Origin of the sequence: Streptomyces rubradiris, from assembly GCF_016860525.1 — a bacterium.
GTDB lineage: Bacteria > Actinomycetota > Actinomycetes > Streptomycetales > Streptomycetaceae > Streptomyces > Streptomyces rubradiris.
In genome coordinates this window covers 1,749,310-1,804,498 of the sequence record NZ_BNEA01000001.1, presented here as the reverse complement: position 1 = coordinate 1,804,498, position 55,189 = coordinate 1,749,310, and the positions used below count along the sequence as shown (strand labels likewise).

Annotated in this window: 55 protein-coding genes and 2 riboswitches (2 of these 57 running past the window's edge); of the genes, 32 read left to right on the top strand and 23 right to left on the bottom strand. The window is 73.7% G+C overall.

Going from position 1 to position 55,189, the window contains the following annotated elements; all coding sequences use genetic code 11:
- The 3 genes from qcrB to Srubr_RS08350 form a co-directional block, all read left to right on the top strand.
- Nucleotides 1-925, top strand: partial view of a cytochrome bc1 complex cytochrome b subunit gene (qcrB, locus tag Srubr_RS08360; RefSeq protein ID WP_189996530.1) — the 3' portion only. Its footprint begins 731 nt before the window's first position; the window shows 925 of its 1,656 coding nt (coding positions 732-1,656); its start codon lies off the left edge, out of view; it ends in the stop codon at nt 923-925.
- A gap of 122 nt (nt 926-1,047) precedes the next feature.
- A complete protein-coding gene (gene trpD, locus Srubr_RS08355; RefSeq protein WP_189996531.1) occupies nt 1,048-2,112 on the top strand; it encodes an anthranilate phosphoribosyltransferase in 1,065 nt (354 codons plus the stop codon).
- Between the two features lie 81 nt (nt 2,113-2,193).
- A riboswitch (SAM riboswitch) is annotated at nt 2,194-2,310 on the top strand.
- A 147-nt stretch (nt 2,311-2,457) separates the two neighbouring features.
- Nucleotides 2,458-3,819 (top strand): aminotransferase class V-fold PLP-dependent enzyme, encoded by a 1,362-nt coding sequence (locus Srubr_RS08350; RefSeq protein WP_189996532.1) that lies wholly within the window; start codon nt 2,458-2,460, stop codon nt 3,817-3,819.
- 185 nt (nt 3,820-4,004) lie between these two features.
- On the opposite strand, the gene Srubr_RS08345 is transcribed toward Srubr_RS08350, so the two are convergent.
- Nucleotides 4,005-4,286, bottom strand: a complete 282-nt coding sequence (locus tag Srubr_RS08345; RefSeq protein WP_189996533.1) for an Lrp/AsnC family transcriptional regulator — start codon at nt 4,284-4,286, stop codon at nt 4,005-4,007.
- A complete protein-coding gene (locus tag Srubr_RS08340) occupies nt 4,283-5,065 on the bottom strand; it encodes a rhomboid family intramembrane serine protease (RefSeq protein ID WP_189996534.1) in 783 nt (260 codons plus the stop codon). The genes Srubr_RS08345 and Srubr_RS08340 overlap by 4 nt, the downstream gene beginning before the upstream one ends.
- A 153-nt stretch (nt 5,066-5,218) precedes the next feature.
- On the opposite strand from Srubr_RS08340, the gene Srubr_RS08335 reads away from it, so the two are divergent.
- The 5 genes from Srubr_RS08335 to Srubr_RS08315 all read left to right on the top strand — a co-directional run bounded on the left by Srubr_RS08335 (nt 5,219) and on the right by Srubr_RS08315 (nt 10,599).
- Nucleotides 5,219-5,458, top strand: a complete 240-nt coding sequence (locus Srubr_RS08335) for a hypothetical protein (RefSeq protein WP_189996535.1) — start codon at nt 5,219-5,221, stop codon at nt 5,456-5,458.
- A 47-nt stretch (nt 5,459-5,505) separates the two neighbouring features.
- The gene (locus Srubr_RS08330) at nt 5,506-6,849 is read left to right on the top strand and encodes an NYN domain-containing protein (RefSeq protein ID WP_189996536.1); all 1,344 of its coding nucleotides are present in this window, start codon (nt 5,506-5,508) and stop codon (nt 6,847-6,849) included.
- 222 nt (nt 6,850-7,071) lie between these two features.
- Nucleotides 7,072-8,142, top strand: coding sequence for a C40 family peptidase (locus tag Srubr_RS08325; protein ID WP_189996537.1), 1,071 nt, complete (start codon nt 7,072-7,074; stop codon nt 8,140-8,142).
- A 237-nt stretch (nt 8,143-8,379) separates the two neighbouring features.
- Nucleotides 8,380-9,387, top strand: a complete 1,008-nt coding sequence (locus Srubr_RS08320) for a C40 family peptidase (protein WP_189996538.1) — start codon at nt 8,380-8,382, stop codon at nt 9,385-9,387.
- 27 nt (nt 9,388-9,414) lie between these two features.
- Nucleotides 9,415-10,599 (top strand): hypothetical protein, encoded by a 1,185-nt coding sequence (locus Srubr_RS08315; RefSeq protein ID WP_189996539.1) that lies wholly within the window; start codon nt 9,415-9,417, stop codon nt 10,597-10,599.
- Nucleotides 10,600-10,605: 6 nt separating this feature from the next.
- On the opposite strand, the gene Srubr_RS08310 is transcribed toward Srubr_RS08315, so the two are convergent.
- Nucleotides 10,606-11,133, bottom strand: a complete 528-nt coding sequence (locus Srubr_RS08310) for a PadR family transcriptional regulator (RefSeq protein WP_189996540.1) — start codon at nt 11,131-11,133, stop codon at nt 10,606-10,608.
- A 113-nt stretch (nt 11,134-11,246) separates the two neighbouring features.
- On the opposite strand from Srubr_RS08310, the gene Srubr_RS08305 reads away from it, so the two are divergent.
- Complete coding sequence (locus tag Srubr_RS08305) at nt 11,247-12,569, top strand: MATE family efflux transporter (RefSeq protein ID WP_189996541.1); 1,323 nt, start codon at nt 11,247-11,249, stop codon at nt 12,567-12,569.
- On the opposite strand, the gene Srubr_RS08300 is transcribed toward Srubr_RS08305, so the two are convergent.
- Complete coding sequence (locus Srubr_RS08300) at nt 12,530-13,765, bottom strand: glycosyltransferase family 87 protein (RefSeq protein ID WP_229926738.1); 1,236 nt, start codon at nt 13,763-13,765, stop codon at nt 12,530-12,532. The two genes, Srubr_RS08305 and Srubr_RS08300, sit on opposite strands and share 40 nt — an antisense overlap.
- Before the next feature lie 128 nt (nt 13,766-13,893).
- Between Srubr_RS08300 and Srubr_RS08295 the strand changes: the two genes are divergently transcribed.
- Nucleotides 13,894-15,036, top strand: coding sequence for a glycosyltransferase family 4 protein (locus Srubr_RS08295; protein ID WP_189996543.1), 1,143 nt, complete (start codon nt 13,894-13,896; stop codon nt 15,034-15,036).
- A 99-nt stretch (nt 15,037-15,135) separates the two neighbouring features.
- Here the strand turns inward: Srubr_RS08295 and Srubr_RS08290 are convergent, their stop codons facing one another.
- Complete coding sequence (locus Srubr_RS08290) at nt 15,136-16,932, bottom strand: AMP-dependent synthetase/ligase (protein WP_189996544.1); 1,797 nt, start codon at nt 16,930-16,932, stop codon at nt 15,136-15,138.
- Between the two features lie 295 nt (nt 16,933-17,227).
- On the opposite strand from Srubr_RS08290, the gene Srubr_RS08285 reads away from it, so the two are divergent.
- The 6 genes from Srubr_RS08285 to Srubr_RS08260 all read left to right on the top strand — a co-directional run bounded on the left by Srubr_RS08285 (nt 17,228) and on the right by Srubr_RS08260 (nt 22,291).
- A complete protein-coding gene (locus tag Srubr_RS08285) occupies nt 17,228-18,025 on the top strand; it encodes a metallophosphoesterase family protein (protein ID WP_189996545.1) in 798 nt (265 codons plus the stop codon).
- 124 nt (nt 18,026-18,149) lie between these two features.
- A complete protein-coding gene (locus Srubr_RS08280; protein ID WP_189996546.1) occupies nt 18,150-18,593 on the top strand; it encodes an SRPBCC family protein in 444 nt (147 codons plus the stop codon).
- Nucleotides 18,594-18,731: 138 nt separating this feature from the next.
- Entirely contained in the window at nt 18,732-19,904 is a 1,173-nt protein-coding gene (locus Srubr_RS08275; protein ID WP_189996547.1) for an ArsA family ATPase, read from the top strand.
- A 57-nt stretch (nt 19,905-19,961) separates the two neighbouring features.
- Nucleotides 19,962-20,441 carry a DUF5304 domain-containing protein gene (locus tag Srubr_RS08270; RefSeq protein ID WP_189996548.1) on the top strand — a complete coding sequence of 160 codons (480 nt, stop codon included), beginning with the start codon at nt 19,962-19,964 and terminating at the stop codon, nt 20,439-20,441.
- A 67-nt stretch (nt 20,442-20,508) separates the two neighbouring features.
- The gene (locus Srubr_RS08265; RefSeq protein ID WP_189996549.1) at nt 20,509-21,462 is read left to right on the top strand and encodes an ROK family glucokinase; all 954 of its coding nucleotides are present in this window, start codon (nt 20,509-20,511) and stop codon (nt 21,460-21,462) included.
- Between the two features lie 82 nt (nt 21,463-21,544).
- Complete coding sequence (locus Srubr_RS08260) at nt 21,545-22,291, top strand: endonuclease/exonuclease/phosphatase family protein (protein WP_189996550.1); 747 nt, start codon at nt 21,545-21,547, stop codon at nt 22,289-22,291.
- 62 nt (nt 22,292-22,353) lie between these two features.
- Here the strand turns inward: Srubr_RS08260 and Srubr_RS08255 are convergent, their stop codons facing one another.
- Nucleotides 22,354-23,001, bottom strand: a complete 648-nt coding sequence (locus Srubr_RS08255) for a hypothetical protein (RefSeq protein ID WP_189996551.1) — start codon at nt 22,999-23,001, stop codon at nt 22,354-22,356.
- Nucleotides 22,994-23,773, bottom strand: coding sequence for an alpha/beta hydrolase (locus Srubr_RS08250; RefSeq protein WP_189996552.1), 780 nt, complete (start codon nt 23,771-23,773; stop codon nt 22,994-22,996). The genes Srubr_RS08255 and Srubr_RS08250 overlap by 8 nt, the downstream gene beginning before the upstream one ends.
- A gap of 102 nt (nt 23,774-23,875) precedes the next feature.
- Here Srubr_RS08250 and Srubr_RS08245 point away from each other — a divergent pair, with 102 nt between their 5' ends.
- The 4 genes from Srubr_RS08245 (at nt 23,876) to Srubr_RS08230 (ending at nt 27,699) form a co-directional block, all read left to right on the top strand.
- The gene (locus Srubr_RS08245; RefSeq protein ID WP_229926739.1) at nt 23,876-24,622 is read left to right on the top strand and encodes a lysophospholipid acyltransferase family protein; all 747 of its coding nucleotides are present in this window, start codon (nt 23,876-23,878) and stop codon (nt 24,620-24,622) included.
- Between the two features lie 27 nt (nt 24,623-24,649).
- Nucleotides 24,650-25,873, top strand: a complete 1,224-nt coding sequence (gene macS / locus Srubr_RS08240) for a MacS family sensor histidine kinase (RefSeq protein WP_189996553.1) — start codon at nt 24,650-24,652, stop codon at nt 25,871-25,873.
- Nucleotides 25,873-26,550 carry a response regulator gene (locus Srubr_RS08235; protein ID WP_030783339.1) on the top strand — a complete coding sequence of 226 codons (678 nt, stop codon included), beginning with the start codon at nt 25,873-25,875 and terminating at the stop codon, nt 26,548-26,550. The genes macS and Srubr_RS08235 overlap by 1 nt, the downstream gene beginning before the upstream one ends.
- 120 nt (nt 26,551-26,670) lie before the next feature.
- Nucleotides 26,671-27,699 carry a 6-phosphofructokinase gene (locus tag Srubr_RS08230; RefSeq protein ID WP_189996554.1) on the top strand — a complete coding sequence of 343 codons (1,029 nt, stop codon included), beginning with the start codon at nt 26,671-26,673 and terminating at the stop codon, nt 27,697-27,699.
- A gap of 15 nt (nt 27,700-27,714) precedes the next feature.
- Here the strand turns inward: Srubr_RS08230 and Srubr_RS08225 are convergent, their stop codons facing one another.
- Both Srubr_RS08225 and Srubr_RS41825 read right to left on the bottom strand, forming a co-directional pair.
- Complete coding sequence (locus tag Srubr_RS08225) at nt 27,715-29,571, bottom strand: anthranilate synthase family protein (RefSeq protein ID WP_189996555.1); 1,857 nt, start codon at nt 29,569-29,571, stop codon at nt 27,715-27,717.
- A gap of 94 nt (nt 29,572-29,665) precedes the next feature.
- The gene (locus Srubr_RS41825; protein ID WP_078912442.1) at nt 29,666-29,722 is read right to left on the bottom strand and encodes a trp operon leader peptide; all 57 of its coding nucleotides are present in this window, start codon (nt 29,720-29,722) and stop codon (nt 29,666-29,668) included.
- A 204-nt stretch (nt 29,723-29,926) separates the two neighbouring features.
- Between Srubr_RS41825 and Srubr_RS08215 the strand changes: the two genes are divergently transcribed.
- Entirely contained in the window at nt 29,927-31,246 is a 1,320-nt protein-coding gene (locus Srubr_RS08215) for a class II 3-deoxy-7-phosphoheptulonate synthase (protein WP_189996726.1), read from the top strand.
- Between the two features lie 151 nt (nt 31,247-31,397).
- The gene (locus Srubr_RS08210) at nt 31,398-31,622 is read left to right on the top strand and encodes a (2Fe-2S)-binding protein (RefSeq protein WP_030783354.1); all 225 of its coding nucleotides are present in this window, start codon (nt 31,398-31,400) and stop codon (nt 31,620-31,622) included.
- A 32-nt stretch (nt 31,623-31,654) separates the two neighbouring features.
- Here the strand turns inward: Srubr_RS08210 and bfr are convergent, their stop codons facing one another.
- Nucleotides 31,655-32,173, bottom strand: coding sequence for a bacterioferritin (gene bfr / locus Srubr_RS08205; RefSeq protein WP_189996557.1), 519 nt, complete (start codon nt 32,171-32,173; stop codon nt 31,655-31,657).
- Nucleotides 32,174-32,343: 170 nt separating this feature from the next.
- On the opposite strand from bfr, the gene Srubr_RS08200 reads away from it, so the two are divergent.
- Nucleotides 32,344-32,976 carry a sulfite oxidase-like oxidoreductase gene (locus Srubr_RS08200; RefSeq protein ID WP_189996558.1) on the top strand — a complete coding sequence of 211 codons (633 nt, stop codon included), beginning with the start codon at nt 32,344-32,346 and terminating at the stop codon, nt 32,974-32,976.
- A 19-nt stretch (nt 32,977-32,995) separates the two neighbouring features.
- On the opposite strand, the gene Srubr_RS08195 is transcribed toward Srubr_RS08200, so the two are convergent.
- The 6 genes from Srubr_RS08195 to thiO form a co-directional block, all read right to left on the bottom strand.
- Nucleotides 32,996-33,529, bottom strand: coding sequence for a DUF4396 domain-containing protein (locus Srubr_RS08195; protein ID WP_189996559.1), 534 nt, complete (start codon nt 33,527-33,529; stop codon nt 32,996-32,998).
- Nucleotides 33,530-33,599: 70 nt separating this feature from the next.
- Nucleotides 33,600-34,478 carry a deoxyribonuclease IV gene (locus Srubr_RS08190; protein WP_189996560.1) on the bottom strand — a complete coding sequence of 293 codons (879 nt, stop codon included), beginning with the start codon at nt 34,476-34,478 and terminating at the stop codon, nt 33,600-33,602.
- A 148-nt stretch (nt 34,479-34,626) separates the two neighbouring features.
- Complete coding sequence (gene pknB, locus Srubr_RS08185) at nt 34,627-36,567, bottom strand: Stk1 family PASTA domain-containing Ser/Thr kinase (RefSeq protein WP_189996561.1); 1,941 nt, start codon at nt 36,565-36,567, stop codon at nt 34,627-34,629.
- Between the two features lie 113 nt (nt 36,568-36,680).
- Nucleotides 36,681-37,475, bottom strand: a complete 795-nt coding sequence (locus Srubr_RS08180) for a thiazole synthase (protein WP_189996562.1) — start codon at nt 37,473-37,475, stop codon at nt 36,681-36,683.
- A gap of 3 nt (nt 37,476-37,478) precedes the next feature.
- Nucleotides 37,479-37,691, bottom strand: a complete 213-nt coding sequence (gene thiS / locus Srubr_RS08175; RefSeq protein ID WP_189996563.1) for a sulfur carrier protein ThiS — start codon at nt 37,689-37,691, stop codon at nt 37,479-37,481.
- A complete protein-coding gene (gene thiO, locus Srubr_RS08170) occupies nt 37,688-38,857 on the bottom strand; it encodes a glycine oxidase ThiO (protein ID WP_189996564.1) in 1,170 nt (389 codons plus the stop codon). Before thiO ends, thiS begins: the two co-directional genes overlap by 4 nt.
- A riboswitch (TPP riboswitch) is annotated at nt 38,855-38,965 on the bottom strand. Its footprint overlaps the gene before it by 3 nt.
- 53 nt (nt 38,966-39,018) lie before the next feature.
- On the opposite strand from thiO, the gene Srubr_RS08165 reads away from it, so the two are divergent.
- The 6 genes from Srubr_RS08165 to Srubr_RS08140 all read left to right on the top strand — a co-directional run bounded on the left by Srubr_RS08165 (nt 39,019) and on the right by Srubr_RS08140 (nt 44,007).
- Nucleotides 39,019-39,369 (top strand): hypothetical protein, encoded by a 351-nt coding sequence (locus Srubr_RS08165; protein ID WP_189996565.1) that lies wholly within the window; start codon nt 39,019-39,021, stop codon nt 39,367-39,369.
- Between the two features lie 32 nt (nt 39,370-39,401).
- Nucleotides 39,402-40,634 carry an NAD(P)/FAD-dependent oxidoreductase gene (locus tag Srubr_RS08160; protein ID WP_189996566.1) on the top strand — a complete coding sequence of 411 codons (1,233 nt, stop codon included), beginning with the start codon at nt 39,402-39,404 and terminating at the stop codon, nt 40,632-40,634.
- A 110-nt stretch (nt 40,635-40,744) separates the two neighbouring features.
- Nucleotides 40,745-41,110, top strand: coding sequence for an Rv2175c family DNA-binding protein (locus tag Srubr_RS08155; RefSeq protein ID WP_189996567.1), 366 nt, complete (start codon nt 40,745-40,747; stop codon nt 41,108-41,110).
- 179 nt (nt 41,111-41,289) lie between these two features.
- A complete protein-coding gene (thiE, locus tag Srubr_RS08150) occupies nt 41,290-41,937 on the top strand; it encodes a thiamine phosphate synthase (RefSeq protein ID WP_189996568.1) in 648 nt (215 codons plus the stop codon).
- Between the two features lie 126 nt (nt 41,938-42,063).
- A complete protein-coding gene (gene metF, locus Srubr_RS08145) occupies nt 42,064-42,987 on the top strand; it encodes a methylenetetrahydrofolate reductase [NAD(P)H] (RefSeq protein WP_189996569.1) in 924 nt (307 codons plus the stop codon).
- Nucleotides 42,988-43,059: 72 nt separating this feature from the next.
- Nucleotides 43,060-44,007: a DUF1129 domain-containing protein gene (locus Srubr_RS08140; RefSeq protein WP_189996570.1), complete on the top strand. Its 948-nt coding sequence runs from the start codon at nt 43,060-43,062 to the stop codon at nt 44,005-44,007.
- 16 nt (nt 44,008-44,023) lie between these two features.
- On the opposite strand, the gene Srubr_RS08135 is transcribed toward Srubr_RS08140, so the two are convergent.
- The 3 genes from Srubr_RS08135 to Srubr_RS08125 all read right to left on the bottom strand — a co-directional run bounded on the left by Srubr_RS08135 (nt 44,024) and on the right by Srubr_RS08125 (nt 47,310).
- On the bottom strand, nt 44,024-45,535 hold the full coding sequence (locus Srubr_RS08135) for a phytoene desaturase family protein (protein WP_189996571.1): 1,512 nt from the start codon (nt 45,533-45,535) through the stop codon (nt 44,024-44,026).
- A gap of 58 nt (nt 45,536-45,593) precedes the next feature.
- The gene (locus Srubr_RS08130) at nt 45,594-46,196 is read right to left on the bottom strand and encodes a DUF4126 domain-containing protein (protein WP_189996572.1); all 603 of its coding nucleotides are present in this window, start codon (nt 46,194-46,196) and stop codon (nt 45,594-45,596) included.
- A gap of 484 nt (nt 46,197-46,680) precedes the next feature.
- On the bottom strand, nt 46,681-47,310 hold the full coding sequence (locus Srubr_RS08125) for a TetR/AcrR family transcriptional regulator (RefSeq protein ID WP_189996573.1): 630 nt from the start codon (nt 47,308-47,310) through the stop codon (nt 46,681-46,683).
- Between the two features lie 153 nt (nt 47,311-47,463).
- Between Srubr_RS08125 and Srubr_RS08120 the strand changes: the two genes are divergently transcribed.
- The 3 genes from Srubr_RS08120 (at nt 47,464) to Srubr_RS08110 (ending at nt 49,890) form a co-directional block, all read left to right on the top strand.
- Nucleotides 47,464-48,051 carry an SAV_6107 family HEPN domain-containing protein gene (locus tag Srubr_RS08120; RefSeq protein ID WP_189996574.1) on the top strand — a complete coding sequence of 196 codons (588 nt, stop codon included), beginning with the start codon at nt 47,464-47,466 and terminating at the stop codon, nt 48,049-48,051.
- A 381-nt stretch (nt 48,052-48,432) separates the two neighbouring features.
- Complete coding sequence (locus Srubr_RS08115) at nt 48,433-49,203, top strand: class I SAM-dependent methyltransferase (protein ID WP_189996575.1); 771 nt, start codon at nt 48,433-48,435, stop codon at nt 49,201-49,203.
- Nucleotides 49,204-49,506: 303 nt separating this feature from the next.
- A complete protein-coding gene (locus Srubr_RS08110) occupies nt 49,507-49,890 on the top strand; it encodes a DUF3040 domain-containing protein (protein ID WP_189996576.1) in 384 nt (127 codons plus the stop codon).
- 81 nt (nt 49,891-49,971) lie between these two features.
- Here the strand turns inward: Srubr_RS08110 and Srubr_RS08105 are convergent, their stop codons facing one another.
- The 4 genes from Srubr_RS08105 to Srubr_RS08090 form a co-directional block, all read right to left on the bottom strand.
- Complete coding sequence (locus tag Srubr_RS08105) at nt 49,972-52,350, bottom strand: transglutaminase TgpA family protein (RefSeq protein WP_189996577.1); 2,379 nt, start codon at nt 52,348-52,350, stop codon at nt 49,972-49,974.
- A complete protein-coding gene (locus Srubr_RS08100; RefSeq protein ID WP_189996578.1) occupies nt 52,347-53,705 on the bottom strand; it encodes a DUF58 domain-containing protein in 1,359 nt (452 codons plus the stop codon). Before Srubr_RS08100 ends, Srubr_RS08105 begins: the two co-directional genes overlap by 4 nt.
- A complete protein-coding gene (locus Srubr_RS08095) occupies nt 53,705-54,745 on the bottom strand; it encodes an AAA family ATPase (RefSeq protein ID WP_189996579.1) in 1,041 nt (346 codons plus the stop codon). The genes Srubr_RS08100 and Srubr_RS08095 overlap by 1 nt, the downstream gene beginning before the upstream one ends.
- 312 nt (nt 54,746-55,057) lie before the next feature.
- On the bottom strand, nt 55,058-55,189 hold the 3' end of the coding sequence (locus Srubr_RS08090) for a beta-class carbonic anhydrase (protein WP_189996580.1). The gene runs 417 nt beyond the window's last position; only the last 132 of its 549 coding nucleotides appear in the window; the start codon falls outside the window, past its right edge; it ends in the stop codon at nt 55,058-55,060.

The window sequence follows — 55,189 nt, the reverse complement described above, 5'->3', positions numbered from 1 at the left end:
CTTCTACCACAAGCACACCCAGTTCGCGGGTCCCGGCAAGACCGAGAAGAACGTCGTCGGCATGCCGCTGCTGCCGGTCTACATGGCCAAGGCCGGAGGCTTCTTCTTCCTGGTCTTCGGCGTCCTCGCGGCCCTGTCCGCCGTCGCCCAGATCAACCCGATCTGGGCCATGGGCCCTTACCGCCCCGACCACGTCTCCACCGGCGCCCAGCCCGACTGGTACATGGGCATGGCCGAGGGCCTCATCCGCGCCATGCCGGGCTGGGAGATCGACTTCTTGGGGCACACCCTCGTCCTGGGCGTGTTCATCCCGCTGCTCGTGTTCGGCCTGATCCTCGTGGCCATCGCGGTCTACCCGTTCATCGAGTCCTGGATCACCGGCGACAAGCGCGAGCACCACATCCTGGACCGCCCGCGCAACGCCGCCACCCGCACCGCGTTCGGCGTCGCCTGGCTGACCGTGTACTTCGTGATGCTGATCGGCGGCGGCAACGACATCGTCGCCACCCACTTCCACCTGTCGATCAACGCCGTCACCTGGTTCGTCCGGATCGCCTACTTCGTCGGCCCGGTCATCGCCTTCATCGTCACCAAGCGGATCTGCCTGGGCCTGCAGCGCCGGGACCGCGACAAGGTGCTGCACGGCCGCGAGACCGGCATCGTCAAGCGGCTCCCGCACGGCGAGTACATCGAGGTGCACGAGCCGCTCAGCCAGGAGCAGCTGCACACCCTCACCTCGCACAAGCAGTACACGCCGGCCGAGATCGGCCCGACGGTCGACGAGAACGGCGTCGAGCGCAAGGTCCCGGCCTCGGAGAAGCTGCGCGTGAAGCTGTCCCACGCCTACTACGGCGAGGACAGCCAGATCCCCAAGCCGACCGTCGACGAGTACAAGGAGATCGCGAGCGGCCACGGCCACCACTGATCCCCGGCCGGTCCCCGGCGCGCCGAGGGGCCCCGTCCGCGACCCGGACGGGGCCCCTCGGCGCGCCTGCGGCTGGATAGGGTGGTGTACGACGAGCAGGCATCTTGGACAAGGAGCGGCTGATGAGCGCTGTGACCCCCGCTGGAGGCGACACCGCGGCGGGCCGCTCCTGGCCCGCCCTGCTGAACGGCCTGCTGGAGGGCCGGGACCTCGCCGCGGACGACACCGCCTGGGCGATGGACAAGATCATGCGCGGCGAGGCGACCGACGCGCAGATCGCCGGGTTCGCGGTGGCCCTGCGGGCGAAGGGACAGACGGTCCAGGAGATCACCGGCCTGGTCCGCGCCATGTACCGGCACGCGAACGTGATCGAGGTGCCCGGCCGCACCGTCGACATCGTCGGCACCGGTGGCGACGGGGCCAAGACGGTGAACATCTCCACGATGGCCTCGCTCGTCGTCGCCGGCACGGGCGCGAAGGTCGTCAAGCACGGCAACCGGGCCGCGTCCTCGGCATCCGGCTCCTCCGACGTGCTGGAGAAGCTCGGGGTCAACCTCGACCTGACGCCCCGCCGGGTGGCCGAGGTCGCGGAGGAGGCCGGCATCACCTTCTGCTTCGCCGTGAAGTTCCACCCCGCGCTGCGCCACGTCGGCGCCGCGCGCGGCCAGTTGGGCATCCGGACGGTGTTCAACCTGCTCGGCCCGCTGACCAACCCGGCGCAGGTGAGGGCCCAGGCGATCGGCGTGGCCGTCGCCCGCGAGGCGCCGATCGTCGCGGGCGTGCTCGCCGAACGCGGCAACTCCTCGCTGGTCTTCCGCGGTGACGACGGGCTGGACGAACTGACCACGACCGCCACCTCCCGGGTGTGGGTGGTGCGCGACGGCAAGGTCACCGAGGAGTCCTTCGACCCCCGGGACGTCGGCATCGACCTGGTCCCGGTGGAGGCCCTGCGCGGCGGCGACCCGGCCCACAACGCGGAGGTCGCCCGCAGGCTGCTGGACGGCGAGCGGGGTGCCGTACGGGACGCCGTGGAGCTGAACGCGGCGGCGGCGCTGGTGGCGCTGGACCCGACGGACGAGCCGCTCGCCGACCAGATCCGCGCGGGGCTCGCGAAGGCCGCCGAGTCCATCGACTCCGGGGCGGCCCGGCGGGCGCTGGAGCGCTGGGTGGCCGCCAGCAACGCCTGACCGGCCCGGCAGGGCGGGCCGTCCCGCGATCCGGACACCGGGTTGCGGGACGGCGATCACTTCACGTACGTTCCTCTACCAGGTCATGAGTGACAGTCATGAGGCCCCGGCCGACTGTCCGGCAACCCTCCGTCCGTGGCGGGGTGCCCCGGGTGAAGACCAGGCCGTGGACAGCAAGGTCCACGGCAAGCGCGGATCCCTCGTGCCACCAGGGATCCTGGTCGTCGAGGAGTCTTCCGTGAGCAAGCGAATGCGTTAGGGCCGCAGAGCCCCGCCTCCGCACACCCTTTCCCTTTTCTCTCGCTTTCCTTCAGCTTTCCTCGTATTCCGTCACGGGAGTCCGCCATGTCCGTCTCCACCGCTGCCGCCGACCAGTCGCTTTGCACCCCTCTGCCCGTTCTGGGGCGGGATGTCACCGTCCCGCTGGTCACCGGCGGGGAGGTCACCTACGCGGCCCTCGACTACGCGGCCAGCGCCCCCGCCCTCCAGCGCGTCTGGGACGACGTCGCCGCCTACGCCCCGTACTACGGCAGCGTCCACCGCGGGGCCGGCTACCTCTCCCAGCTCTCCACCGACCTGTTCGAGAACGCCCGCAGGACGGTCGCGGAGTTCCTCGGCTGCCGGGCCGGCGACCAGGTCGTCTTCACCCGCTCGACCACCGACTCCCTGAACCTGCTGGCCCGGGCGATCCCGGCCGGCTGCCAGGTCTTCGTGTTCGAGACCGAGCACCACGCCTCCCTGCTGCCCTGGCAGCACGCGCACGTCACCTACCTCGACGCCCCGCGCACCCCCGGCCAGGCCGTCGAGATCCTGGAGCGGGCCCTGGCCGACCGCGACCCGTACGGCCCCGCCCTGGTCTGTGTCACCGGCGCCTCCAACGTCACCGGCGAGCTGTGGCCGGTGCGCGAACTGGCCGCCGCCGCGCACGCCCACGGCGCCCGGATCGTCCTGGACGCCGCCCAGCTCGCTCCGCACCACCCGGTGTCCGTCACCGACCTCGACGTCGACTGGATCGCCTTCTCCGGCCACAAGCTGTACGCCCCCTTCGGCTCCGGTGTGCTGGCCGGCCGCGCCGACTGGCTCCAGGCGGCCGAGCCCTACCTCGCGGGCGGCGGCGCCAGCCGCCGGGTGACCCGGCGCGAGGACGGCGGGGTGGCCGTCGAGTGGCACGAGACCGCGGCCCGCCACGAGGCCGGCTCCCCGAACGTCATCGGCGCCTACGCCATCGCCGCCGCCTGCAAGGCCCTCACCGAGGCCGGCTGGGACACCCTGGTCGCCCGTGAACAGCACCTGATCGCCAAGGTCCGCGCGGGCCTGGCCGAGGTGCCCGAGGTGCGCGTGCTGTCCCTGTTCGGCGACGACGCCCCGCGCGTCGGCGTCCTCTCCTTCGTCGTCGACGGCTGGAACAGCTCCCACTTCGCCGCCGCGCTCTCCGCCGAGTACGGCATCGGCGTCCGCGACGGCCTCTTCTGCGCCCACCCGCTGGTGCGCACCCTGCTCGGCAGCGACCCGCAGACCCAGGGCGAGTGCGGCGCCCCCGAGGCGGCCCCCGGCGAGAAGTCCCTCAACGCCATCCGCGTCAGCTTCGGCGCGGGCACCCCCGACGAGCACGTGGACCGCTTCGTGAACGCCGTCAGGGAACTGGTCCGGGACGGCGCGAAGTGGCAGTACCGCACGGAGGAGGGCCGCTGCGTACCGGCGGTGTGAGCGGCGCCCGGCGGCCGGGCGGGCGCGTAGGACGCGGCGGATGCCCGCGGGCACGGACACGCGGGCCGTCGCCCTCGTGGGCACCACCCTGTTCGCGGGCCGGGCCGCCGACGGCTCCCGGGCCCGCGGCCTGCCGCGGCGGCACCGGCGGTGGCGGTGCGGCGGTGCGGCGGTGCGGCGCCGGTCTAGCTGTCCAGGCCGATCGCGAACGCGGCTTCCAGGTCGTGCTGGGAGTAGGTGCGGAACGCGACGTGCGTGTCCGTGCCCTGCACGCCGGGGATCTTGCTGATGCGGCCGGGGATGACCTCGGCGAGGTCCTCGTGCCGGGCGACCCGGACCATGGCGATCAGGTCGTAGGTGCCGGTGACCGAGAAGACCTCGCTCACGTTCTCCAGCGCGGCGATCCGTTCGGCGATCTCGGGGATCCGGTCCACGCTGGTCTTGATCAGGACGATCGCGGTGATCACGGTTGTCTCTCTCCCTCGGTGACCGGAGCCGGTGCGTCCTTCACTCTAGTCGCCCGCCCGTCACCCGCCGCTGTGCCCTTCGCGCCCTTCCTCCTGCCGTAGCGCACCCACGCGTAGCCGAAGCCCAGGCCGAAACCCACCAGGTGGGCGAGGTAGGCCACCCCGGGCCCGTCGGGCGCGCGCTCGGCCGCCAGCCACTGCAGGGCCGCCCAGCAGGGCAGCACGACCCAGGCCGGGAAGCGCAGCGGCAGGAAGAACAGGAACGGCAGCAGACTGGTCACCCGCGCACGGGGGAACAGGTACAGGAAGGCTCCGAGGACCGCCGAGACCGCACCGGAGGCGCCGACCAGCGACTCTCCGGAGGCGGCGTTGGCCACCGCGTAGCCGAGCAGGGCGCCGCAGCCGCAGCCGACGTAGAAGAGGGCGAACTCCACCCGGCCCATCCGTTCCTCGGTCATCGCTCCGAAGACGAAGAGGAAGAGCATGTTGCCGAGCAGGTGCACCCAGCTGCCGTGCACGAACAGCGCGGTGGCCGGGGTGAGCGCGGCCCCGGCCGGCCCGTCGAACAGCTCGGCCGGGACCACCCCCCAGCGCCGGAAGTACGCCCGCTGCGCGGCGAGCAGCGCGTCCCCGGTGCCGTACCCCGGGACCAGCCCGGAGGCCGGGCCGAGGGCGAAGAGCACACAGCACAGGGCGATGAGGCCGTATGTCACCGGCGCCGGGGTGTCCCGGACCGCTCTGAGGGTCCTGCCGGCCGCCGTGCTCCTGGAGCTGATCATGACTACAGAGCATGACGTAACGGGACGCAAGCTGACAGACCGCCTCGCCGCACGGAAGGGACAGGCGGCGGGCGCCCGCCAGGCCGTAGGGTTACGAGCCACACGCGTCGGGGAGCGGCGCGGACCGACACGAGAAGGAAGCGGACCAGCGCGATGACGGTTCCCCTGCCGACTGCCACGACCCGGTGGCGCTGCACCCTCTGCGGCAACCTCACCCGTTTCGACGTGACCCGCTCGTCGAAGGTCGTCGAGTTCACGCACCTGGACCTGGCCGGTGAGCCGACGGTGGAGGAGCGCGAGGTGGTCAGTGAGACCATCGAGTCGGTGCGCTGCCGCTGGTGCAACGCGGTGGACCAGGTGGAACTCGTGGACAGGCCGGGCGCCGGCTCCTGAGCGGAGCGGCCCCCGGAGAGACATTTTCGTATTGGGGTGTGTGACGGATGGTGGAGACCGCAGGCGGGGGGCCGGGCGACGGCACCGCTGAGGTGCTTGACCGTCCGCTGCCCGACGGCGTGCGCCGGCGGGTCGTACAGATCGTGTCGGACGGCTTCGGCGGGCTGACCCTGTCGGAACTGCCCGCCCAGCTCAGGCAGTACGCCAGGTTCGCCCCGAACCGCCGGGCGAAGTTCGCCGGGAACGCGATGGCGGCGGCGCTGGAGACGGACGCGCTGTTCCGGCAGCGGATCGGCGAGCGGTTCCGGGAGGCGCAGCCGGAACTCGCCGGGGCCCTCGACGCCGGCTCCCCGCCCCCGGCCGCCGACCCGCTCGACGTGGCGGCCGCGGCCTACGTGCTGCGCCCGGCGGGCTGGGTGAAGCTGGTCACCGCGGCCGGCGAGGAGGCCCAGCGCGCGGACGCCGAGCGGGCCGGCGAGGAGAGCCGGGCCGAGCTGGAGCGGCTGCGCGCGGAGCTGGCGCAGGCCCGCGAGCACACCCGGACCGAGACCGAACGGCTGCGTACGGAGCTGGAGTCGGCGCGGAAGGAAGCGGAGTCGCTGCACCGCAAGCTGCGCGCCGCGCTCAGCGACGTCAAGCGGGGCGAGGCCGCGCTGCGCAAGGCGCACGGCGAGATCGACGCCGTACGTGCCGAGGCGCACGCGCGGGTGTCGGCCGCGGAGAGCGAGTCCCGGCGGCTCAAGGCCCGCCTCGGCGAGGCCGAGGCGGCGCTGGAGGCCACCCGCCGGGCGGCCCGGGAGGGCCGCAGCGTGGAGGACATGCGGGTACGGCTGCTGCTGGACACCCTGCTGGACGCGACCCAGGGACTCAGGCGCGAACTCGCCCTGCCGCCGGTGTCGGTGCGCCCGGCCGAGACGGTCGACGCGGTGGAGCCGGGCCGGATGACCCCGAAGGACATCGCGGCGCGCGCCCTGTCGGAGAACGACCCGGCCATTCTCGACCAGTTGCTGGCGCTGCCGCAGGCGCACCTGGTCGTCGACGGCTACAACGTGACCAAGACCGGCTATCCGCAGATGCCGCTGGAGAAGCAGCGGCTCAGGCTGCTGGGCCAGCTCTCGGCGCTCGCCGCGCAGACGGGGGCCGAGGTCACCTGTGTCTTCGACGGTGCCGAACTGGCCGCGCCGGTCCTGCTCGCGCCGCCGCGCGGGGTGCGGGTTCTGTTCTCGAAGCCGGGCGTGACCGCCGACGAGCTGATCCGGCAACTGGTGCGCGCCGAGCCGCCGGGACGCCCCGTCATCGTCGCCTCCACCGACCGGGAGGTGGCCGACGGGGTTGCCAAGGCGGGTGCCCGGCCGGTGGCTTCCGCGGTGCTTCTGAAGCGGTTGTCCTGAAGGTGCCACGAAGGCCCAGCAGGCGCCGATAACGCCCGAATTGGCCGCCTCGACACGCGACGCAGGGTCAGTCGTGTCTCACTGCACGTGAGTTGTGTGCAAAGAATGCATGGCGTGACGGGTTTTTTTGCCGTGAGGATTTGAACTGATCACAACTAGGTCACTAGGGTCTGGCTCGAACCTCCGAACGGGTGATCACTCTCAAGAAGGAGTTCTCCCTCCGTGGCGTCCCATCGTCGACCCAAGCAGCCGAGTCGCACCCGCGTGACCGTGCTGACCACCGCAGCCGCCGCTGCCGTCGCGCTCAGCGCGAACGCCGCCAACGCCGCTCCCAGCGAGAAGCTGAGCAAGGACGAGGTGAAGGCGAAGGTCGACAAGCTCTACGAGCAGGCCGAGCAGGCGACCGAGAAGTACAACGGCGCCAAGGAGAAGCAGCAGAAGCTGCAGAAGGAAATCTCCACCATCCAGGACAACGTCGCCCGCGGCCAGGAGGAGCTCAACAAGCTGCGCGACGGCCTGGGTTCGCTGGCCACCGCCCAGTACCGCTCCGGCGGCATCGACGCCTCGGTCCAGCTGTTCCTGTCCTCGAACCCGGACGACTACCTCGACAAGGCGTCCACGCTCGACCAGTTGAGCAGCCAGCAGGTCGACGCGCTGAAGAAGATCCAGGACAAGCAGCGCGAACTCGCCCAGGAGCGGGCCGAGGCCACCGAGAAGCTCAAGGACCTCTCCGCCACCCGCACCGAACTGGGCAACAAGAAGAAGGAAGTCCAGGCCAAGCTCGGCGAGGCGCAGCGGCTGCTGAACACCCTGACCGCCAAGGAGAAGCAGCAGCTCGCCGAACAGGAGCAGAAGCGCGCCCAGGAGAGCCAGGAGCGCGCCAGCCGCTCCACCGGCACCGGCGAGCGTCCCGACCTCGGCGGGTCCCTGCCCGGCTCCGGCCGGGCCCAGGGAGCCTTCTCCGCCGCCCAGACCAGGCTCGGCTCGCCGTACGTCTACGGCGCCACCGGCCCCTCCTCCTTCGACTGCTCGGGCCTGACCTCCTGGGCCTACGCCCAAGCCGGCGTCTCCATCCCGCGCACCTCCGAGGCGCAGTCCCAGATCGGCACGCGGATCACCTCGGTCAGCGACCTGAAGGTGGGCGACCTCGTCTTCTTCTTCAACGACCTGCACCACGTCGGCCTGTACGCGGGCAACGGCCAGGTCCTGCACGCCCCGCGCACCGGCACGGTCGTCCGGTACGAGTCCATGAACACCATCGGTGGTCCGTTCATGTGGGGCGTGCGCGTCTGACACCCCGCGACACGCGGACCCGGTAGCGCCCGAACGGGCGAATCGCCGGGACCGGAATTGACCCCACGCCCCGCCGGTGACCTGCGTCAGCGGCGGGGCGTCAGCATGTGTTGACGCCGAGGTCTTTGGTCCGGGCCCCCGCGCGCGGCTACTGTCTGCCGCGTTTCCCGGCGCCGGGGCCTCCCCGTCCCCGGCGCCGGGGCAACGGATCAGACGTCCGCCAGCAGAAGGACTGCCGTGGGGTCCCATCGCCGCCTTGCACCGTCCGGATTCGACCGGGGCGCCGCCGCCCTGTGCGTGCTGTCGGCCGCGGCGGCACTCGGCGCCGCACCGGCGCACGCGGCGCCGGACACCGGCGGCCGTGCCGAACTGGACCGGCTGTACGCGCAGGCCGAGAAGGCCACCCAGGACTACGACGAGGCCGCCGAGCGCACCGGTGAACTGCGCCGGCGGCTGCGCCTCACCCAGGACCGCCTGGCCCGGCAGCAGCAGCGCGTCAACGACCTGCGGGAACAGCTCGGTTCGCTGGCCGGCGCGCAGTACCGGTCCGGCGGCCTCGACCCGGCCGTGGCCCTGTTCTTCTCCGCCGGACCCGAGGACTACCTGGACAAGGCGGCCCTGCTCGACCGCCTCGGCGCCCGCCAGGCCGGCCGGCTGGGGGAGTTGCGGTCCGCGCTGCGCGAACTCGCCCAGGAGCGCGCGGAGGCCGATGACGCCCTCGCCGAACTGGAGCGCGGCCGCCGGGCCGTGGCCGCCCACAAGCGAGCCGTGGAGCGCAAGCTCGCCCGGGCCCGGCAGCTGATCGACGCCATGTCCGCGGGTGAACGCGCCGCCCTGGACCGGGCCTCCCGCGGCAGCCGCCCGGACCTGCCCGGTCCGGCCGCCGCCGACGCACCCGACGGCCGGGCCGCAGCCGCCCTGGCCGCCGCCCGCGCCGCCCTCGGCCGCCCCTATGTGTGGGGCGCCAACGGCCCGGCGGGCTTCGACTGTTCGGGGCTGACGCAGTGGGCGTACGCGCACGCCGGCATCCGGCTGCCGCGCACCTCGCAGGAGCAGCGGTTCGCCGGCCGGCGGGTCCCGCTCTCCCAGGCCCGCCCCGGCGACCTGGTCGTCTACCGCTCCGACGCCAGCCATGTGGCGCTGTACGCGGGCCACGGCCAGGTCATCCACGCGCCCTATCCCGGTGCCCCGGTGCGGTACGACCCGGTCGGCATAATGCCGGTCTCCTCGGTCACCCGGCCCTGACCGGGCCGCGCGCCGTACCATCGGGAAGTGGCTGGTCGCGGGCGGGCGTGGAGGATCGGAGCCGTAGGGCTCGCGCTGTTGCTGCCGCTCACCGGGTGCGAGGGGCGGCCGGCGGCCGATCCGGTGCGCACCGAGGTGCAGCGGATGCTGGACCGGCGCTCGGCCGCGCTGCTCGGCCGCGACGAGCAGGCGTACGCCGAGACCGGCACCCGCGCCCAGTACGCCCGGCTGCGCGCCCTGCCGCTGGCCTCCTTCGCCTACCGGGTCACCGCCGTGCGCCGCACCCCCTCCGGGGCCACCGCCGACGCCGAGTTGAGCTACCGCGTCGCCGGCTACGACAAGGCCCCGGTAGACGCCCGCCGCACCCTCACCCTGGGCCGCACCGCCGACGGCCACTGGTACGTGGCCACCGACCGGCCCGCCCGGGAGGCCGGGCAGCAGCTGTGGGACCAGGGCACGGTGAGCGCCGTCCGGGGCGCGCACAGCCTGGTGCTCGGCACCGGCGGCCCGGCCGGCCTCTCCGGGTTCGCGCGGCTGGCCGACCGGGCGGTCCCGGCCGTCTCCGGGGTGTGGGGTACGCGCTGGAGCCGCCGGGTGGTCGTCCTCGTCCCCGAGTCGCTGGCGGGCATGGCGGCCCTCCTCGGCGCGCCGGCCGCCGACTACAAGGGCATCGCGGCGGTCACCACGGGCGAGGCGGGCGGCTCGGGGCGGGCGCCCGCGGACCGGGTGGTGGTCAACCCGGAGGCGTACGCGATGCTCGGCGACGCCGGCAAGCAGATCGTCCTCACCCATGAGACGACCCATGTGGCCACCCGGGCGGACACCACCGCCGCCACCCCGCTGTGGCTGTCCGAGGGCTACGCCGACTGGATCGGCTACCTGGGCACCGGCCGCACCCCGGCCGAGGCCGCCCCCGAACTGGCCCGCGCGGTCCGGGAGGGCGAGGTGCCCCGGGCCCTGCCCGCCGACAAGGACTTCGGCTTCACCAGCGACCCCGTGCAGCTGGCGCGGGCCTACGAGAGCGGCTGGCTGGCCTGCCGGATGATCGCCGAGCAGTGGGGCGCGGCCCGGCTCGGCGCCTTCTACCGCGCGGTCGGCGCCCACGCCGAACGCCCCGGCGCGATCGAAAAGGCCCTGCGCGAGGTCCTGGGCACCACCCCGCAGGCGTTCACCGCCCGCTGGCGGACGTACGTCACGGCCCAGTTGCGCTGAGCGGGCCTACGCCCCGCCGAGCACGCCGATCGCCTCCCGCAGCCAGGCCCGTTCGGCCTGCCCGGTGGCCCGGGCGACCCGCAGCACACCCTCCCGGAACAGGTCCCCGGCCTCCTCGGCGCGCACCGGCTCGCCGTCCCGGTAGAAGAAGCTCGCCGGGGTGTCGAGGAAGTCCAGCCGGCGGCGCAGGACGGCGGCCTGCGCGGCGGGGTCGTCCAGGTGGCGCAGGAAGGTGAGGACCGTGTTGAAGCGGACCTGGTCGGTGATCTCCGCCTGCTTGGGGTTGCGCAGCCGCTCCAGCAGCTCCGCGCGGCCCTTCGCGGTCAGCGACAGCACCCGGCGCGGGGCGGCGCTCGCGCCCTCCTCGCTGTGCTGGTCGAGCAGACCGGCGGCGACCAGCCGGTTGATGGCCGGGTACAGCGCGCCGTCGCTGACCGGGCGGACGTGCCCGCTGAGGGCCTTGATGCGCTCCTTCAGCTCGTAGCCGTGCAGTGGTTCCTCGGCGAGGAACCCCAGGATCGACAACTCCAGCACGTGCGCTTCCTCCTCGCGGCCCGCTCGTTGCGTGGAACCCGCCCCCATGCTACCTCTTATCGAGCTACCTCGAATCGTGGTAGCTCGATTCGAGGAACCTGAGGAGTCGGCGTATGAACGCCCACGGCAAGCAGCTCGTCACCCTCGCCGCCCCCGTCTACCTCTCCCTGCTCGCCTCCGTCGCCTCCGGGATCATCAACACCGTCTGGGTCTCCCGGCTCGGCGGCCCCGCCGTCGCCGCTGTGGCCGTCGCCACCAACACCGAGAACGTGCTGCTCGGCGTGGCCCTCGTCTTCGCCTCGGGGACGACCGTGCTGGTGGCACACGCGCGCGGGGCCCGGGACCCGGCCGCGCTGCGCTCCGCGATCCGTGCCGGCCGGGTCCTGTGCGCCCTGATCACGCCCGTGGTCGCGGTGGGCGGCTTCCTGCTGCGCGAGCCGCTGGCCGCCCTGGTACTGGGCGGCGCCGAGGGTACGGCCACGCGCCTGGCCGCCGCCTACTTCGCGATCTCCCTGCCCGGCATGGCCGTCTTCTTCGCCCAGCAGCTCGTCGACGGCATCCTCAAGGGCACCGGCGACACCCGCACCCCCATGCGGCTCGCCCTGCTGGCCAACGGGCTGATCCTGTTCTGCGACCCGGTGCTGATCCACCTCTACGGCGTCCGGGGCGCCGCCGCCTCCACCGTGCTGTGCCGTGCGGTGGCCCTGGCGGCCGGGCTGCGTGCGCTGCGCCGCGCCGCGCTGCCGCGCTCCGGAGACGGGGCCCGGCCCGCCGAGGGCACCCGGGCCGCCTTGCGCCGCACCCTCACCACCGGGCTGCCCATGGCCGCCGACTTCACCGTGCGGCAGGGCGGGGCCCTCGTGCTGGTGGCGATCGTGGCCCGGCTCGGGGTGACGGCGGTGGCCGCCTACTCGATCGCCTACAAGGTCCTCTACCTCGCCACGATGGCCTTCTACGCCGTACGCCAGGCCGCGGCCATCCACACCGCGCACACCCGGGGCGCCGGCCTGGACGCGCGCCGGGACATAGGGCGCCAGGCGGTGCTGCTGTCCGGCGCGCTCGGCCTGCTCGCCGCCGTCCTGTTCGCGGTCACGGCCCCGTGGATCACGGCCGCTTTCGGAGCCGGTCCCGAAGTGGCCGGCCAGAGCGTGCTGTTCCTGCGCTGCACGGGCCCGTACCTGCTGCTGATGGCCTGCTTCATCGCGCTCGGCGGGGTCTTCGAGGGCAGCGGGGCGGCATCCGCGCTCATGTGGGTCACCCTGCTCGGCACCGCCGTCCAGCTCGCTCTGGCCTCCGCGCTCCGCGGGGCCGGCCTGCCCGGGATCTGTCTGGCGATGGCGCTGGCGATGGCCGTGCAGTGCGCGGGCCTCGTGGTGCCGGCGAGGCTGGGCCGGGGTCAGGAGGAGAGCGGGGCCCGGGTGGTGCGGGTGGGGTGAGGGGGTGGCGGGGTGGCCGGGCGGGGCGGGACCGTCGCGCGCCACAGGCGGCGGGCCGCGGTGAGGGTGGCCGCGACCAGCAGGCCGTTGCGCAGCACCAGCAGCGTGATGCCGTAGCCGTCGCTCAGCACCACGTGCGAGAAGCCGAGCGGGAACTCCAGGACCGTCAGGAAGGACGCCCCCGTGATCATCAGTGCGGGCCCGCCCATGCGGCTCGCCCGGTGCGTCAGGCACACGGCGGCCAGGCCGACCAGCCACACCAGGTACTGCGGGCTGATCACCCGGCTGGTCACCGTGAACAGCAGCACCGCCGTCAGGGCCGCGTCGGCGAGGACGGCGCCCGTCAGCTCCCTCGCCCGCAGCCGCCACAGCAGCAGCCAGCCGAACGCGGCCCCGGTCAGCGCCAGCGCGGCCGTGCTCACCACGTTCACCCACGGGCCCAGGAACTCGATCGAGCCGTAGTTCAGCAGCACCTCGCCGCGCCAGCCGAAGTGCCGGGCCACGTGGAAGACCAGGGCGCCCAGCGACTCCACCTCGGTGCCCCTGTCCCGCTGGAAGGTCAGGAACGCGAACGCGCCCGGCACGGACACCGCGAACAGCAGCGCGACGCCCGCCCCGGTCACCGTCGCCGACACCCACGCCCGCCGCCGGACGGCACCGGCCAGCAGCAGCGCCGGCCACACCTTCACCAGCGCCCCGACCGCGGCCAGCGCCCCCAGTACCCGCGGGTGCCGGGCCCCGGCCAGCAGCGCCGCCACGGCGACGGCGGTCACCATCAGGTCGTAGCGGGCGTACACCGTCGGCCCGAGCAGCGGCACGCCCGCCACCCACACCCAGGCCCCGCGCGGGGACCGGCCGGGCCGCCCGCCCGCGTACGCCAGCAGCGCCAGCACCACGGCGTCGGACAGGCACGCCAGGACGAAGAAGGCGTGCGCGTACGACAGGAAGGGCAGGACGGCGGGGGAGAGGATCGCGAGGGCCGCGGCGGGCGGGTACTGCCAGGTGACGTCGTCCAGCGGAAACGTTCCCTGGCGCAGCACCTCGTACCAGCCGCGGTAGATCACCGACACGTCCGTGGTGACGTCCGGGCCCGGGAAGACGTGGACCCGGAACACGAACAGCAGCAGCGCCGCGCGGGTCACCGCCCAGGCCGCGAGCAGCCACAGCGGGGACCGTCCGGCGCCCTTGGTGTCCACGTGATCCCCTGCCGTTCGAATCCGCTCGAATCCGTTGCGAGCGACCATGATGTCCCCCGATCCTGTGCGCGTGCCACGGACCCGGCCGCGCCCGGCCGGGTACGGCCCGTTCGGTAGGGTCGGCGGCGATGCGAAAGACCCTGATCGTCACCAACGACTTCCCGCCCCGGCCGGGCGGCATCCAGGCCTTCCTGCACAACATGGCCCTCCGCCTGGACCCCGGCCGGCTGGTCGTCTACGCCTCCACCTGGAAGCGCGGCCGGGAGGGCGCCGAGGCCACCGCGGCCTTCGACGCCGAGCAGCCCTTCACCGTCGTCCGCGACCGCGCCACCATGCTGCTGCCCACCCCCGCGGCCACCCGGCGCGCGGCCGGGCTGCTGCGCGAGCACGGCTGCACCGCGGTGTGGTTCGGCGCCGCGGCTCCCCTCGGGCTCATGGCGCCCGCACTGCGCAGGGCCGGCGCCGGGCGGCTGGTGGCCACCACCCACGGGCACGAGGCCGGCTGGGCCCAGCTGCCCGCCGCCCGGCAACTGCTGCGCCGGATCGGGGAGTCCACGGACACGCTCACCTACCTCGGCGAGTACACCCGCTCCCGGATCGCCACCGCCCTGACCCCGCAGGCGGCCGCGCGGATGGTGCAACTGCCGCCGGGCGTGGACGAGAAGACCTTCCACCCCGGCTCCGGCGGCGACGCGGTCCGCGCGCGGCTCGGCCTCACCGACCGGCCGGTCGTCGTCTGCGTCTCCCGGCTGGTGCCGCGCAAGGGCCAGGACACCCTGATCCGGGCCATGCCCCGCATCCTGGCCGCCGAACCGGACGCCGTCCTGCTGATCGTCGGCGGCGGCCCCTACGAACGCGACCTGCGCCGCCTCGCCCGGGAGACCGGTGTCGCCGGCTCGGTGCGCTTCACCGGCGCCGTGCCCTGGTCCGAACTGCCCGCGCACTACGGCGCCGGCGACGTGTTCGCCATGCCCTGCCGCACCCGGCGCGGCGGCCTGGACGTGGAGGGCCTCGGCATCGTCTACCTGGAGGCCTCCGCGACCGGCCTGCCCGTCGTCGCGGGCGACTCGGGCGGCGCCCCCGACGCGGTCCTGGACGGCGAGACCGGCTGGGTGGTCAGGGGCGGCGAGCCCGCCGAGGCCGCCGACCGCATCGTGACCCTCCTCCAGGACGCCGGACTGCGCCGGCGGATGGGCGAGCGGGGCCGCCGCTGGGTGGAGGAGAAGTGGCGCTGGGACCTGCTGGCGGAGAACCTGAAGGCTTTGCTGTAGTGCAGCGCCCCGAAAGGGGCGCGAGGAACGGCGCGAGCAACCACGTAACACGGGAGGCCGCCGACGTACCGCACCCGGCACCCCGGACGGCGCCGTCGGCTACTTGGCGTAGATCGCCTCGATCTCGTCCGCGTAGTCCTTCGCCACCACGCTCCGCTTCAGCTTCAGCGACGGCGTCAGATGCCCCGACTCCTCCGTGAACTGGGCGGACAGCACACGGAACTTGCGCACCGACTCGGCCTTGGACACCGCCGCGTTGCCGTCGTCCACCGCCGCCTGGACCGCCGCGAGCAGGTCCGGGTCGTCCTTCAGCGACGCCGCCGTGGAGTTCGCCGGCTTGCCGTGCTCGGCGGCCCAACGGCCCAGGAACTCCTCGTCGATGGTGACCAGCGCGCCCACGAACGGCCGCCCGTCGCCCACCACCATGCACTCCGCGACCAGCGCGTGCGCCCGGATGCGGTCCTCGATCACCGCCGGGGCCACGTTCTTGCCGCCCGCCGTGACGATGATCTCCTTCTTCCGGCCGGTGATGCGCAGGTAGCCGTCCTCGTCCAGGGTGCCGATGTCACCGGTGTGGAACCAGCCGTCGGCCAGTGCCTCCGCCGTCGCGCCCGGATTGTTCCAGTACTCCTTGAACAGGTGCTCGCCGTGCAGCAGCACCTCGCCGTCGTCCGCGATCCGCACCACCGAACCGGGCAGCGGCTGCCCGACCGTGCCGATCTTCTGCCGGTCCCACGGGTTGAACGCGGTCGCCGCGCAGGACTCGGTCAGGCCGTACCCCTCCAGCACCGTGAAGCCGATGCCCCGGAAGAAGTGGCCGAGCCGTTCGCCGAGCGGGGCACCGCCGGAGATGGCGTACTCGCCCCGGCCGCCGAGGACCGCGCGCAGCTTGCCGTAGACCAGCTTGTCGAAGAGCTTGTGCTTCAGCCGCAGCCCGAACGACGGGCCGGACGGGGTGTCCAGCGCCCTGCTGTAGGCGATCGCGGTGTCCGCCGCCTTGTCGAAGATCTTCCCCTTGCCCTCGGCCTGCGCCTTGGCGCGCGCCCCGTTGTAGACCTTCTCGAAGACCCGGGGCACACCGAGGATCAGCGTCGGCCGGAACGCGGCGAGTTCGTCGGTGAGGTTCTTGATGTCCGGGACGCAGCCCAGCTTGATCGGCGCCATCATCGGCGCCACCTGCACCAGCCGCCCGAAGACATGGGCGAGCGGCAGGAAGAGCAGCACGGAGCACTCACCGGTGCGGAACAGCGGACGCAGCCGCTCCACCACGTTCCCGCACTCGGCGAAGAAGCTGCGGTGGGTGAGCACACAGCCCTTGGGGCGCCCGGTGGTGCCGCTGGTGTACACGATGGTCGCCGGGTCGTCGGCCCGGGCGAGCGAACCGCGCTCCTCCACCGTCTCGTCCGACACGCCCTGGCCGAGCCGGCCCAGCTCGGCCACGGCCCCGGACTCGATCTGCCAGACGTGCTTCAGCGCGGGCAGCGACTCGCGCACCGACTCCACGGCCGCCGCGTGATGGTCCAGCTCCACCACACAGGCCGTCGCGCCCGAGTCGGACAGGATCCAGCGCACCTGCTCCGGCGAACTGGTCTCGTACACCGGCACGGTGACGGCGCCCGCGCTCCAGATCGCGAAGTCCAGCAGCGTCCACTCGTAGCGGGTCCGGGACATCAGGCCCACCCGGTCGCCCGGCTGCACCCCGGCGGCGATCAGGCCCTTGGCCGCGGTGCGCACCTCGGCCAGGAACTCCCGGGCCGTCACGTCCTGCCAGACCCCCTGCGACTTGCGGGCGATGACGGCGACGTCGGGATGCTGCGCGGCGTTTCTGCGGACGATATCGGTCAGATTTCCGTCCGCAGGGACCTCGTACAAAGCCGGAAGGCTGAACTCGCGCAAGACTGCTGCTCCTCATAGGGCGCCGACGCCACGACGTTGTGCGATGCGACGGTGCGGTCCAAGGCTCGGGCAGGTGCTCGGGTCTTCGGTGGCTGAAATCCGAGCACGACTGGACTGCCCGGACGTTACCCGCCGGTATGGCGTCTACGACAGGGGGTCCCGGTGAGATGTTCGGTGCGTCACACACCCGGGCTCTCCTCCGCGCACAGTAGTCCACGGCTCCGCCGACCGGCGAGTAACCGCAGGCCGGACCGCCACTGTTCACCTCCACCCCACACGCCTACGCTTGATCACCATGGCATCCACACGCACCGGCAACCGGCGGACCCGGGTCCACGTGGTCAGCGACGTGCACGGCAACGCCCGCGACCTGGCCCGGGCGGGCGACGGTGCCGACGCCCTGATCTGCCTGGGCGACCTCGTCCTCTTCCTCGACTACGCCGACCACTCGCGCGGCATCTTCCCCGACCTGTTCGGCAAGGAGAACGCGGACCGCATCGTCGAGCTGCGCACCGCCCGCCGGTTCGCCGAGGCCCGCGAGTTCGGCGCCCGGCTGTGGGGCGGTATCGGCACCGACCGGGCCGCCGCCATCGAGAAGGCGGTGCGCCGGCAGTACGAAGAGCTGTTCGCCGCGTTCCCCGCCCCGACGTACGCCACCTACGGCAATGTCGACATGCCGCAGCTCTGGCAGGAGTACGCCCGGCCCGGCACCACGGTCCTCGACGGGCAGCGGGTGGAGATCGGCGGGTGGACCTTCGGCTTCGTCGGCGGCGGCCTGCGCACCCCGATGCGCACGCCGTACGAGATCGGCGACGAGGAGTACGCGGCGAAGATCGAGGCCGTCGGCGAGGTCGACGTGCTGTGCACCCACATCCCGCCCGAGGTGCCCGAACTCGTCTACGACACCGTGGCCCGCCGCTTCGAGCGGGGCAGCCGGGCCCTGCTGGACGCCATCCGCCGCACCCGGCCCCGGTACGCCCTTTTCGGCCATGTGCACCAGCCGCTCGCGCGCCGGATGCGGATCGGCGCCACCGAGTGCGTGAACGTCGGCCACTTCGCGGGCACCGGCACCCCCTGGGCACTGGAGTGGTGAGGCACCGCAGGTGGGGTGAAGGCGGCAGGTCGGCGGCGCGGTAGCCTTCACGCTGCACACACGTGCGCGGCCCGGCGCACACACGACCTCTCCCACACGGCGCGCATCCGGAGGAGCCACGGCGATGGCGGAACACACCAGTTCGAGCATCACGATCGGGGCGGCCCCCGCCGACGTCATGGCGGTGATCGCCGACTTCGCGCGCTACCCGGACTGGACCGGCGAGGTGAAGGAGGCCGAGGTCCTCTCCAGCGACGAGCACGGCCGGGCCGAACGGGTCCGCCTCGTCATGGACGCCGGCGCCATCAAGGACGACCAGACCCTCGCCTACACCTGGCACGGCGACCACGAGGTCTCCTGGACCCTGGTCAAGTCCCAGATGCTGCGCTCCCTGGACGGCTCCTACCTGCTCAAGCCGGCCGGCCGGGACGCCACCGAGGTCACCTACCAGCTCACCGTCGACGTCAAGATCCCCATGCTGGGCATGATCAAGCGCAAGGCGGAGAAGGTCGTCATCGACCGGGCGCTGGCGGGCCTGAAGGAGCGGGTCGAGTCCCTGGGGAAGTAACTCCCCGAGGTTTTCCGGGGAAGTGACTTCCCGAGGCTCCCTGGGGAAGCAGCCCCCGAAGCCTTGCGCGGCTCCCCGACGCCCCGGAGCGGGGCCTCCCCGGTCTTCCCCCCGCCCCCGACGGTACGGTTCAGCCTCATGCGCACCCTCCTGATCATGGGCCCGGGCGGCAGTGGCCGGACGACCGTCGCCGCGGCCACCGCGCTCACCTCCGCCCGTGCGGGCCACCGCACCCTCCTGCTGAGCGCCGACCGCACCGACACCCCGGGCGCGGCCCTGGGCACCCCGACAGGACCGGCCCCCGCCGAGGCCGCGCCGCACCTGACCGTCTGGCGCCCGGACGCCGCCGAAGGCTTCCGCCGGGACCTCACCGCCTTCCAGACCCGCGCCGAGAACGTCCTCGACCTGCTCGGCGCCGCCCGCCTGGACGCCGAGGAGGTCACCCCGCTGCCCGGCGCCGAGGAACTGTCCTTCCTGCGCGCCCTGCGCCACGCGGCCCTCTCCGAGCGCTACGACCTGCTCGTCGTGGACCTCCCGCCGCTCCCGCGGGCCCTCGCCCTGCTCGCCCTGCCCGAGGAACTGCGCCGCTATCTGCGCCGCCTGCTGCCGCCCGAGCGGCAGGCCGCCCGTGCCCTGCGCCCGGTCCTCGGCCGGCTGGCCGGCGTCCCCATGCCCGCCGAGTGGCTCTACGAGACGGCGGCCCGCTGGGACGTCGAACTGGCCGCCGTCGAGGCCGTCCTCACCGACCGGGCGACCGGCGTACGCCTGGTCGCCGAGCCCGGCCCGGCCGGCGCCGACGCCCTGCGCACCGCCACCCTGGGCCTCGCCCTGCGCGGCCTCGCCACCGAGGCCCTGATCGCCAACCGCACCCTGCCGGAGACCGCCGGTGACGCCTGGCTCTCCGCACTGACCGCCCAGCAGCGCAAGACGCTCGGCGAGTGGCGCGAGGCGTACGACGTCCACCCCGTCCCGCACCTCGGCCGCGACCCGCAGGGCGGTGACGACCTCACCGCGCTCGCCGTGCCCGCCGTCAATCCGGGGACCGCCCCGGTCGAGTGGCCCGTCACCGACCGGATCGCCGAGGACGGCGTGCTGGTCTGGCACCTCCCGCTGCCCGGGGCGATACGGGACGAACTGGACCTCGTCCGGCGCGGCGACGAACTCGTGATCACCGCGGGCCCCTTCCGCCGGATCGTTCCGCTGCCCTCCGCGCTGCGCCGCTGCACCGTCGCCGGAGCCGGACTGCGCGACGGCGAACTGCGCGTCCGGTTCGCCCCGGACCCGGACCTGTGGCCCGTCGCCGGACGGTGAACCGGGCACGCCCGTTCGGGTAACGTCGTAAGGGCGAACCGTAGTCAGGAGTCCGCCATGAGCGAAGAGAGCCCCGCACACGAGCCGCCGCCGGAGCGGGCGACCGACGCCGACGCCTGGGCCACGGCCTGCGCCGAGGACCTCGCCGCCGAGCAGGCCCGCCGCCGCGCCGAGCACGGACCGCCGCCCGGCTCGGCCGCCGAGGAGCTGAAGAAGCTGGTGGACGCCGTCGCCGACAAGCTGTCCGACCTGCGCTCCCCGCTGCTCGGCGGCCTCGCCGGACCGGCCGCCCAGCAGATGGTGCGCCAGGCCGTCCAGCAGGCCAAGGCCGCCGTGGAACCCGTCATAGAGCGCAACCCGGACGTCTTCGACCATCTCGCCGCGGCCGGCGGCGAACTGCTCGCCGCCTACCGCTCCGCCGTCCAGGGCCAGGAGCGGCGCTGGACCGAGCGCACCTCCGACCCGGCGGGCGACCGGCCGGACCGGGGCGAGGGGGGCGCGGGCGCGGGTCCGGGGGAGCGCATCGACCTGGACTGACGCCCTGCCGCGGCGGGGCCTCGGGTACGGTTGGCCGTAGCGGGGCTCGACCGAAACTGAGGGATTCATGGGACTCACCATCGGCGTCGACATCGGCGGCACGAAGATCGCGGCCGGCGTGGTCGACGAGGAAGGCAACATCCTCTCGACCTTCAAGGTGCCGACCCCCACCACGCCCGAGGCCATCGTGGACGCCATCGCCTCGGCGGTGGAGGGTGCGCGGGCCGGGCACGAGATCGTCGGCGTGGGCATCGGCGCTGCCGGTTACGTCAACCGCCAGCGCTCCACGGTGTACTTCGCGCCCAACATCGACTGGCGCAACGAGCCGCTCAAGGAGAAGGTCGAGGCCCGCACGGGCCTCCCGGTCGTGGTCGAGAACGACGCCAACGCCGCCGCCTGGGGCGAGTACAAGTTCGGCGCGGGCAAGGGCCACCGCAACGTCATCTGCATCACGCTCGGCACCGGCCTCGGCGGCGGCATCATCATCGGCAACAAGCTGCGCCGCGGGCACTTCGGCGTGGCGGCCGAATTCGGCCACATCCGGATGGTCCCGGACGGCCTGCTGTGCGGCTGCGGCTCGCAGGGCTGCTGGGAGCAGTACGCCTCCGGCCGCGCCCTGGTCCGCTACGCCAAGCAGCGCGCCAACGCCACCCCCGAGCGCGCCGAGGTCCTCCTCGCGCTCGGCGACGGCACCCCGGACGGCATCGAGGGCAAGCACATCTCCATGGCCGCCCGCCAGGGCGACCCGGTGGCCGTCGACTCCTACCGCGAGCTGGCCCGCTGGGCCGGCGCCGGCCTCGCCGACCTGGCCTCCCTCTTCGACCCGTCCGCGTTCATCGTCGGCGGCGGCCTCTCCGACGAGGGGGACCTGGTCCTCGACCCGATCCGCAAGTCGTACAAGCGCTGGCTGGTGGGCGGCAACTGGCGCCCGGTGGCCGACGTGATCGCCGCCCAGCTCGGCAACAAGGCGGGCATGGTGGGCGCCGCGGACCTGGCCCGGGAACCCGACCCGGTCATGTAGCACCCGCGGGGCGCGGGGAACGGCGCGACCGGCGGTCGCCCCTGACCTCGTGCCCCGAGCCGCGGGGCGTACATTGATCCACATGGCGCTGCTCCCCGACTCCGCAACAGAGCCCGACGGTTCGGCCACCATCCGCGTCCTGAGCTACAACATCCGCTCGATGCGCGACGACACCGCGGCCCTCGCCCGAGTGATCACCGCCTGCGCCCCCGACCTGGTCCTGCTCCAGGAGGCCCCCCGCTTCTTCCGCTGGCGCAAGAAGCTGGCGCGGCTCGCGGCGGCCTCCGGCCAGGTCATCCTCACCGGAGGCGGCACGGCGGCGGGCCCGGCGATCCTGTGCGGCCTGCGCGCCACCGTCGAGCGCACCGAGGACGTCCTGCTGCCCCTCACCCCGGGCCTGCACCGGCGCGGCTTCGCCACGGCGGTGGTCCGCTTCGGCGGCGCCCGCCTCGGCGTGCTCAGCTGCCACCTGTCCCTCCAGCGGGAGGAGCGCTACGACCAGGGCGGGATGCTCCTCGACCGGCTCGCCGGACTCGGGACGGAGCACGCGGTCGCGGGCGGCGACCTCAACGAACGCCCCGACGGCCCGGCCTTCCGCCGCCTGGCCGCCGGCCTGACGGACTGCCGTACGGCCGCGCCCTGGGGCGGCGAGTTCACCTCCACCCCCGCCGACCCGCACCAGCGCATCGACGCGATCTTCGCGACCAAGGGCATCGAGGTGCTCGGCTGCGGGGTGCCGCTGGACCAGCCGGGCGTGCGCGAGGCGGACCTGCGGGCGGCCTCGGACCACCTCCCGGTGCTGGCCGCCCTGCGCGTCCCGGCGGCATAGGAATTCCGGGCCGTCCCGGCGTCGCAGCCGTCCCGGCGGCACACGGCCTCGGGCCGGCCGGCTCAGACGACCGCCCCGCGCCCGGGGTCGTCGTCCTCCTCGTCGTCGGTCCGCATCCGGGCCACCAGCGTCACGAAGCCGCCGAGGAAGCCGCCGATCCCGAGGGTCGCCAGCCACCAGGTCATGTCCCAGCGCAGCAGCACCGCCAGCAGCAGCAGGACGGGCCCGCCGACCACACCCAGCCAGGCGAACCGGGCGGTGGTGTCCGCGGTCGGCAGCGGCGGCGGCTCCGGCGGTACGAAGTGGCCCTCGTCGTCCTCGTCGAAGTCGTCGTCGGAGGGCTCGGCCGGTCTGAAGTCGCGCGGGCCGACCCCGGGCGCGAAGGACACCGAGCCGCCCAGCGGACGCGGGGGCGGCTCCTCGCCCCCGGCGTCCTTGCCGGTGTCCGGCGCGGCGTTCTTCTCCAGCAGCGCCAGGTCCTCCACGGCCTTGAACGGCCGGGCGCCCGGCGGGTCGGGCGGCTCCTCGCCGTACCCGGCCACGATGGCCCGCCAGGCGGCGTCCTCGTCGAAGCGCCCCTCCTGCCGGTGCGGCTCGCGGGCCTGCGGGCCGTCGTGGGACTCGCGGCCGGTGCCTTCGTCCCGGCTGTCGCGTCCGTCCCGGTCCTCGCGGCCTTCACGGCCTTCACGGTCGGAGTCGTGCTCAGCCAACTGCGGCCGTCCCTTCCTTGCCGACACTGGGCGCGAGCCGGCCGATGAAAGCGAGGCTCTCCTCGAAGATCCGGTCCGCGTCCACGTCCAACGTCGCCACGTGGTAGCTGTGTTCCAGCACGATCTCCGTGACGTCCCGGGACGACACCCGGCTCAGCACCCGCGCCGGGTCGGCCGCCGGGACGATGTGGTCCTCGGCGCTGCGCAGCAGCAGCAACGGCTGGGTGACCTGGGGCAGCTCGCCGTCCACCCGGCGCAGGAAACGCCGCAGCGAGTGCGCCGCGTGCAGCGGCACCCGGTCGTAGCCCAGCTCCGCCGCGCCCGGCTTGGCGATGTCGCCGGCGACGCCCTTCGTCGAGCGGACCAGGTGCCGGGCCACCGGCAGGGCGTACGCCGACAGGCCGTGCACCTTGTTCGCCGGGTTGACCACCACCGCGCCCGCCACCCGGCCGCCGTGCCGGGCCGCGAGCCGCAGGGCCAGCGCCCCGCCCATCGACAGGCCCGCCACGAACACCCGGGAGCAGCGGTCGGTGAGCGCGCGCAGTTCGCGGTCCACCTCCGCGTACCAGTCCTGCCAGGTGGTGAGCTGCAGGTCCGTCCAGCGGGTGCCGTGACCGGGCAGCAGCGGCAGGGACACGGTCAGCCCGTGGGCCGCGTGGTGCTCCGCCCAGGGGCGCAGCGACTGGGGTGAGCCGGTGAAGCCATGGCAGAGGAGGACACCCACCTCGCCGCCCTCGTGGCGGTACGGCTCTGCTCCGGGGAGAACTGGCATGTGCTTCACCGTACGCGACCGCACCGACACCGACCAGGGTCGTCGGGTTCATTGCCGGTCCTTGGGGTTAAGGTCTTGCCGACGGAAACAGGAGGCACACGGGTGTTGTACGGCACGATGAAGGTCGCCATCGGCGGGCCGCTGAAGGTCGCCTTCAGGCCCTGGGTGGAGGGCCTGGAGAACATCCCGGCCACCGGCCCGGCCATCCTGGCCAGCAACCATCTGTCCTTCTCGGACTCCTTCTTCCTGCCGGCCGTGCTGGACCGCAAGGTCACGTTCATCGCCAAGGCCGAGTACTTCACCACCCCGGGCGTCAAGGGCCGGCTCACCGCGGCCTTCTTCAAGGGCGTCGGCCAGCTCCCGGTGGACCGCTCCGGGGCGCGCGGCGCCGGTGAGGCGGCCGTGCGCAGCGGCATCGAGGTGCTGGAGCGCGGCGAGCTGTTCGGCATCTACCCGGAGGGCACCCGCTCGCCCGACGGCCGGCTGTACCGGGGCAAGCCCGGCGGCCTGGCCCGGGTGGCGCTCGCCACCGGCGCGCCCGTCATCCCGGTCGCCATGATCGACACGGAGAAGATCCAGCCGCCCGGCCAGGTGGTGCCGAAGCTGATGCGGCCCGGCATCCGGATCGGCGAGCCCCTGGACTTCAGCCGCTACCAGGGCATGGAGCACGACCGGTTCGTGCTGCGCGCGCTGACCGACGAGGTCATGTACGAGATCATGAAGCTGTCCGGCCAGGAGTACGTCGACATGTACGCCACCGCCGCCAAACGGCAGATAGCCGAGGCCGCCAAGGCGGCGAAGGCGGCGAAGGAAGCGGAGAAGGCGGGGAAGAAGCAGGCCGGGCAGTAGCCGGGGGAGTCGGGGGGAACCGGGGGCATGCCCAAGCGCGAACGCGTCATGCGGATGTCGGTCGAGCTGCCGCTGTGGCGCGCGCTCGCCGGCTACCGCGTCCTGACCATGCTGTACGCCATCGGCCTGTGCGCCACCGCCTACGACCGGTTCACCCGGCCCTGGGTCGCCGTCGCCTACTACGCCGTCCTGGCCGTGTGGACCCTGGCCACCCTGCCCAAGGTGTCCGGCGCGGCGAGCTGCACCCGGCGCTTCCTGGCCGCCGACCTGGCCATCGCCCTCGCCGGCATCCTGCTCACCCCCCTCGCCGACAATCACCAGCGGATCGCGAGCGGCGGCCCCACCCTGCCGTCGATCTGGACCGCCGGCGCGGTGCTGGCCTTCGCCGTCAAGGGCGGCTGGCGCTGGGCGGCCATCGCCTCCACGGCCGTGGCCGCGGCCAACCTGATCGAGCGCGGCCACCCCGCCCGGGACACCGTGCACAACGTGATCCTGGTCTGGGTGGCCTCCATCGCCATCGGCTACGTCGTGGAGGTGGCCCGCGCCTCCGAGCGCACCCTCGCCCGCGCGCTGGAGATCGAGGCAGCGACCCGGGAGCGGGAGCGGCTGGCCCGGGACATCCACGACAGCGTGCTCCAGGTGCTGGCGATGGTGAAGCGCCGGGGCGCGGCCCTGGGCGGCGAGGCGGCCGAGCTGGGCCGGCTGGCCGGGGAGCAGGAGGTGGCCCTGCGCACGCTGGTCTCGGGCGGCCTGGTCCCCGTCTCCCGGGTCTCGGAGGACCTGGCGGAGGGTGCCGTGGTCCGCGCGGTGGAGGAACCGGACGACGACGGTCCGCTCGATCTGCGCGCCCTGCTCGCGCCGTACGCGGGCGCCCGGGTGAGCCTGGCCGAGCCCGGCGCCCCGGTGCCGCTGTCGCCGGACGCGGCCCGTGAGGTGGCCGCCGCGGTCGGGGCCGCGCTGGACAACGTACGGGCGCACGCCGGGGAGGGGGCGCGGGCCTGGATCCTGGTGGAGGACGAGCCGGACGAGATCGTCGTCACCGTCCGGGACGACGGCCCCGGCATCCCCGAGGGCCGGCTCGCGCAGGCCGAGGGCGAGGGCCGGCTCGGGGTGGCCCTGTCGATCCGGGGCAGACTGCGCGACCTCGGCGGCGGTGCCGAGATCCTCTCCGTGCCCGGGCAGGGCACGGAGGTCGAACTGAAGGTACCCAAGGGCGCCGTGCGGGCGCGGGGGAAGAAGGCGGAACGGTGATGACTGAGCGGCAGGACCCGATCAAGGTCATGGTGGTCGACGACCACCCCATGTGGCGGGACGCGGTCGCCCGGGACCTGGCCGAGTCCGGGTTCGAGGTGGTCGCCACCGCCGGCGACGGCGAGCAGGCGGTCCGCCGCGCCAAGGCCGCCGCCCCCGACGTGCTGGTGCTGGACCTGAACCTGCCGGCCAAGCCCGGTGTCCAGGTGTGCAAGGAACTGGTGGGTCACAACCCGGCGTTGCGGGTCCTGGTGCTGTCGGCGAGCGGCGAGCACGCGGACGTGCTGGAGGCCGTGAAGTCCGGTGCGACCGGCTATCTGCTGAAGTCGGCCTCCACCGAGGAACTGCTGGACGCGGTGCGCCGCACCGCCGTCGGCGACCCGGTGTTCACCCCGGGCCTGGCCGGGCTGGTCCTCGGCGAGTACCGGCGGCTGGCCGCCGAACCCGCGCCCGCCGCGGACGCCGACGAGCCGGGCGCCCCCCGGCTGACCGACCGGGAGACGGAGGTGCTGCGGCTGGTGGCGAAGGGGCTGAGCTACAAGCAGATCGCCGAACGCCTCGTCATCTCCCACCGCACCGTGCAGAACCACGTCCAGAACACCCTCGGCAAGCTCCAGCTGCACAACCGGGTGGAGCTGGTCCGGTACGCCATAGAGCGCGGACTCGACGAGGAGTAGGGCGCGCACAGGGCGCATCCGCCGTCCGCCCCCGAATCACCCTTCTCGCCTATCCCGGTGTGACCTGAATCACCATTAGCGTGACCAAACGTCAGGTAACCGCGGCGAAGGGACATTTCCATGCGGGTCGGAGTACTGACCGGAGGCGGCGACTGCCCCGGGCTCAACGCCGTCATCCGGGGCGTCGTCCGCAAGGGCGTGCAGGAGTACGGCCATGACTTCGTCGGCTTCCGGGACGGCTGGCGCGGTCCCCTGGAGAACGACACCGTCCGTCTCGACATCCCCGCCGTGCGCGGCATCCTGCCCCGCGGCGGCACCATCCTCGGCTCCTCCCGGACCAATCCGCTCAAGGTGTCCGACGGCATCCGCCGGATCAAGGACAACCTGGCCAAGCAGGAGATCCAGGCGCTCATCGCGATCGGTGGCGAGGACACCCTGGGGGTCGCGGCACGGCTGTCCGACGAGTACGGCATGCCCTGCGTCGGTGTGCCGAAGACCATCGACAACGACCTGTCCGCCACCGACTACACCTTCGGCTTCGACACCGCCGTCAACATCGCCACCGAGGCCATCGACCGGCTGCACACCACCGCGGAGTCCCACATGCGGGTGCTGGTGGTGGAGGTGATGGGCCGGCACGCCGGCTGGATCGCCCTGCACTCCGGACTGGCCGGCGGCGCCAACGTCATCCTCATCCCCGAGCAGCGCTTCGACGTCGACCAGGTCTGCGAGTGGGTGACCTCCCGGTTCCGGTCCGCCTACGCGCCGATCGTGGTCGTCGCCGAGGGCGCCATGCCGAAGGACGGCGAGATGGTGCTCAAGGACGACTCGCGGGACTCCTTCGGGCACGTCCGGCTGTCCGGGGTGGGGGAGTGGCTGGCCAAGCAGATCGAGAAGCGCACCGGCAAGGAGGCGCGCACCACGGTCCTCGGGCACGTCCAGCGCGGCGGCACCCCCAGCGCCTTCGACCGCTGGCTCGCCACCCGCTTCGGCCTGCACGCCGTCGACTGCGTGCACGAGGGGGACTTCGGCCGGATGGTCGCCCTGCGCGGCACCGACATCGTCCGCGTCCCCCTCACCGAGGCCACGGCCCGGCTGAAGACCGTCGACCCCCGGCTCTACCAGGAGGCCGGGGTCTTCTTCGGCTGACCCCCGGGGGGACGGCTACACGGTGGTGCGGCGCAGCCCGGCCACCAGTTCCCGCACGATCGCCGCCCCGTTCAGCGTCAGTACCGACTCCGGGTGGAACTGGACGCCGGCGAAGCCGGGGCCGCGCAGGGCGTGCAGCTCGTCGTCGGGCGAGCGGCTCACCTCCACGCCGTGCGCGGCCAGTTCGCGGGCCGTCTGCTCGTCGCAGCGGGCGACGAAGCTGTTGTAGAAGCCGACGGTCTCGCTCCGCCCGAACAGGTCGATCACGGTCTGCGCCCCCTGGTACGGCACCCGCTTGCGGACGATGTCCAGGCCCAGCCCGGCCGCGATCAGCTCGTGCCCGAGGCAGACGCCGAGCACCCCGTGCGGGTGCGTCCCGGTCAGCTCGGCGGCCAGCTCGCGCAGGATCCGCATCTTGGGGTCGGCGAGGTCGCGCGGGTCGCCGGGGCCGGGCCCGAGGACGACCGGCCCGTCGTGGCCGAGCACCGCCGCGCGCAGCCCGGGCTCGTCGTAGCGCCGGACGGTCACCTCAAGCCCGCCCGAGCGCAGGACGTGCGCCAGCATCGCGGTGAAGGTGTCCTCGCCGTCCACCACCAGGGCGTGGCCCGCCAGGTCCGCGGACCGCTCCTGCATCCGCAGCCAGAACGGCGCGAGCCCGGCCCGCCGGCCGTCCAGCGCGGCCCGCACCCGGGGGTCGTCGGCCAGCCGGGGCCGCTCCCGCTCCGCCCGCGGCCGGGCGGGCCGCACCCCGAGGGCGGCCAGCACGCCCGCCGCCTTGGCGTGGGTCTCGGCGACCTCGCCGGCCGGGTCGGAGCCGCGTACCAGCGTCGCCCCGACCGGTACCCGCAGCCGGCCGTCGGCGCCGATGTCGGCGGTGCGGATCAGGATGGGCGAGTCGAGGGTCTGCGCGCCCCCGGCGTCCCGCCCGAGCAGGGCCAGCGCCCCCGCGTAGTACCCGCGCCCGGTGGGCTCGTACCGCTTGATGACCCGGCAGGCGTTCTGTACCGGCGACCCGGTCACCGTCGCCGCGAACATGGTCTCCCGCAGCACCTCCCGCGCGTCCAGCGAGGACTTCCCGCGCAGCTCGTACTCGGTGTGCGCGAGGTGCGCCATCTCCTTGAGCCGGGGGCCGACGACGACGCCGCCCATGTCGCCGACGGTGCACATCATCTTCAGCTCCTCGTCGACGACCATCGACAGCTCCTCGGTCTCCTTGGCGTCGGAGAGGAACGTCAGCAGGTCCTTGGGGGTGGGCCCCCCGGCCGGATAGCGGTACGTGCCGCTGATCGGGTTCATGACGACCGTGCCGCCGTTCATCCGCACGTGCACCTCGGGGCTCGCGCCCACCAGCGTCCGCTCCCCGGTGTGCACCACGAACGTCCAGTACGCGCCCCGCTCGGCCACCAGCAGCCGCCGGAACAGCGCGAGCGCGTCCGCGCGGCCGAAGCCGGGGACGCGGCCCTCGTACGTGCGCCGGATCACGAAGTTCGCGCCCTCGCCCCGGCCGATCTCCTCGCGCAGCACCCGGCCGACGATCTCGCCGTACTCGTCGTCGGCCACGTCGAAGCCGCCGTCCTCGACCCGCACCTCGTGCGCGGGCAGTTGGTCCAGCGCTTCGGCCAGCGGGAGTTCGCAGGACTCCTCGGGGGTGAGCACCAGCAGCGGGGTGCCGTCGTCGCGGACGTCGAAGCCGCGCTCGCCCAGTTGCCGGAACGGCACCAGGGCGAGCCCCTCGTCGGGCAGGCCGGCCAGCTTCTCCCGCCGGGTCACCGGGCCGATCAGCACCTCCACCAGCTGCTCGTCGCGGCCCGGGGTGCGGCGGCGGAGCAGGGCGAAGGGGCGGTCGTCGTGCGCGAGCCGTGCCAGGTCCATGGGTTCCTCGTTCCGTCGGTGTCGGTGAGGAACGGCCCCGGAAACGCCGAAGGCCGCCCCTCGGGCGGCCTTCGCGAAGTCGTCGTACGCGCGATCAGTGGGCCGCCGGATGAGCGGTCCACCACCAGTTCTGGGTCGAAAGCGCGAACATGCCGGAGACCATAGGGCTCTCGCGGGGCCCGTGTCCACCGGGGCGCGCGCTCGGTGAGCCACGTGCGGCTCGCACCTCCCCGCCTCCGCGGGGGCCGGGCGCCGGGTCCACGGGATCCGGCGTCCCAGAGTTTGGGCGCGGGACCGACACCGCGCACGCAGCCCTTAGTCTGGGTGCGTGAACGCAAACGCCTCCATCGTCGACATGAACACCTGGCGAGACCTCCCGGCGGCACAGCAGCCGGAGTATCCGGACCAGGAAGCTGTCCGTAAGGTGATCACCGAACTGGAGAGCTTCCCGCCGCTCGTCTTCGCGGGCGAGTGCGACCAGCTGCGCGCCCGGATGGCGGCCGTCGCCAAGGGAGAGGCGTTCCTCCTCCAGGGCGGCGACTGCGCGGAGGCCTTCGACGGCGTGTCCGCCGACCAGATCCGCAACAAGCTGAAGACGCTGCTCCAGATGGGCGCCGTCCTGACCTACGCGGCCTCCGTGCCCGTGGTGAAGGTCGGCCGCATCGCGGGGCAGTACTCCAAGCCGCGCTCCAAGCCGACCGAGACCCGCGACGGCGTGACGCTGCCGGTGTACCGGGGCGACTCCGTCAACGGCTTCGACTTCACCGAGGCCAGCCGCATCCCGGACCCGGAGCGGCTCAAGCGCATGTACCACGCGTCGGCGTCCACGCTGAACCTGGTGCGCGCCTTCACCACCGGCGGCTACGCCGACCTGCGCCAGGTGCATGCCTGGAACCAGGACTTCGTGCGCACCTCGCCGTCCGGCCAGCGCTACGAGCAGCTCGCGCGCGAGATCGACAACGCGCTGAACTTCATGCACGCCTGCGGGGCGGACCCGGAGGAGTTCAAGACCGTCGAGTTCTACTCCTCGCACGAGGCACTGCTGCTGGACTACGAGACCGCCCTCACCCGGGTCGACTCGCGCACCGGGCAGCTGTACGACGTCTCCGCGCACATGGTGTGGATCGGTGAGCGCACCCGGCAGCTGGACCACGCGCACATCGAGTTCGCCTCGCGGATCCGCAACCCGATCGGCATCAAGCTCGGCCCGACCACCACGGCCGAGGACGCGCTGCAGTACATCGAGCGCCTCGACCCCGAGCGGGAGCCGGGCCGGCTGACCTTCATCGTCCGGATGGGCGCCGACAAGATCCGCGACAAGCTCCCCGACCTGGTCGAGAAGGTCACGGCGTCCGGGGCGACGGTGGCCTGGGTGACCGACCCGATGCACGGCAACACCTTCGAGGCGGCCTCCGGGCACAAGACCCGCCGCTTCGACGACGTGCTCGACGAGGTCAAGGGCTTCTTCGAGGTCCACAAGGAGCTCGGCACCCACCCGGGTGGCATCCACGTGGAGCTGACCGGCGACGACGTCACCGAGTGCGTGGGCGGCGGCGACGAGATCTTCGTGGACGACCTGCACCAGCGCTACGAGACGGCCTGCGACCCCCGGCTGAACCGCAGCCAGTCGCTGGACCTGGCGTTCCTCGTGGCCGAGATGTACCGGGACCAGTGACCGGCGGCCGATGAGCCACCCTGGGGCGCGGATCACACCCGATCCGCGCCCCAGCCGCTTTCCCGGGTGCCAGCGCGTGGGTAAGGTTAGGTTTGCCTCACCGGAACGGGGAGTGCATGGACCAGCGAACCCCTCGGGGAGGTGAACCCGCGTGTACGTCTGCAGTTGCTTCGGCATCACCGAGGACCAGGTGAAGCAGCACGCGGAGAACGGCGCCTGCACCCCGCGCCAGATCGCCTCCGCCTGCAAGGCGGGCACCGACTGCGGCGGCTGTGTCCGGCGCATCCAGGCCCTGCTCGGCCGCGGCGCCTGCCCGCGCCGGGAACTGATCGACCAGCGGGCCCCGGCCCTGGTACGGCTGGACGACGCGGCCTAGCCGTTCGCGTCCGGGGCTGCCCGCGCGGTGGCTCAGTGGGTGGAGAAGCCGCCCGTGCCCGGACCGGAGGAGTCCGGCTGGCTCTGCTCGACCACGGTCGACAGGTAGAGCGCCTCGCCCAGCTTGTCCACCAGCTCCAGCTGGGTGTCCAGGTAGTCGATGTGGTGTTCCTCGTCGGCCAGGATCGCCTCGAAGACGTTGGCCGACGTGATGTCGTCCTTCTCCCGCATCAGCTGCACGCCCCGGCGCAGCCGGTCGATGGCCTCGACCTCGACCTGCCGGTCCGCCTGGAACATCTCGGTCACCGTCTGCCCGACCCGCACATGGAACAGCCGCTGGTAGTTGGGCAGGCCGTCCAGGAGCAGGATGCGGTCGGTGAGGATCTCGGCGTGCCGCATCTCGTCGAACGACTCCGCCCGGGTGTACCGCGCGAGCTTGGTCCATCCCTTGTGGTCCTGGAGCTTGGCGTGCAGGAAGTACTGGTTGATCGCGGTCAGCTCGGCGGTCAGCTGTTCGTTCAGCAGTTCGATGACCTCGGGGTCGCCTTGCATGGGGTGGACTCCTTCCAGGTGGACCGGCCCGATAGCGCCGCATGATTGCACCGGCGGAGAAGATCGTCCAGTAAGTGCGTACTTAGTAAGTAAGAACTGAGTTGTAGGCAATTGTCCCATTCGGGGGTGGGTGGTCAGGGGCACTGTCCGGGGTCTGTCAGGATGGATACATGGGTCATCCGGTGGAGCGCGAGTCTGGGGCGGCGGCGGGGTCCGAGCTTCCGCCGGGTCAGCGGCTCCAGCGGGGCTGGCCGGTCACGCACTACGGACCCGTGCCGAAGTTCCGGCCCGAGCGCTGGGAGTTCCGGGTCTTCGGCGCCACCGCCGACGGCGGCAAGCACACCTGGACGCACGAGGAGTTCACGGCCCTGCCGTACACCACGGTGGTGGCCGACCTGCACTGCGTGACGAAGTACAGCATGCTCGGCGCGGAGTGGGGCGGCGTCCCGGCGAGCGCCGTCCTGGACCTCGCGCCGCCGGCGCCGGACGTCACCCATGTGATGGTCTGGGCGGAGTACGGCTTCAGCTCGAATCTGCGGCTGTCGGACTTCCGCTCCGAGCGGACCATCTTCGCCACCCACAAGGGCGGCGAGCTGCTCACCGCCGAGCACGGCTTCCCGGTCCGCCTGATCGTGCCCCACCTGTACGCGTGGAAGGGCCCGAAGTGGGTCCGGGGCGTGGAGTACATGACCGCCGACCGCCGCGGCTTCTGGGAGGAGCGCGGCTACCACAACATCGGCGACCCCTGGAAGGAACAGCGCTACTCCTACCAGGAGGAGCCCGGGGACGGCCCCGAGCTCTGAACTCCCGGCGTCGCGGTGCTCAGTGGTGGTACTGGTGCACCACCGCGTGCCCCTTGCCCCGGCCGATCGTCCACTTGTTGACCGGGGTGGTCACCAGGAAGGCGACCGCCAGCGACACGGCGAGCGAGACCCAGAACAGCGCGTCGCCCAGCATGGCGTCCATCGCCGACGGCCAGATCAGGATCACGCCGTTGTCGATCAGCTCCATCACCGCGATGGACAGGGTGTCCGCCGCCAGCGCCACCCGGAAGGCCGTACGGAAGTCGACGCCGGCCCGCAGCACCCCGCGCAGGGTGAGCGAGTAGCCGAAGAAGAAGGCCAGCGCGATCGCGAGCAGCATGGTCGGCAGGTTGCCCCAGCCGAGCGCCGTGCCGAGGATCATGCCCAGCACCTCGCCGACGGCGCAGCCGGTCAGGCAGTGCAGCGTGGCCCGGGCGGCCATGGACCAGGTGGCGGCGGGGGTGTGGTGGTGCCCCTGGTGTCCGTGCTGCCCCTGGTCCGTGTGCTGGTGGGCGTGGTGGTGTCCGTGTTCCGCGTGTGCTTCGTGCCGCATGACTGCCCCCATGTCAGGTGGTGGTTCCCGCACCGAGCGGGAACCGTATACCCCTCGGGGGTATTCCCGGTCAGCTGTCGCGGAGTTTCTTCAGCCGCTCCACGTCCGCCGCGTGCCCCTCCTTGCCGCCGGGCGTCTCGATCACCAGCGGCACGCCCTCGGTCGCGGGGTGGGTCATGAGGGCCCGGAACGGGTCCTCGCCGATGTGGCCGGCGCCGATGTTCGCGTGCCGGTCCTTGTGCGCGCCCACCACGTCCTTGGAGTCGTTGGCGTGGATCAGCTTCAGCCGGCCCGCGCCTACGGTCTCCACCAGCAGGTCCAGCGTCTGGTGCATGCCGCTCGGCCCGGTCAGGTCGTGCCCGGCGGCGAACACATGGCAGGTGTCCAGGCACACGCCCAGCTTCGGGTGGGCGTCCAGCGCCTCGAAGTACGGGCCGAGGTCCCAGGTGCGCGAGCACAGCGAGGCGCCCTGCCCGGCCGTCGACTCCAGCAGCAGGAACGGGTCGTCGTCGTGGGTCAGCTCGTCCAGCAGCGGCAGCAGGTGCTCGCGCACCTGCTTCAGCGCCACCTCCCGGGTCCGGCCGCCGGTCGCGCTCCCGGTGTGCACCACCACACCGAGCGCGCCGATCTCCCGCCCGCGCCGCAGCGAGTGCCGCAGCGACTCCACCGACCGCTCCACGGTCGCCTCGGTGTGCGAGCCGAAGTTGATCAGATACGGGGCGTGCACGTACGCCGGGATCGACTCCTCGGCGCAGGCCGCGCGGAACGCCTCGTCCTGCCGGGGGTTCCCGGCGGGCGTGGCCCAGCCGCGCGGGTTGGCGACGAAGACCTGCACGGTCTCCGCCTTCAGGTCGCGGGCGTAGGACAGCCCGACGGAGTGCAGACCGCCGGCCACCGGGACATGGCTGCCGACGGGGTTGCGGGGGAGGGAGGACTGAACGGGACTCACCCGTTCAGGGTGTCATGTCCGCCCCCGCACCCGGACCGGGCCCGGCGGTGAGACCGGTCACCGGACGTGAGCCGCGGTGTGACCGGCCGTCGGACGGTGATCGACGGCGAGCCCGGTCACCGGATGGTGATCGGCGTGGCGAGTCCGGTCACCGGATGGTGATCTTGATCGTGGAGCCCTTGGGAGCCTCGTCGCCGCCCTCCACCGACTGCTTCTTCACGGTGTCACCGAACAGCCCGAGCAGCCCGCGGTCCTCCTTCACCTCGAAGCCCGCCTCCTCCAGGGCGTCGCGGGCGTCGTCCACGCTGTCGCCGACCACGTCCGGGACCTCCACCATCTCCGGGCCCTCGGACAGCGTCAGCGTCACCGTGTCGCCCTCGGCGGCCTCGCTTCCCTCGTCCGGGGTCTGCGCGGCCACGGTGCCCTTGTCGTAATCGGAGGAGTGGATCCGCTCGGCGGACACCTTCACCTTCAGCCCGGCCTCGGTCAGCTCGTCCCGGGCGCTGTCCAGGTCCTCGCCGGTGACGTCCGGCACGTCGACGGGGCTGCCCTTGCTGACGGTCAGCGCGATCGCCGAGCCCGCGTGCCGCTTCGTACCCGCGTCCGGCGTCGTACGGACCACCGAGCCCGCCGGCACGTCCTCGCTGAACTCGCGGGTCACCATGCCCGGCTCCAGACCGTCCGCCTTCAGCCGCGCCCGCGCCTTCGCCAGGGTCTGCCCCTCCACGTTCGGCACGTTCACCGTCTCCGGGCCCAGCGACACGGTCAGCGTGACCTTGCCGTGGTCCCGTATCCGCGCGCCGGGCGCCGGTTCGGAGCCGATCACCGTGCCCCGCTCGACCGTGTCGCTGTAGGCCCGCTTGACCTGGCCGACGTCCAGCCCGGCCGACTCCAGCCGGTCCCGCGCCTGCGCCTCGGTCTTCGCCAGCAGCGGCGGCACCTTGGTGAACTGGCCGGAGTTGATGTACCAGACCCCGGCGCCCACGCCGAGCACCACCAGCACGGCCACGACCAGCGCCAGCACCGAGCGCGGGGGCCGGGCCGGGCGCCGGCGGGGCGGCACGGGCGGGGTCTGCAGCCGGGCGGTGCGGTCGACACCGTCCGCGCCGGGGTCCTCGGGCAGGTCCCCGCCGACCGGCCGGGGCCGGGGCACGGTCAGCGCGCGCGGGATCACGCTCGTACGGTCCTCGGCGTTGTCGTGCTCCGCGGTCAGCGCCTGCGGCGGCAGCGCGTCCAGCTGCTCCTCGGTCAGCGTCAGCCGGGCCCCGCGCGCCTGGGCGAGCAGCGCCACCGCGTCCTCGGGCCGGTCCTCGCGGGCGCGCGCGGTGGCCGACGCCACCAGCTCGTCCAGCGCCCCCGGCAGCCCCGGCACCAGCGCCGAGGGCGGCGGCACGTCGGCGTGCAGGTGCTGGTAGAGCACCTGGGCGGGGGATTCCCCGGAGTACGGCTTGGCGCCCGTCAGCATCTCGTACAGCACCACCCCGCACGCGTACACGTCGACGCGCGGGTCCGTGGTGCCGTTCTCGATCTGCTCGGGCGCGAGGTAGGAGACGGTGCCGAGCACGGCGCCCGTCGTGCTGGTCACCGTGTCCACCGAGCGCACCAGCCCGAAGTCGGCCACCTTGACCCGGCCGTCGTCGCCGATCAGCACGTTCTCGGGCTTCATGTCCCGGTGCACGAACCCGGCCCGGTGCGCGGCGCCCAGCGCGGCCAGCACCGGCTCCAGGACGTCCAGCGCGGCCCGCGGCTGCACGGCGCCGCGCTCGCGCAGCACGTCCCGCAGGGTGCAGCCGGCGATGTACTCCATCGCCAGGTAGACGTACGACCCGTCGGTGCCCTGGTCGAAGACCTGCACCACGTTGGGGTGGTCGAGTCGGGCGACCGACTTGGCCTCCCGGATGAACCGCTCGACGAAGGCCCCGTCGGCGGCGAGCGCCGGGTGCATCACCTTCAGCGCGAGCACACGGTCCAGACGGGTGTCCATGGCCCGGTAGACCGTGGCCATCCCGCCCGCCGCGATCCGCGCGTCGACGCGGTACCGGCCGTCGAGCACCCGGCCGACGAGGGGGTCCTGAAGGGTCGTATCCACGCAGGCGAGTCTACGAGGACCCGCCCGGCGGGCCCGCCCGTCCGCCGGGTACCGCACCGGTACTGAAGCCGACCTGTGACGCGACACACGGGGAAAGCCGGGCCCACCGGGACTCAGAACGCCGGGCGCTCCGGGTCCAGCCGGGCCAGCCCCTCGGCCGGAGACGACGCCTCGGCGAGGTACCTGCGCGGGATCCGGCCCGCCAGCCGGGCCTGCCGGCCCCCCTCCACCGCGAGCCTCATGGCGGACGCCATCAGCTCCGGGTCCTGCGCCCGGGTCACCGCGGAGGCCAGCATCACCCCCGCGCACCCCAGCTCCATCGCCAGCGCCGCGTCGGACGCCGTACCGGCCCCCGCGTCCAGGATCACCGGCACGCGCGCCTGTTCCACGATCAGCTGGAAGTTGTGCGGGTTGCGGATGCCGAGCCCCGACCCGATCGGCGAGCCCAGCGGCATGACGGCGGCGCACCCCACGTCCTCCAGCCTGCGCGCCAGCACCGGGTCGTCGTTGCAGTACGGCAGCACCGTGAAGCCCTCGTCGACCAGCGTCTCCGCCGCCTCCAGCGTCTCCACCGGGTCCGGCAGCAGCGTCCGCTCGTCGGCGATGACCTCCAGCTTGACCAGGTCCGTGCCCAGCGCCTCCCGGGCCAGCCGGGCGGTCAGCACGGCCTCGCCCGCGGTGTAGCAGCCCGCCGTGTTCGGCAGCACCCGGATGCCCAGCTTCTCCAGCACCGACAGCACCGAGCCGTGCACCGAGGGGTCCACCCGGCGCATCGCCACGGTCGTCAGCTCCGTGCCGGAGGCGACCAGGGCCCGCTGAAGCACATCCAGGCTGGGCGCCCCGCCCGTGCCCATGATCAGCCGGGAGGAGAAGGCGAGGTCTCCGAGGACCAGAGGATCGTCGGCCATGGTTCAGCCTCCCTGTACGGCGGTGAGGACTTCTACGCGGTCGCCCTCGGCGAGCGCGGTCGTCGCCCACTGCGCGCGCGGGACGACGGTCTCGTTGACGGCGGCGGCCACCCCGCGCGGCGCCGCCGTGAGGGTCCGCACCAGCGCGTCCAGCGCGGTGCCCGGGGCGACACGGCGGGGCTCGCCGTTGACGGAGATGGTGACGGGGAGGCTCATACGGGCTGCTCCAGCTGTTCCGTGCGGGCGGCGCCGAAGCGCCGGGGAGTGAACGGACGTGCCTCTTCGGGAAGCTCACCGGTGACCAGGGCGTGCGCCAGCACGTCCCCGGTGACCGGCGTCAGCAGCACCCCGTTGCGGTAGTGCCCGGTCGCCAGCAGCAGCCCGGCCAGGTCGGACGGGCCGAGCAGCGGCGCGTTGTCGGGGGAGCCGGGGCGCAGCCCGGCCCGGGTCTCGGTGAGCGGCAGCTCGGTGATGCCGGGCACCAGCTCGTGGGCGTCGCGCAGCAGCTCGTACACGCCCCCGGCGGTGACCGTGGTGTCCCAGCCCTGCTCCTCGCTGGTGGCGCCGACGACCAGTTCCCCGTTCTCCCGGGGCACCAGGTACAGCGGGCCGCCGCGCACCACCGCCCGTACCGTCCGGCTCAGGAACGGCGTGTACCGGGGCGGCACGGTCAGCCGCAGCACCTGGCCCTTGACCGGCCGCACCGGAGGCAGCACCTCCCGCGGCACGCCCGCGAGGCGCCCGCTCAGGCTGCCCGCGGCGAGCACCACCCGCTCCGCGCGCAGCTCGGTGCCGTCGGCCGTGGTGACACCGACGGCCCGGTCCCCGGCCACGTCCAGGCGCCCGGCCCGGACGCGGTGGAACACCACACCGGACCGCTCGCAGGCCACGACCAGGGCCGCCGCCAGCCGGCGCGGATCGATCTGGTGGTCACCGTCGACCCGCAGCCCGCCGCGCACCCCCGGCGCCAGCATCGGCTCCAGGCGCCGGCACTCCCGCCCGGACAGCCACTGCGACTCCAGGCCGTGGCGCTGCTGGAGGGCGTGCAGTTCGCGCAGGTGGGCGCGGTCGTCGGAGTCCAGCGCGACGGCGAGGGTGCCGCAGCGGCGGTAGCCGAGGTCGTGACCGGTCAGCTCGGTCAGCTCGGCCGCGAACGCCGGATAGCGGCGCGCGGACGTCAGGTTCAGGCCGAGCAGCGTCTCCTCGCCGTAGTGCAGCTCGGTGACCGCGGCCAGCATCCCGGCCGCCACCTGCGCGGCCCCGCCCCCGGGCGCGGGGTCCACGACGGCCGTGGCGAGCCCGCGCTGCGCCGCGCGCCAGGCCGTGACCAGGCCGATGATTCCGCCCCCGATGACGAGGACGTCGGACGTACGTGAGGACATGGGCGGTGAGCCCCTCCCTTCGCCGGCATGACCCGGATCAGGTTCGTACGGTCGGAGGCCGCGAGCCTCCCTCTCAGCCCGGTCGTCCGGGCTCCCGCGAGTGCTTGTACGGTGGCCACCCTAGCCCGCCGCCCGCCTCACCCGTAAGGGAGCCCCGGTCCATGGCCCGTTCGCTCGACGGACTCTTCTTCGCCCCCGTGTCGGACCAGGCCCCGGGGCAGGTGGGCACCCGCACCCGGTTCGCCTACCACGAGCAAGGCGGCGCGGTCTGGGCCGAGTACGCGGGCGGTGACGTGGTACGCGGCCATCTGGTCGGCACCCGCGAGGGGGACCGGCTGGACTTCCGGTACGTGCAGCTGAGGACCGACGGGACGACCGCCTCCGGGCACTGCGTGTCCACGGTCGAGGAGCTGGCGGACGGGCGGCTGCGGCTGGCGGAGACCTGGGAGTGGGAGTCCGCGCCGGGCTCCGGCACCAGCGTTGTGGAGCAGGTCACCGAGCACGCCCGCTGACTGACGTTCCGTCATGTGTCTATGGTGATCGCGTGAGCGAGCAGACACCGCACGAAGGCACGGCACAGCGACGGCGCGTGGTCGTCGTCGGCGCGGGCATGGCCGGGGTGCAGACCGCGGTCGCCCTGCGGGAACAGGGCTTCAAGGGCCCGGTGACCGTCATCGGCGCCGAACCGCACCAGCCGTACGACCGGCCGCCGCTGTCGAAGGCGGTGCTGCTGGGCACCGCCGAGGGCTCCGCCTTCGACGTGGACTTCGAGTCCCTCGGCGTCGAACTGCGGCTCGGCTGCGAGGTGCACGGCCTCAGACCCGGCGCGCGCGAGCTGGACACCGAGCACGGCGTGGTGCCCTACGACGTCCTCGTCCTGGCCACCGGCGCCGAACCGGTCACCCTGCCCGGCGCCGAGGGCGTGCCCGGCACGCACCTGCTGCGCACCCTGGACGACGCCGCGCGGCTGCGCCCCGTCCTCGCCCGGCAGCACGACATCGTGGTGGTGGGCGCCGGCTGGATCGGCGCCGAGTTCGCCACCGCCGCCCGCGAGGCCGGCTGCGCGGTCACCGTAGTGGAGGCCGCCGGCCAGCCGCTGGCCGGCGCCCTGCCCGCCGAGGTCGCCGCCCCGATGGCCGCCTGGTACGCCGACGCGGGCGTCACCCTGCGCACCCACGCGCGCGTGGACCGCGTCGAGCCCGGAGCGGTGCTGCTCGCCGACGGCACCCGGCTGCCCGCGGGCGCCGTCGTCGTCGGCATCGGCGCCCGCCCCGCCACCGCCTGGCTGGCCGGCTCCGGCGTCGAGCTGGGCGCGCACGGCGAGGTCCTCGCCGACGACCGGCTGCGCACCTCGGTACCGGACGTGTACGCCGTCGGCGACTGCGCGTCCTTCCCCTCGGCCCGCTACGGCGAACGGCTCCTCGTCCACCACTGGGACAACGCCCTCCAGGGCCCGCGCACGGTCGCCGCGGACATCCTCGGCGAGACACCGGCGGTCTACGACCCGGTGCCCTACTTCTGGTCGGAGCAGTTCGGCCGGTTCGTGCAGTACGCCGGGCACCACGCGGCGGGCGACCGCATGGTCTGGCGCGGCGACCCGGCGGGCCCGTCCTGGACGGTGTGCTGGCTGTGCGAGGACCGCCTGGTGGCCCTGCTGGCCGTCGGCCGCCCCCGCGACCTGGCCCAGGGCCGCCGCCTGATCGAGGCGGGCCGGACCATGGACGCCGAGGCCCTGGCGGACCCGGCCCGGCCGCTGAAGAACGCCACGGCCGACTGACCACGCCGCCTCGGGGGCACCCGTCTCCGGCGCCCGACCAGCCACAACGCACCCGCGGACGGCCGACGACACATCGCGGCGGAACCCGCGGAGCGCCTACCCTGGGTGCTGTGACCGAGATTGACGCAAAGATCGATGCTCTCGTCCCCGAGTGGCTCACCCTTCCCGACATCGCCGAGATGCTCGGCGTCGAGGTGACGCGCGTGAGGCAGCTGGTCAAGGAGGGCCAGCTCATCGCCGTACGCCGGGGTGAGAACAGGGCGCTGCACGTGCCCGCCGCCTTCATCGACGGGGACAAGGTGGTCAAGGGCCTGTCCGGGACCCTGACGCTGCTGCGGGACGACGGCTTCACGGTCGAAGAGATGATCGAGTGGCTCTTCACCCCCGACCCCAGCCTGCCCGGCACCCCCGCGCAGGCCCTGAGCGAGAATCGCGGCACGGAGGTGAAGCGCCGCGCCCAGGCGCTCGCCGTCTGAGCCGACCCGGTACGAGGCTCGCTGTACGGGCCGAGTCGCGGTACGAGGCTCGCTGTACGGGCCGAGTCGCGGTACGAGAGGGTGTGCGGGCCGGCCGCCCGCACACCCGCCGCCGGGACCCGCGCCCGGACACCACCGCCGGAAACCACCAGGGACACCGACCACGGGGGGACCCACGCATGTCCGACACCGCCCGCGCCGCGCTCGCCGACGCCCGCCTGTACCTCTGCACGGACGCCCGCAAGCGCCAGGGCGACCTGCCCGAGTTCCTGGACGCCGTGCTGGCCGGCGGCGTCGACATCGTGCAGCTGCGCGACAAGGGCATGGAGGCCGCCGAGGAACTGGAGCACCTGGAGGTCTTCGCCGACGCCTGCGCCCGGCACGGCAAGCTGCTCGCGGTCAACGACCGGGCCGACGTCGCCCACGCCGCCCGCGCGGGCGTGCTGCACCTCGGCCAGGGCGACCTGCCGGTGCCCGCCGCCCGCGCGATCCTCGGCGACGAGGTGCTGATCGGCCGCTCCACGCACGCCGAGGAGGAGGCCGCCGCCGCGGCCGTCCAAGAGGGCGTGGACTACTTCTGCACCGGCCCCTGCTGGCCCACCCCCACCAAGCCCGGCCGCCACGCCCCCGGCCTCGGCCTGGTCCGGCACACCGCGGGCCTCGGCACCGACCGCCCCTGGTTCGCCATCGGCGGCATCGACCTGGGCAACCTCGACCAGGTGCTGGACGCGGGGGCCCGCCGGGTGGTCGTGGTGCGCGCCGTCACCGAGGCGGACGACCCCGGCGCGGCGGCGGCGGAGTTCGCCAAGCGGCTGCGGCAGGTCTAGCCACGACGCGGCTGTCCGGCCCCGCCGGGTCCGGAAACTGTCCAAGGGATGGACAGCGGTCCGACAATTCGGGCATATTTCCGAGGTGTGGTTGGGGGACCGTCCGCCCCTGGCTAACCTGCCCGTATGGCCCTCGGAACCCCGTCCACCAGGACTGATCGCGCACGCACCGTGCGCGACATGCTCGCCAGCGGCAAGACGACGTACTCGTTCGAGTTCTCCGCGCCGAAGACCCCCAAGGGCGAGCGGAACTTGTGGAGCGCGCTCCGGCGGGTCGAGGCGGTCGCCCCCGACTTCGTCTCCGTGACCTACGGTGCCGGCGGCTCCACCCGCGCGGGCACGGTCAAGGAGACCCAGCAGATCGTCGCCGACACGACGCTGACCCCGGTCGCCCACCTCACCGCGGTCGACCACTCCATCGCCGAGCTGCGCAACATCATCGGCCAGTACGCCGACGCCGGGATCCGCAACATGCTCGCCGTGCGCGGCGACCCGCCCGGCGACCCCATGGGCGAATGGGTGCCGCACCCCCGGGGCCTGACCTACGCCGCCGAACTCGTCCGGCTCATCAAGGAGTCGGGCGACTTCTGCGTGGGCGTCGCCGCGTTCCCCGAGATGCACCCGCGCTCGGCGGACTGGGACACCGACGTCGCGCACTTCGTGGACAAGTGCCGCGCGGGCGCCGACTACGCCATCACACAGATGTTCTTCCAGCCCGAGTCGTACCTGCGGCTGCGCGACCGCGTGGTGACCGCCGGCTGTGACACCCCGGTGATCCCGGAGATCCTGCCGGTCACGAGCGTGAAGATGCTGGAACGGTTGCCGAAACTCAGCAACGCCCGTTTCCCGGACGCCCTGAAAGAGCGGATCCTGGCGGCGAAGGACGATCCGGCGGCGGTACGCTCCATCGGTATCGAGTTCGCCACGGAGTTCTGCGCCCGGCTGCTGGCCGAGGGAGTGCCCGGACTGCACTTCATCACGCTGAACAACTCCACGGCGACCCTGGAGATCTACGAGAACCTGGGCCTGCACCAACCCCCGCGGGCCTAGACCGGCCGCACCGCGATAGGCCACACTGCGTAGCGGTCACTGGCAGTAGCGGTCATTGGGAGAGGGGCGTACATGGGCTGGGCGGTCCTCTACATCGCGTTCGGCGGCGTCGCGCTGTGGCTGCTGGGCGAGGTGCTGCTGCAATACAAGGCGCGGCTGCGCTGGCGGCTGCTGGCCTTCACCGGATTCCTCGGCGTCGTGATCGGCGTGCTGTTGCCCTCCGTGATCGTCATCGCGCTGGGCGCGATCGCCTTCGCGGTCGGTCAGACCTACGTCACGCTGTCGTTCCGCCGGGGCTTCGCCTCCGGCTGGGCGGTCCGCCGTCCCGGCCCGCAGGCCGGTGGTGGCGGCAGCAAGCGGCGCCGGGGGCGCGCGGGCCGGAAGGACCCGGCCGCGCGGGACACCGCGCCCGCCGTCCCGGAGGCCGCCCCCGCGTTCCCGGGGGCCGCCCAGGAGCCGTACGTCCCCGACCTGGAGGGCTACACCCCCGACCAGGTGACCTACGGCCCCGCCCAGGCGTCCGGCGACTTCGACGACGACCACGACGACGTCTTCACGCCCGCCGCGCCCCGCCCGGCCGAACCGGCCGCCGCCGAGACCACCGCCGTCCACGCCCCCCAGCCCGCCCCCGGGGACACCGGCGGCTACGGCGGCTACGGCACCCCCGGCCACCCGGCCCCCGACCCGCAGGCCCCCGCCTACGGCTACACCGGCTACGGCGCCCAGGACTACGGCTACGACACCGCCGACGGCCGGCAGGGATACGCCAACTACTCGGACCCCTACATCGGCAGCCGGCCCTACGCCGCCTACGACCATGACCCCGCCGGGCAGTACGGGCAGCAGCCGGGCCACCCCCAGGACCCGTACGCCCCCGCCGGGTACCCCGAGACCCCGCCGGGCGGGGTGTGGGTGCCGCAGCAGCGCACCGACGACGGCCACGGCGGCGAACTCCCGCCGGAGCAGCCCTACCCGCGGCAGCCGGGCGGGGCCGGCTACGACGAGCAGTACCGCTTCTGAGCCGCCCGGCCCGCGCTCACTGCGAGCCGCGGAACTCCGGGCCCTCCACGATCAGCCCGGCCACCAGCGCGCCCGACATCCCGGCGTGCGGCAGGCCGCCGCCCGGGTGGGACCAGCCGCCGACCCGGTACAGCCCGGGCAGCCGCGTGCTGTTCGCCGGGTGCAGGAAGCGGCCCCGGCCGGCCGCGAGCGAGGGCGCGGGCACGGTCCCCGCGCGGGCGCCCGTCTCCTCCTCGGCGGCGCCCGGTGCCCGCACCTCGTGCCACAGCAGCCGGTCGCGCAGCGCCGGTATCGCCCGCCCGGCGGCCTGAAGGAGCAGGTCCGTGTACCGGGCGACCGTGCGCTCGTCGTCCCAGGCGGCCCCCGCGGGCACCACGGCGGACAGCACCGCCGACTCGTGCCCGTCGTCGGGCCGGAGCGCGGGGTCGTCGGGGCGCAGCACGGTCACCGTCGGCATGGGCGGCACATCACCGCCCGGCGAGGCCAGGAAGTCCCACTCCCGCTCCGGGTCCGCCGGATGCACGACCGTGCGGTGCGCGGCACCGGGCTCCCGGGCGCCGCGCAGGGCGAGCAGCACGGTGAACCGGGCGGCCGCCGCGGCCCCCGGGTCGGCCCGCACGTCCTCCTCGCCGTCCAGCGGACGTTCCGTCAGCGCCCGCAGCCGGGCCGGGTGGACGTCCGCCACGACGTGGTCCGCCGCCACGACCGGGCCCCCGGCCGGCTCCACCCCCGCCGCCCGGCCGTCCTTCTCCACGATCCGGGTGACCTCGGCGCCGAAGACGAACTCCACCCGCCGCTCCAGGCACCGCTCGTACACCGCGCGCGCCAACTCCCGGATGCCCCCGCGCACATACCAGGTGCCGAAGGCGTGCTCCATGTACGGCAGCACCGCCGCGCTCGCCGGGGCGGTCCGGGGGTCCAGGCCATGGGCGAGCGCGTGGCCGGCCAGCAGGGCCGCCAGGCGCTCGTCCCGCAGCTCCCAGGCGCCGACCTCGGCCAGCGTCGCGGCCCGGCGCGTGCGCAGCAGCCGCTTGTGCGGCACCGCCGGATACGGCTCCTTGTCGGCCAGCACCCGCCAGTTCGGCCACAGCGGCTCTTCCAGCAGCGGCCGGCGGGTACGGTCCCATGCCTCGCGGGCCCGCACCAGGAAGTCACCCCAGCGCTCGCCCGCGCCCGCGCCCAGCGCCTCGTCCAGGGCCGCCACGACCCCCGCGCGCGTGGCGTTGGGCAGCGACACCCGGCTGCCGTCCGCGAAGACGTGCCGCGACGACGGGTCGACCTGGACCAGCTCGACGCGGTCCTCCAGCGGTGCCTTGCCGGTCTTGACGAACAGATCGCGGTACACCGCGGGCAGCGTGAGTAGTCCCGGGCCCGTGTCGAAGCCGAAGCCGTCCCGCTCGAACCGGCGCACCGCGCCGCCGTACGTCTCCGTACGCTCGTACACCACCACCCGGTGGCCCGCGACGGCCAGCCGGGCGGCAGCCGCCATCGCGCCCATCCCGGCGCCGATCACCGCAATCCGTGCCATGTCCGCGACTTTATCGACCGCCACCGACAATCCGGCCGCCGGGCGGCCCCGGCGCAGGTCAGCGGGGCCGTGAGATGAGTCGCCGCGCCTCGCGCCGCCGGGCCCGGCGGCGCAGGAAGCGCCGGATGCGCGAGAAGAGGAACACGAGCGCCAGCAGCCCGCCGGCCAGCAGGACACCCGCGACGACCGCCGCCGCCACGGGATGGAACATCGCGAACGCGACCACGCCTCCGACCCCGAGGTCCTCGGCCACGCTCAGCACGATGTTGCTGAACGGCTCGGGCGAGGTGTTGACCGCCATCCGCGTCCCGGCCTTGACGGCATGGCTGGCCAGCGCCGTGGAACCGCCCAGCAGCCCGGCCGCCACGTCCGGCAGCGAGCCGCTCTGCCCGGCGAGCAGCGCGCCCACCCAGGCGCCGGCGAGCGGACGGACCACCGTGTGCGCGGAGTCCCACAGCGAGTCCACGTACGGGATCTTGTCGGCGACCGTCTCGCACAGGAACAGCACACCCGCGACGATCAGCACCTCCGGGCGCTGAAAAACCCCCGGCAGGTCGTCGCCGACCCCGGTCACGCCGAACAGGCCGAGCAGCAGCACCACCGCGTAGGCGTTGACACCACTGGCCCAGCCGCTGGTGAAGACCAGGGGAAGCACGGACACGGAGGCGATCGTAGCCAGCCCGCGGGCGGGCGGCCTGGGCACGCGCGCGGAGGTCTGAGTACAAGTACTCAGACCGCCGGATGAGTATCCGCGCGGATGGGGCACCGGCCGCCGGGACGGGAGAGTGGAGCCACGGCAGGGGGACCGGCCCGCACCGCCGACACGGGGCGGCGGAACGGCAACCGGTCACCGGCCGCTCCTTCCGCCGACCCGTCGGCGGAAGCGAGACGGGGGGCCTCGGGGGACGACCGCCACGGGGGTCCGCACAGGGGGAACCCGTACGGGGGAGTACGGGAGGAAGTACGGGGGATCACGGGGGAAACGGGCAGGCGCCGGACCGGAACGATCGGTCCGGCGCCTGCTCCCGCTGCCGACACGCGGCAGAGCCCGGTTCCCGCCGACCCGGCCGCCTCGGTTCCGGCCGCCGGAGATCCGGCCGTCCCGGACCCGCCGCCTCAGGTCCGGCCGTCCCGGCCCCGCCGCCTCAGATCCGGCCGCTGACCCGGCCCTGGAGCAGCCGGGACAGGGCCGCGTGGACGTCGTCCAGGGAGCGCTCCGGCTGGAAGGACTTCCAGTCGAGCGCGGCCACCAGCACCATGCCGACCAGCGCCGCCGCCGTCAGCTGCACGTCGATCTCGTCGCTGAACTCGCCGGCCGCCACACCCTCGCGCAGCACGCCCTCCACCACCGCCACGGCCTCCTGCCGCACCACCATCAAGGTGGACTGCCAGGCCCGGTTGGTGCGCCACAGCTCGGCGACGTACAGCTGGGTGAAGGCCGGGTAGCGGTCGATGAAGACCAGGCCCGCGCGGATCATCGCGTCCAGCGCGTCCACCTTGCCGCGCCCGGCGCGTGCCGTGCCCTCGGCCGCCTCCTTCAGGGACGCGGTGAGCAGGCCGACACCGTGCCGCAGCAACTCCTCGAAGAGGACGGACTTGCTCGCGAAGTTGTAGTAGACCGTCCCCTTGGCGACCCCGGCCCGCTCGGCGATCTCGTCCACGGTGGTCGCGGAGAAGCCCTGCTCGGCGATGAGCGTGACGGCAGCCTCGTAGAGCTTCTGCCGGGTGGCCTCGCGGCGCGTGCTTCCGCCGGCCCTGGCGCTGGTGCTTTCCATGGCCCCGATTCTCACAGGTGGCCTCGGTCCCGATGGCCGCGCCCGTCCTCTCGGCCGCGGCGAAAGCCCAGCTCAGAACGGATTGTCAGTGGCATACCTCACGATGGGCACATACGGCACGCGTGCCGTCACCCAGACGACAGGAGGTTCGTCATGGCCCACTCGTCCGCAGCCGCCGCCCGCCGGCGCCGCGCCACCGGCCCTGCCCCCTCACTGACCGGCCCCGCGAGCGACGTGCACCCCGTGCTCCGCCGGGCCACGGCCCCGCCCGCCGCGCTCGACCTGCTCGCCAAGGCCCGCGCCGGACTGGAGGAGGCCACGCTCCTGCAGACCCCGAACGAGCGCTACGCCACGGCCCACCTCGCCGCCCTGCGCACCGCCGCCGCCGTGCTCGCCGCCCGCGGCCGGCCCGAGACCTCCGCGCGCCGCCGGGCCCGCATCCGCAGCGCCTGGGAGGTGCTGCCGGAGATCGCCCCGGAGCTGACCGAGTGGAGCGCGCTGTTCGCCTCCGGCGCCGCCCGCCGCGCCCGCGCCGAGGCGGGCATCCGGGGCGCGGCCGGCCGCCGGGACGCCGACGACCTGATACGCGACGTGGCGATGTTCCTGCGCATCGTGGAGCGGATGCTCGCCCTCCAGCCGGTCCTGCCCCAGCCCCGCCGGGACACCGACGCGCCCCAGGCGCCGGACGGCCCGGCACCCGGCGCCCCGCACCCGCACGGCCCGCTCCCGGACGCGGGCTGACCACACCCGCTCCTACGGCACCGGCCCGCTCCTACGGGACCGGCCCGCTCCTACGGCACCGGCCCTCTCCTACGGCACCGGCCCGCCCCTACGGGACCGGCCCCGCCCGTCGGCGACCGCGGCCGGGAGACACCGCAGCCCGCCCGCCGGGCGACCCGTAGCCGCCCGTCCGCCACGAGACACCGGCCCGCCCGTCGGCTGCGGGACACCGGTCCGCCCGTCGGCTGGGGGACACCGGTCCGCCCGTCGGCCGCGACGCGCACCGAGGCGGGCCCGGGGCGACGCACGGGGCGGACGCCGACGCGGGTGACCTGCTGCGGCGCCGGAGGCAATAGGGTGGAGGCGCCTGAAGTCCTTCAGCCCGCCGAGGAGTCAACTGCCGTGTCGGACCCGTCGCGCCCCCGCGCCTCCCTGCGTACCGCCGTGGTCTGGGACGTCCTGCAAGACGCTCTCGACCGCCGGGTCAAGGCCACGGGCCGGGACTCGCTGGACGTCCTCGACACCGGGGGCGGCAGCGGGAACTTCGCCGTGCCCGTCGCCCGCCTCGGCCACCGCGTCACCGTGGTCGACCCCAGCCCCAACGCCCTGTTCGCCCTGGAGCGCCGCGCCGCCGAGGCCGGCGTCGCCGACCGGGTGCGGGGCGTGCAGGGCGACGCGCACGGCCTGTTCGACGTGGTCGAGCCCGGCGGCTACGACGCCGTCCTGTGCCACGGCGTCCTGGAGTACGTGGACGACCCGGCCGAGGGCGTGCGCAACGCGGTCGCCGCGCTGCGCCCCGACGGCGTCCTCAGCCTGCTCGCCGCCGGCCTCGGCGGCGCCGTGCTCGCCCGCGCTCTCGCCGGCCACTTCACCGAGGCCCACCAGGCGCTCCAGGACCCCGACGGCCGCTGGGGCAGCGGCGACCCGGTGCCTCACCGGTTCACCGCCGAGCAGCTCACCGCGCTGGTCGAGGGCGCCGGCCTGCGGGTCGGCGCGGTGCACGGCGTGCGGGTCTTCGCCGACCTGGTGCCCGGCGTCCTGGTGGACACCGAGCCCGGTGCCGTGGACGCGCTGCTGAGGCTGGAGGCCGCGGCGGCCGAACTGCCCGCCTTCCACTCCGTCGCCACCCAGCTCCACGTGCTCGGTGAGACCACCGGTGCCGCCGGGAGCTGAGCGCCACGGGGGCGCGGTGTGCCCAGAGTGCACTATCGGGAACAGGCGCTGATCAGCGTCTCGGCCGCGGATGGAGTACGCCACAGGCCCCCCGAACGAGCGGTTTGCGCCGTATGATCGAGGTACACCGCTCGGCATGACGAGACGGCCGCCGGGGAATGGAAGCCTCAGCGAGCCGGACGGCCATGACGGAATCCGGTTGGCCAATTGGCGTAGAGGGGCGGGTTTCACGGGGGCGATTCCCTGCCTATCCTGAAGGGACCCCCCGGGTCGCCCCGGCGACTGCACGATGAGGAGGACTCCGTGCCGCTCTCGGAGCACGAGCAGCGCATGCTCGAGCAGATGGAGCGAGCGCTGTACGCCGAAGATCCCAAGTTCGCGTCGGCGCTTGAGGGAAACGGGCTGCGGACGTACACCCGCCGACGGGTCTACCAGGCGGTCGCGGGCTTCCTCATCGGTATCGCGCTCCTCATGACCGGAATGGTCATGCAGCTCATCTGGGTCAGCGTGGTGGGTTTCCTCGTCATGCTGGGCTGTGCCGTGCTGGCCGTCACCGGCTGGCGCAAGGCCCCCAAACCGGGCGAGCAGCCACCAGGCGTGGCCCGTCGGCAGGCGCGGCCCAAACGCTCCATGATGGACCGGATCGAGGAGCGCTGGCAGCGCCGCCGGGACGAACAGGGCCGCTGACCCCGGGACACACGTGAGGGGCGGCCACCGCAAGGTGGCCGCCCCTCAGCCGTGCCTGTGGTGAGCCGTGCCCGCAGCCGCTCAGCCGTTCTGGCGGGACGGGCGGCGCAGGGCCGGCCGGGCCGCCGCGACCCGGGCCCGCAGCGCCGACCAGCGGGCCGACACCGCCCACCACGCCCGGACCGACGAGCGGGGCAGGAACAGCGCCCGCAGCCGGGTCCCGGCGCTCCCCACGGCCCGCAGGCCCTCGATCGCCTCGCGCACGTCCCGCGCCGTTCCCGCCGCCGGGTGCGGCCGGGGCGCGTACAGCACCTGCTCCACCGCGTCCGCCACCCGGTGCACCGCGGCCCCGGCCGCCGCGTCCAGCCGCCCCAGCAGCACGATCCGGTCGGCGGCCTTGCGCGGGGTCAGCGACTCGTCCGGGGGGACGCCGTAATCCCAGGCGCTGTCCGTCAGCTCCTGCCAGGCGGCCAGGGTGTGCGCCGCCACGCCCCGCGGGGTCCGGTCGTGCCCGCCCAGCCGCAGCGCGCGTGTCCGCCGCCGCCACAGCAGGGGCGCCAGCGGCACCGCCAGGACCAGCAGCGCGCCCGTCACGATCAGCGGCCACACCCACCAGTCCGTGTCATCGGGGCCGTGGTGCGGGACCGCCGCCGCGGACGGGCTGTCGCAGGACTGCGGCCGGCCCGGCCCCTCGGCGCAGCTCTCGCTCGGCGAGGCCGCCGCCGAGGGTGCCGAGGACGCGCGCCGGGACGGCTGCGTCTCGTCCGGCAGCGAGCTGCCGGGGGTGTCCGACAGGGTGTACGACGGCGTGGTGCCCCGGGTCGGGGTGGGCTCGAAACGGGTCCAGCCCACGCCCTCGAAGTACAGCTCGGGCCAGGCGTGCGCGTCCCGCTGGCTCACCGCCACCGTGCCGTCGGCCTGCGGGGTGCCCGGCGCGAAGCCCACCGCGACGCGGGCCGGGATGCCGAGCGTGCGGGCCATCGCCGCCATCGCGAAGGAGAAGTGGACGCAGAAGCCCTGCTTGTCCTCCAGGAAGTTCGCGATGGCGCGCGGACCCCGGCCGGCCTCCACCCGGGTGTCGTACTGGAAGCCCCCGGTGACGGCGAAGTAGTCCTGGAGCTTGACGGCCTCCTCGTAGTGGTTGCTCGCGCCCTCGGTTATCTCCTTGGCGGTGCGGCCCACCACCTTCGGCAGCGAGGCCGGCACCTTCGTGTACTGCTCCCACAGGGCGGCCGGCGGTGGCGGCGCCGCGGCCAGCTGCTCCGCGCTCGGCTCCACGTCCAGGCTCGTGACCTCGTAGCGCTCGCCCCGCGTGGTCTGGTCGCGGTCGCCGGCCAGGGTCATCCCGACCGGCTCGTACCGCCACCGGCCGCTGACCCGCACCCGGCTCGGCGGATAGGGCATCGGCAGCGAGTCCTGGGCGTAGGTGTCCGCCGCGGTGATCGTCGTCCGTATCATGTCGCGCCGGACGTCCTCGCCCAGACCGGCCGGCGCGGGCAGCGGGTCCGGCACGTCGGTGTAACCGCGCCGGGACGCCTTCCAGGTGGTGCCGTCGAAGTCGTCCAGGGAGACGATCCGCAGATACAGGTCGGACAGGTCGTTGGTGCTGGTCTTCAGGGACAGCACCAGGCGGTCGTCGTTCGTGTTCAGGTAGTCGTGCAGCGACACCAGCGGGTCGACCGCCGAGACCGCGCCCACGCCGCCCGCCCCCACGCCCTCACGGGCCCGCTCCAGCAGGCCGCCGGGCAGCGAGGGCAGCGCCAGCGGCAGGATCAGGGCCACGCCGAGCGCGGCCGCGCCGATCCGGTGGCCGGTGCGCACCGGCGCCGGGGGCCCGGCCACCGGAGCGCCCGGAACCCGGGGCGCGCCGCCGAAGACCCGGCCCCACTGGGCGACCCGGTCCCGGCCCTCGGCGAGCAGCAGCATCAGATAGCCGGCCGCCGCCACCAGGAACCACAGCCAGTCGGAGCCCCCGTCGGACAGCCCCGCGGCCACCGAGTACAGCGCGAGCAGCGGCAGCCCGGCCGGGGCCGCGCTGCGGAAGGTCACCGCGAGCGTGTCCACCAGCAGCCCGACCAGCAGCACACCGCCGATCAGCATCAGCCTGATGCCGTCGGTGACCGGCGCCGGTATCGCGTACCGGCTGATGTCGTCCGCGCCCTGACCGAGCAGCTCGGCGAGGTACCGGACGGCGTCCGGGCCCGGGATCAGCCCGGCGATCGCCTGCTGCCGGGCGCACACCAGGGTCAGCAGCACCAGGGTGACCAGGAGCTGGGCCGCCAGCGTCAGCGACCGGCCCAGCGGGACCCGCCGGGCCGCCGCGCCCACCCCGGTCTGCACGGCCACCAGCGGGACCAGTTGCAGCAGCCAGGTCGGCTCGGCGACCAGCGGCAGCAGCGCGCAGGAGGCCATCAGCGTGGCCGCCGCCGCGCACAGCGCCAGTCGTGCCCGTCCGCTCATCCCCGGACCTTTCCGCTCAGCGACGCCAGGCCCGAGCGCTCCCGGTCGGCCCGCCGCCACAACTCCTCCACCGAGGCGCCGCGCGGCACGCTCAGCGCCGTCCAGCCCGCCTCGCGCAGCAGCCGCAGCCGCTCCTCGTGCCGGTCGCCGGCCCGGGGCACGTCGGTCGCCTCCCGCGTCCACACGTCGGGGTCCAGCACGAAGGCGACGGCGCCGCCGCTGCGCCGGCTCATCTTCGCGACCGTGGTGGCCTGCTCCTCGTCCAGGTCGCCGAGGAAGGCGATCAGCAGCCCCTCGTTCCCGGCGCGCAACACGTCGTAGGCGCGGGACAGGCCGGGGCCGTCGGAGTAGTCGATCACCGCGAGGGTGTCCAGCAGCAGCCCGGCCGTCTCCGCCGTCTCCTGGCCGGTGCCCCCGAAGCCGCCACCCTCGCCGGGCACCGTGCTGCCGCCGTCGGTCAGCAGCCGTACCGAGAAGCCGCGCTCCAGCATGTGCGACAGCACCGAGGCGGCGGCGGAGACGGCCCACTCGAAGGCCGAGTCCGGGCCCGCGCCCTCGTAGGCACCGCCGCGGGTGTCCAGCAGCACGGTGCACCGGGAGCGCCGGGGCTGCTCCTCGCGGCGCACCATCAGCTCGCCGTGGCGCGCGGTGGAGCGCCAGTGCACCCGGCGCAGGTCGTCGCCGTAGCGGTAGCCGCGCGGGATGACGTCGTCCTCGCCCGCGAGGGCCGGCGAGCGCTGCCGGCCCTCGCCGTGGCCCTTGGCCTCGCCGGTGAAGCGGACCGGGGGCAGCGGGGTCACGCGCGGGATGACCGTCAGCATGTCCTGCGTCGCGAAGGAGCGGGTCAGCTCGCACATCCCGAAGGGGTCCGTCAGCCGCAGCTGGAGCGGGCCCAGCGGATAGCGGCCGCGCAGATCGGAGCGGACCCGGTAGGACACCTCGCGGTGGTCGCCCGGCTCCATCCGGTCCAGCACGAACCGGGGGCGCGGCCCGAGGACGTAGGGCACCCGGTCCTGGAGCATCAGCAGGCCGGTGGGCAGCCGGGAGACGTTGTCCATGCGCAGGTGCACCCTGGCCTCGCCGCCGGCCGGCACCCGCTCGGGGGCGAGCAGGCGGCTCGCGGCCACCCGGTAGCGGGTGCGGTACAGCACGGTGGCGCAGATCAGGGGCAGCACGGCGAGCAGCAGACCGACCCGCAGCAGATCGCTGTGCCCCAGCACGAACGCGCAGACCGCGGCGGCGATCCCGGCCGCGAGGAAGGAACGGCCGCGGGTGGTCAGACCCGACAGGGCCGTGCGGACCCCGCCCGCCTGCCCGTGCCCGGGTTCGGCCGGTCCGGTCCCCCCGGGGCCCATCACAGACTCCGCGGAGGCTGCTGCGGATAGGCCGGGACGGTCCGTCCGAGATCACCGGGTCCGCCCGGCCGGCCGGGGGTCGCGGGCACCGGGGTGTGCTGGAGGATCTCCAGCACCACCTGTTCGGCCGTGCGGCGGTTGAGCTGGGCCTGCGCGGTGGGCAGCAGGCGGTGGGCGAGGACGGCGACGGCGAGTGACTGCACGTCGTCCGGCAGCGCGTACTCCCGGCCGGCCAGGGCCGCGGTGGCCTTCGCCGCGCGCAGCAGGTGCAGCGTCGCGCGCGGCGAGGCGCCGAGTCTGAGGTCGGGGTGGGTGCGGGTGGCGGCGACCAGTTCGACCGCGTACCGCCGGACCGGCTCGGCGACGTGCACGTCGCGCACCGCCTCGACCAGCTTCACGATCTCGTGCGCGTGCGCCACCGGCTGGAGGTCCTCCAGGGGGCTGACCCCGCCGTGCACGTCGAGCATCCGCAGCTCGGACTCCACGCTCGGATAGCCGACGGAGACGCGGGCCATGAAGCGGTCGCGCTGGGCCTCGGGCAGCGGATAGGTGCCCTCCATCTCCACCGGGTTCTGGGTGGCCACCACCATGAAGGGGCTGGGCAGTTCGTACGTCTGCCCGTCGATGGTGACCTGCCGCTCCTCCATGGACTCCAGCAGCGCGGACTGGGTCTTCGGCGAGGCGCGGTTGATCTCGTCGCCGATCACGATCTGGGCGAAGATGGCGCCCGGCTTGAACTCGAAGTCCCGGCGCTGCTGGTCCCAGATCGACACACCCGTGATGTCCGAGGGCAGCAGGTCGGGCGTGAACTGGATGCGCCGCACCGAGCAGTCGATGGACCGCGCCAGCGCCTTGGCGAGCATCGTCTTGCCCACTCCGGGGACGTCCTCGATCAGCAGATGGCCCTCGGCGAGCAGCACGGTCAGCGCGAGCCGTACGACCTCGGGCTTGCCCTCGATCACGCCCTCCACCGAACCGCGCACCCGTTCTACCGCGGCGGTCACATCAGTGAGGCTCGCTCGATCGTCATAGGTCGTCACCCGGCCCTCCTCGGCCCGTTCTTTGCCGGGCCGACGCTGTCACTGCGCGACCGGCCCACCCCGGAACACGGACACCACGCGGAAAAGGTTCCACGCGGTGCCACCCCCGCATTCTCGCTGCCGTTACCGATTCGTGTCACCGCCTGTGGACAACTGCCCCCGGCGATGCCGCTCATACGACTTGTCCGACCGCGTTGTCGGTGCTGTCGGGGTTCTCTGGGTCCTCTGCGTTCTCGGCGTTCTCTGCGTTCTCTGCGTTCTCGGAACGGAGAGCGGGACGCGTCCCGGGGCGGCCGGCCGGTACGTTCCGGGTCAGGCCGGGTCGACCTCGCGCAGCAGACCGGTGCGCACGTCGAAGACGAAGCCGCGGACGTCGTCGGTGTGCTGGAGGAAGGGCGAGGTGCGCACCCGCTGCATGGACTGGCGCACGTCCTGGTCCACGTC

What these genes read in the sequence shown, in the direction of transcription:
- Srubr_RS08270 (WP_189996548.1), top strand. Translation starts at nt 19,962, where the DNA reads ATGAGCGAAGAGAGCCCCGCACACGAGCCGCCGCCGGAGCGGGCGACC.
- Srubr_RS08105 (WP_189996577.1), bottom strand. Translation starts at nt 52,350, where the DNA reads ATGAGCGGACGGGCACGACTGGCGCTGTGCGCGGCGGCGGCCACGCTG.
- Srubr_RS08180 (WP_189996562.1), bottom strand. Translation starts at nt 37,475, where the DNA reads ATGGCCGACGATCCTCTGGTCCTCGGAGACCTCGCCTTCTCCTCCCGG.
- Srubr_RS08135 (WP_189996571.1), bottom strand. Translation starts at nt 45,535, where the DNA reads ATGGCACGGATTGCGGTGATCGGCGCCGGGATGGGCGCGATGGCGGCT.
- Srubr_RS08335 (WP_189996535.1), top strand. Translation starts at nt 5,219, where the DNA reads ATGACGGTTCCCCTGCCGACTGCCACGACCCGGTGGCGCTGCACCCTC.
- Srubr_RS08265 (WP_189996549.1), top strand. Translation starts at nt 20,509, where the DNA reads ATGGGACTCACCATCGGCGTCGACATCGGCGGCACGAAGATCGCGGCC.
- Srubr_RS08280 (WP_189996546.1), top strand. Translation starts at nt 18,150, where the DNA reads ATGGCGGAACACACCAGTTCGAGCATCACGATCGGGGCGGCCCCCGCC.
- Srubr_RS08215 (WP_189996726.1), top strand. Translation starts at nt 29,927, where the DNA reads ATGAACACCTGGCGAGACCTCCCGGCGGCACAGCAGCCGGAGTATCCG.
- Srubr_RS08125 (WP_189996573.1), bottom strand. Translation starts at nt 47,310, where the DNA reads ATGGAAAGCACCAGCGCCAGGGCCGGCGGAAGCACGCGCCGCGAGGCC.
- Srubr_RS08120 (WP_189996574.1), top strand. Translation starts at nt 47,464, where the DNA reads ATGGCCCACTCGTCCGCAGCCGCCGCCCGCCGGCGCCGCGCCACCGGC.
- Srubr_RS08200 (WP_189996558.1), top strand. Translation starts at nt 32,344, where the DNA reads ATGGGTCATCCGGTGGAGCGCGAGTCTGGGGCGGCGGCGGGGTCCGAG.
- Srubr_RS08250 (WP_189996552.1), bottom strand. Translation starts at nt 23,773, where the DNA reads ATGCCAGTTCTCCCCGGAGCAGAGCCGTACCGCCACGAGGGCGGCGAG.
- Srubr_RS08230 (WP_189996554.1), top strand. Translation starts at nt 26,671, where the DNA reads ATGCGGGTCGGAGTACTGACCGGAGGCGGCGACTGCCCCGGGCTCAAC.
- thiS (WP_189996563.1), bottom strand. Translation starts at nt 37,691, where the DNA reads ATGAGCCTCCCCGTCACCATCTCCGTCAACGGCGAGCCCCGCCGTGTC.
- thiO (WP_189996564.1), bottom strand. Translation starts at nt 38,857, where the DNA reads ATGTCCTCACGTACGTCCGACGTCCTCGTCATCGGGGGCGGAATCATC.
- Srubr_RS08195 (WP_189996559.1), bottom strand. Translation starts at nt 33,529, where the DNA reads ATGCGGCACGAAGCACACGCGGAACACGGACACCACCACGCCCACCAG.
- Srubr_RS08340 (WP_189996534.1), bottom strand. Translation starts at nt 5,065, where the DNA reads ATGATCAGCTCCAGGAGCACGGCGGCCGGCAGGACCCTCAGAGCGGTC.
- Srubr_RS08285 (WP_189996545.1), top strand. Translation starts at nt 17,228, where the DNA reads ATGGCATCCACACGCACCGGCAACCGGCGGACCCGGGTCCACGTGGTC.
- Srubr_RS08305 (WP_189996541.1), top strand. Translation starts at nt 11,247, where the DNA reads ATGAACGCCCACGGCAAGCAGCTCGTCACCCTCGCCGCCCCCGTCTAC.
- Srubr_RS08275 (WP_189996547.1), top strand. Translation starts at nt 18,732, where the DNA reads ATGCGCACCCTCCTGATCATGGGCCCGGGCGGCAGTGGCCGGACGACC.
- Srubr_RS08260 (WP_189996550.1), top strand. Translation starts at nt 21,545, where the DNA reads ATGGCGCTGCTCCCCGACTCCGCAACAGAGCCCGACGGTTCGGCCACC.
- Srubr_RS08330 (WP_189996536.1), top strand. Translation starts at nt 5,506, where the DNA reads ATGGTGGAGACCGCAGGCGGGGGGCCGGGCGACGGCACCGCTGAGGTG.
- thiE (WP_189996568.1), top strand. Translation starts at nt 41,290, where the DNA reads ATGTCCGACACCGCCCGCGCCGCGCTCGCCGACGCCCGCCTGTACCTC.
- bfr (WP_189996557.1), bottom strand. Translation starts at nt 32,173, where the DNA reads ATGCAAGGCGACCCCGAGGTCATCGAACTGCTGAACGAACAGCTGACC.
- macS (WP_189996553.1), top strand. Translation starts at nt 24,650, where the DNA reads ATGCCCAAGCGCGAACGCGTCATGCGGATGTCGGTCGAGCTGCCGCTG.
- Srubr_RS08140 (WP_189996570.1), top strand. Translation starts at nt 43,060, where the DNA reads ATGGGCTGGGCGGTCCTCTACATCGCGTTCGGCGGCGTCGCGCTGTGG.
- Srubr_RS08225 (WP_189996555.1), bottom strand. Translation starts at nt 29,571, where the DNA reads ATGGACCTGGCACGGCTCGCGCACGACGACCGCCCCTTCGCCCTGCTC.
- Srubr_RS08165 (WP_189996565.1), top strand. Translation starts at nt 39,019, where the DNA reads ATGGCCCGTTCGCTCGACGGACTCTTCTTCGCCCCCGTGTCGGACCAG.
- Srubr_RS08350 (WP_189996532.1), top strand. Translation starts at nt 2,458, where the DNA reads ATGTCCGTCTCCACCGCTGCCGCCGACCAGTCGCTTTGCACCCCTCTG.
- metF (WP_189996569.1), top strand. Translation starts at nt 42,064, where the DNA reads ATGGCCCTCGGAACCCCGTCCACCAGGACTGATCGCGCACGCACCGTG.
- Srubr_RS08235 (WP_030783339.1), top strand. Translation starts at nt 25,873, where the DNA reads ATGACTGAGCGGCAGGACCCGATCAAGGTCATGGTGGTCGACGACCAC.
- Srubr_RS08100 (WP_189996578.1), bottom strand. Translation starts at nt 53,705, where the DNA reads ATGGGCCCCGGGGGGACCGGACCGGCCGAACCCGGGCACGGGCAGGCG.
- trpD (WP_189996531.1), top strand. Translation starts at nt 1,048, where the DNA reads ATGAGCGCTGTGACCCCCGCTGGAGGCGACACCGCGGCGGGCCGCTCC.
- Srubr_RS08295 (WP_189996543.1), top strand. Translation starts at nt 13,894, where the DNA reads ATGCGAAAGACCCTGATCGTCACCAACGACTTCCCGCCCCGGCCGGGC.